Genomic DNA, 41,889 nt, shown 5'->3' on the forward strand with positions numbered 1-41,889 from the left:
TTGCAAAACGCTCAGCTAAACTTTCTACAGGGATTCAGCGGACGCTTACGTTATTTTGAAGTGAATTGATTACTTTATTAAGCTAATAATTCAAAATCAAAGCGCATCTTTTAAGTTTTTTTGGTGTTGTTTGACTTGTTTTGCGTAGCGTTTACCTTGTTTTTTCATTTTTCGATTATTATTGTAACCAGTAGGTCCTACATTGTAATAGGCCAAAGCTTTAGACCATTTCCCAGACTGATTTTTATAATGATTTAAAATATATGAACCACAGTTGATGTTGATATGTTCATGGAATAAATCGCCAGGACACGTCTGCTCCCAATAACGTGGGATAATTTGTGTGAACCCAATTGCGCCTGAGGGTGAAACAGCATAGGCACGATAATTCGATTCTTGTCGAATAACTGCGGCGACAAGTAGAGGGTCAACATTATGTTGTTCTGCGCTTTTTACAATGATTGGTGCTACACGATTTGCTGTATCAGGATGCACAGTATAGGCCTTTTGAATCCCTGTAGAAAGTTTAGCTGAGCGTTTTGCAAGAGAACCACCTCCTAGTGGAGAACAGGCTGCTAAGGTTAAAACAGTGTAACCAATACTGAATATTTTTATATATGGATATTTTCTAAATGTATTAAAAATCATATTAAAACTATGCCTATTCATTCTAGCGTATGTGGGTATATATGCTGATTTTGATGTGAGCGATTGACTCAATTAAGTTATTCATACATTTGAATTGTATCGTATCAGCATAATTCAGCGATTTAATTTTTGACTTTATCGAATGATTGAATAAATTAATGGAGTCTGATCTATCTTCAGGTTTTAATGATATATCAAATTAATGACAAGTTTTTTATTTAATATAAACTATTTGAATAGAACAAATAAACTGCAATTTTAAGATGAAAGTATGTGCAATATCGGTTTTTTAGCACTTTGAAAATTGCTTATGCAGAGGGAGTAAGTGTGTTAGATGTCTTTGTACAATTATGTGGTGGTATTGGTCTATTTTTGATTGGTATGACCATGATGACGGACAGCTTAAAAGATATGGCAGGGGAAACTTTGCGTATTTGGTTGTCTAAATTTACAGGTTCACCCATTAAATCTGTGCTTTCAGGCATTTGTTTAACCTTAATTGTACAGTCTTCTACAGCAACGACTTTAGCCACGATTGGTTTTGTTAGTGCGGGTATTCTTACTTTTGCTCAGGCAATTGGTGTCATTATTGGCGCGAATATTGGCACAACTAGTACGGGGTGGATGGTGGCATTTTTAGGTGTTAAATTTTCCATCACTAGTTTTGCATTACCTTTGCTTGGTTTGGGTGCAATGCTTAAATTATTTAGTCAGGGGCGAGTGGCACTATTTGGCATGACTCTGGCAGGTTTTAGCCTGATTTTCCTTGGTATTGATATGTTGCAAGTTGCCATGTCAGGTTTTGCTGAACGTGTTGATTTATCTGTATTTTCAAGTCGATCTATGATTGCGCAATTCAGTTTGGTTTTGGTCGGTATTATCATGACTATTCTGTTGCAATCTTCGAGTGCTGCAATTACCGCAACCTTAGCAGCCTTGGCCAGTGGTGCAATCGATTTGCAACAAGCTTTAGGCTTAGTGATTGGACAGAATGTTGGTACTGTCGCTACGGCTATTATTGCTGCAATTGCTTCAACTGCAAATGCCAAACGTACTGCAGCAGTTCATGTGATTTTTAACATCATTTCAGCCATTTTTGCTTTTATTATTTTAAAACCGCTATTTCTTGAACTAACACAAAATCAACGTCTTATGGCAACATGGGACAATGTGGTGATAGTTGCTGCATTCCATACAGCGTTCAGTATTTGCGGTACTTTGATTATTTTGCCATTTATTCGTCAGTTTGAAAAACTGATTATGAAAATCATTCCAGATCAAACTCAATCGATTTTATGTTATCTCGATCAAGCGAGTTTATCTGTGCCCGCCTTGGCCATTCATGCTGCATCAAAGGTGATTTACCATAGTTTGTATGACGTTTTAGTGATGCTAAAACTTGCGATTCAAGAGGGGAGATTGCCTTCAAAAGTACGTTTGTTGCAGCTCGATGAGGTGCTCATTCAAGTGCAACGCTATTTGGAAGAAATGTCAATTTCAGAAAATGAAGCCGATCAACAGCGTTTGATGGCGATGCTACGTTTGATGGTGTATTTACGTGTTTTACGAAGTGATTTGGAAAATATTACGTTGGCAAACGTGATACGCACCCAACCAGCGATTTATCAAGTTGGTTTAGATTTTGTGCAAATTCTCGATGAACATTTAAAAGAAATGGATGATTTTGACGTGCATAGTCACGTGCTAAGTTTACATACTGAATTATCTAATTTGAAAAAGTGGACAGAAGATCAACGTGCCGAAAATCGTGAAAAAGTGTTGCAATATACTGCTGTGAATCAACTTAATGCTGCGGCAGGTTTAGAATTGTTGGCGGCGCAGCGTTGGTTGGATCGCGTGATTGCGCATGCACAGCGCTTAGCCAACGTATTGGTCGATAATTCGCGTAAACCAAGTTAATTATTTTAAGCTTTCCGTTGTTTTGATGGTTACTTTAATATCCAAGAAATAGCCTAAGCAAATTCACTTTTTAATCTTAATCAAGTGTATAATTTTAGCATCGTTTTTTTCAATATTTTTTCAATGACACCAGCAGCTAAACTTTTAAAAGCCAAAAAAATTCAATTTTCTATGCATGAATATGAACATGATCATAATGCTAAGAGTTTTGGTTTGGAAGCTGCGGATAAGCTAGGCTTAGATGTCACAGAAGTATTTAAAACATTATTGGTCAGTGATGATAAACATTTCTTTGTGGCGATATTACCTGTCCATCACCAATTAAATCTGAAAAAAGTTGCGGCTGCTTTTCAGTGTAAAAAAATGCACATGGCTGATCCTAAGGATGCTGAGCGTTTGACAGGCTATTTGGTTGGAGGCATAAGTCCAATCGGGCAGAAGAAACAACTGAAAACGGTCATTGACGCATCCGCTCAACAGCTTACAATTATGTATGTGAGTGGAGGGAAGCGTGGATTGGATATTGGTTTAGCTCCAAGTGATTTGGCAAAAGTTTTAAATGCCAGTTTTGTCGATATTGTAGATGTATGATAAATAGAATTTTATATTGCATTGACTCACTCAGATTCAAAATGCAATGTACAAGAAGATCAAATTTACAAAACTCACAAGAGAGTAGTTGAATAAAAATCATAATAATATATTATAAAAACATATATTCTTTGGGTGTTAAAAATGCATGATTATCTTCTAGCATTAATCGGTGGTGGATTACTTGGTCTTGCCGTCGTGGGCTACTTATATGTTCATGGTCGTATTGCAGGCATTAGTGGCTTACTGGCTCAAGTTTTAAATCCGCAAACGCTGTTCAAAACGCCTGCGTTGTGGTTTGTGTTAGGTATTTTCATTGTGCCTTTTTTCTACAGCATCGTGGCTCAACCTAAAGTTGAATTGAATGCAAGCCCATTGATGATGATTGTGGCGGGATTATTGGTGGGCTTCGGTACTCGTTTAGGCTCGGGTTGTACTAGTGGTCATGGTATATGTGGCATGAGTCGTTTATCTAAGCGCTCAATTGTAGCAACAGGGACCTTTATGCTAGCTGGCTTTATAACCGTTTATATCATCCGTCATATCACAGGAGCATTCTAAATGAAAAATTTCTTAGCCTTTATTTTTGGTGGTATTTTTTCAGTTGGATTGATTCTTTCTGGTATGTCGAATCCTGAAAAAGTTTTAAATTTTCTCGATCTTTTTGGTACATGGGATGCAAGTCTAGCGTTTGTAATGATGGGTGCAATTGCGGTTGCCTTTATTCCATTTCAAAGAGCTATGCGTCAAGCTGAACCAAAAACCATTTTAAATGAACCAATTGATTTGCCTAAACAAACTCAAATTGATTCCAAACTGATCACTGGTAGTTTTATTTTTGGTATCGGTTGGGGTATTGCAGGAATTTGTCCTGCGCCAAGTCTCACTTTGATTGGTTTAGGTTATTATCAAGCAATCTATTTTATTGTTGCGATGTTGGTGGGGATCCTCTTTCATCGTAAGGTTGCAGGAGCATAAGATGCACGCAGACATTCAGCATTTTTTTGATGAAAATACCAATACATTCAGTTATGTGGTGAGTGATCCTGTAACACTTCAATGTGCCATCATTGACAGCGTGTTGGATTATGACCCTGCATCTGCGACAACTACAACAACTCATGCTGATGAAATCATTGCTTACATCAATAAAAATGAATTAACGGTTGAATGGATTTTAGAAACGCATGTGCATGCCGACCACCTAACAGCTTCTCAATATTTGAAATCGCAGCTGGGTGGTAAAATTGCCATGAGCCATAAAATTTCGATTGTGCAAGAAACATTCAGTGCCATCTATAACTTGGATATTAAGTATTTCAATTCACATCAATCGTTTGATTATCTGTTTGCAGATCATGAAACTTTTACGATTGGTGAATTACAAGCCTATAACATCCCTACACCAGGACATACGCCTGCTTGTTTAAGCTATGTGATCGGTGATGCTGTATTTGTAGGTGATACCTTGTTTATGCCTGATTATGGTACGGCACGTTGTGATTTCCCGAAAGGCAGTGCAGGGCAGTTGTACGATTCGGTGCAATCATTATATGAGTTGCCTGAAGAAACACGTGTGTTTTTATGCCATGATTATTTACCAGAATCACGTGAACGATATGAACATGAAACACTGCTTAAAACTCAAAAAGAACAGAATATTCATATTCATACAGGGGTAAGCAAAGCTGAATTCATTGAGATGCGAACCCAACGTGATGCCACTTTAACGATGCCTAAATTGATTTTGCCATCTATTCAAATCAATATGGATGCAGGTAAGTTTCCACAACCTGAGGCCAATGGTATTCGTTATTTGAAGTTGCCTTTGAATTACTTTAAATAAAATTTTAAGAAAGGTTCATCTTGTATAATATTGCTTTGGCTTATACGAATAGCCTAAGCAATATTATAAGTTTATCAATGAAAAGCACATTTAAAGTTTGATTTATAAACACAAAACTCATTAAATAGATCAATCATTTGTATACAAGTTTAGAGTTTATTTTATGTTGTTAAATTATCAAATCACGCAAAATGAGCCTGAATCTAACTTGCCACCTTTGGTTTTTATTCATGGTTTATTTGGTAGTTTGAGTAATTTAGGCATGATCGCACGTGCATTTCAAGAACAGCGTACCGTGATTCAATTAGATGTACGTAATCATGGTAAATCTGCACACCGTGATGACATGAATTATGCAGTAATGGCCCAAGATGTTTTAGAAACGCTGAACAGTTTGAATATCGAACAGTTTTCTGTAGTTGGGCATTCAATGGGGGGCAAGGTTGCAATGACTTTAGCACCTCTAGCAGCCGAGCGTTTACAACAATTGGTTTTATTGGATATTTGTCCTTTTGCTTATTCTGAAAATCGTCACGATCAAATTTTTACCGCTTTGTTTGCTGTGCAAGAAGCACAAATTGAAAGCCGCCAAGTGGGGATGGAAATAATGCGTGAGCATCTTCAAGAAGAAATGGTTGTGCAATTTTTAATGAAGTCATTTAGCAAAGGGCAATGGCTATTTAACTTAAATGCGTTACATGAACATTATGCAGAAATTTTGTCATGGCAGACGATGCATAGTGATGTCGATACTTTATTTATTCGTGGTGGTAATTCGCCTTATATTGAGAAGCCTGAGCATTATGCTGCCATTCAAGCACAGTTTCCGCATGCAAAAGTTGAAACTGTCGCGCACGCAGGGCATTGGCTACATGCTGAAAAAACCGAAGAAGTCCTTGCATTAATGACTGAGTTTTTAGATTAATCTTGTCCTGCAGTTTTTGCTACTCAATGATCTAAGATCCCGATTTTTTTAAATCAATTTTAAGCAACTACTGCATTTGGAGTATTGGTTTTTTATTCACACTGATCTGTATAGATAAACGGTTTAGCTTTTATCTTTAGCAATAAAAAAGAGCTGATGTTGAGTCATCAGCTCTTCATTTTAAACATGAGCAAACTTAAATTGCTTATGCTTTTTCTTCTTCATTACCAGCAATTTGCTTGAGTAAATGCTTTTCAAGATAGTGAATATCCATTGCTTGTTTGCAGAATTTTTCATCTTGCAGAATCAAGTCCTTGTGCAAAGGAATGTTGGTTTTAATCCCTGTTAAGATAGTTTCATCCAAGGCTTGACGCATACGCGCAATACTGGTTTCACGATCTTTACCATGCGCAATCAGTTTAGCAATCATTGAGTCGTAATACGGCGGAATGCTATAACCCTCGTAGATGTGTGAATCTACACGAATACCTGCACCACCTGGCGCATAGAAGTGTTCAATTTTCCCCGGTGAAGGTAAGAAGGTGGTTGGGTCTTCTGCATTAATACGACATTCGATTGCGTGACCACGAATCTCAACCTGATCTTGCTCAATGTTTAAACCTAGACCTGCAGCAATACGCAATTGTTGTTCAATGATATCAATACCTGTCACCATTTCAGTTACAGGGTGCTCAACCTGAACACGTGTATTCATTTCAATGAAGAAGTATTCGTCATCTTCAAATAAGAATTCAAAAGTACCTGCACCACGGTATTGCATTAACTTACATGCATTAACACAAGCTTCTAAAATATCGGCACGTGCTTGTTCTGGTAAATTAGGTGCTGGCGCTTCTTCAAGTACTTTTTGGTGACGGCGTTGTAAAGAACAGTCGCGGTCATAAAGGTGAATCGCGTGACCGTTACCATCACCCAATACTTGTACTTCTACGTGGCGTGGCTTTTGTAAGAAACGCTCCATATAGACTGTGTCATCACCAAACCACATTTCTGCATCACGTTGAGCTGCTTGAACTGATTCAAGCAAGGTGTCTACGCGCTCTACAATACGCATACCACGACCACCACCACCAGCAGCAGCTTTTACAATGAGCGGGAAACCAATTTCTTTGGCTTCAGCTAAAGCATTGTGCGGTGTAACGGCGTGTGCTGAACCTGGTACAGTTGGTACGCCAGCTTTACGCATTGCAGTAATTGCAGAAACTTTGTTACCCATTAAGCGAATATGCTCAGGGCGTGGACCAATGAAAATGAAACCTGAACTTTCTACAATTTCAGCAAATTCGGCATTTTCAGCAAGGAAACCATAACCAGGGTGAATGGCGTCTGCACCTGTAATTTCTGCTGCAGTAATAATTGCAGGAATATTCAGGTAACTTTCACTGCTCGCACCCGGACCAATACACACGGCTTCATCACAAAAGCGTAAGTGCATTAGGTCTTTATCGGCATCTGAGTAGATACCTACGGTTTTGATCCCTAAAGTTTTGCAAGCTCGGGTGATGCGCAGGGCAATCTCACCACGGTTTGCAATTAAAACTTTTTGCAACATTGTGAATCCCCGAGGTCTTAAGCGCGGTAGCGGAAGAGTGGTTGACCAAATTGAATCACTTCGCCATTTTTAACTAGAATTTCTTCAATCACGCCACTTTGAGTTGCTTCAATTGGGTTCATGATTTTCATTGCTTCGATAATACCAAGCGTTTCACCAGCAGAAACAGTTTGACCCACTTTAATAAATGGTGCTTCACCAGGGCTTGGTGCTGCATAGAACACGCCAACCATTGGCGAAGTTTCAACCGCGCCACGTGGTGAAGATTTAGGTGCAGATGGTACTTCTGCAGAAGGTGCAGGCATTGCAGGAACTGCTGCCGCCACTACTGGACTGCGACGAGTTAATGCAATCGACTGATCGCCTTCTTTAACTTCAATCGCTTGTAAGTCAGATTCAATCATCAAGTCGATGAGTTTCTTGATTTTACGAATATCCATGGACAGTATTCCTAGTTTAAGATTGTGTAGTAGGTTGAATTTTTTCAAGAACAAAGTCGAGTGCTGCGGCATAGCCTTTTGCGCCTAAACCGCAAATCACACCAATGGCTTTGTCTGATAAATATGAATGATGTCTAAACGCCTCACGTGCATGCACATTCGACAAATGGACTTCAAGAAATGGAATAGCGACCCCTAACAAGGCATCACGTACCGCAACAGAGGTATGCGTTAATGCAGCAGGGTTAATAATGATATATTGTGTGCCATCTAACGCGGCTTGATGAATTCGGTCTACAATTGCGCCTTCCCAATTACTTTGGAAAGTATCTATAGAAATTGATGCTTTTTGCGCTTGTGAAATGAGCTGTTGATTTATATCCTCAAGAGTGAGGTAACCATAAACTTCGGGTTCACGCTTTCCTAGCAAATTTAGATTCGGTCCATGAATAACCAAAATGGTCGAACTCATTCCGCTTGCTCCAATAAATAATTGCAATAATACTTTGCAAGATGTCTGCAAAGTTTGCTAATTATGGCATAAAATTCCACATTTTTTTTGTAATTTGTTTAATTTGACGTAGAAAGCGTGTGCCAAAATGAGGCTCTATAATGAAAACTTTGCAGGGAATTCGCAATGTTAAAAAATTACATTTTTAGTTTTTTTTGCTGATTTTTATATTATAAAACAACTGACCAAATCTATTCATTTGTTTTCTGTAACGACTGATCAAGCGAGTGACTTGAACTGGTTTGATTCGGAATGTCAAAGCCAGAAAACAACCAACATCAATATCGCATTTCTTTATAGCATGATATTTCGTTGCTGTTTATAAAAAATGGCGATTCCATTTTTTCAGTTCATTCAAAGTAGATGACCACACAAACTGCAGTGGATCATCTAATACGTTTTGTGATCATCGTTCAAGTGGTTATGGATTCGATAGAAGGATCATTTCGATAATAAGATATTTTAAAAATTCAACTTTATTTAAATAAAACATGAGCTTAAATGGAATGCTTTGATTGATATATTTATCTATATTTTAGTCTGGAATAGATGCTCCTACGCTGCGTATTATATTTTGAGTGGGGTGCTGTTGGTTTTATGTACACTTTAATTAAGTTGTAGATTGATCACAAGACCAAGCACATGCACGATCTGCACGGATATCTACCTCATTTAAAAATATGACGTGGTATCGAACAAAAAAACGGTGATGAAAGTTTCAGCAATTTTTTTCTAGCCAATGTTCTTCTACTCAATAGCCCGCAGCATCTACATCATAGATAAAATTTTAGAACGCATTGACCTTTTATTTCAAAAATCACCTTAAAAATGGCGTTATCGTAAAGTAGAGCAATATGTTCGGTATTGGCAAAAGTTAAGTGATCTTGTTCTGAATCTTGCTTTATTTGCTGTTAAAGCTCAGAAAAGCTTAATCCGTCTGTTGTTTCTCTGTTGCAGAAGGTGCTGCATCAAAACTGACAATCACTTTTAAACCTTGCGGTTGGTTAGCCTGAAATTGAAGTAGGTAGCCATATTGCTCTAATAATACTTTGACTAGAGTTAGACCTAAGCCATAGCCTTGTTTATGCGCAGATTTACGCCAAAAACGCTGAGTCAGAATGGTAAAATCATCTTCATTCAGGCTTTTGCCTTGGTCTGCAATGATCAATTGCAGGTCTTGCATATGAATTTGAATGTTTGGCGCATCCTCTGCATGCAAATAAGCATTTTGAATCAAGTTTTTCAGTACCATGTGCAACGCAGGCGCTGGAATATTAATGTGTTGTGCTACCAAACTCGCCCAATCAATCTGTAATTTCGCTGATAGATTGGGATATTCCACAGTCAGTTCCGACAAGACTGTTTCTAATACGCTACGCATATCTGCATGGCTATGTGCCGCTTGAATACCTGCTTCAGTTTGACTGAGCAATAACAGTTGTTCCAAAAGTTGTTGATAACGTTGGATGCTGCGTTCTGCGTGTTTTAAATTGTCGATGACTTTGGCTGTATCTTGGGCAGATGCGGTTTGATTCAACATCAATTGGCTCAGTTGCACATGCGTTTTAATAGCCGTTAACGGCGTGCGCAGTTCATGCGCAGCAAATGCACTAAAGTTTTTTTCGTGTTCCAGACTTTTATGTAGGCGTTCAATCAGCATCAATAAGTTATCGACAAAAGGCTGAATTTCTTTAGGAATTTTTTGTGATCTCAGTTCAATTAAATAACGAGAAGCTTCATCTAAAGATTGTTTTTTCTGAATTAAGTGGCGGGTGATGTGATCGAGCGGTAAAAACTCCAGACGGATAATCCACAAAATTAGCAAAATACAAATAATCAAAGTAAGCAGTAAAGGAATCAGTACCGACTGTAAAATTTGTTTAAGTAGGTTTTGCCGTAACTGAATTTTTTCAGCCACCACCACCTGAACTTCACCTTCACGCAGTACATAACTACGCCATTGCAGTCCATTTTCTGTCCATGTGCTGAAACCGACTTGTTGGTTTTTTAAATTTTTCGGTGCGCCTTGAGTGCGTGCAATCACATGCTGTGGTAATGAAACATCGGCACGGAAAATAGAGACTTCACAAGCAATTAAACTATGTAGCAAGGCATTTTCTGATTCGGCATGCAAACTTTCTGTGAGTTGTTCTAGGGGCAGTTGCTGAATCAGGCGGGCGACCATACGGGCTGAGGTAGAAAGTCGTTCATCCAGCGTATTTTGTAAGCGTTGTTCCAAGTCATGGTAGAGCCATGCAAAGACAATCACCCACAGCAAAATAAATGCACAGCTGATGGTCGATACCAAACGCCATTTCAGACTGTAGTTTTTCATGTCAGCAGCTCAGGTTTAAAGATGTAGCCGACACCACGCACCGTTTGAATAAAATCGGGGTGGATTTTATGCCGTAAATGGTAGATATGCACATTTAAGGCATTGCTTTCGATACTGTCTTGAAAGCCATACACTTTATCTATCAGTTCTTCATTTTTTAAGATTTGGTTCGGATGCCGTAAAAAGGTTTCCAATAGGCTATATTCACGGCGTGAAAGCTGAATGTTTTGTGAATGCCAACTGACTTCTTGTGTATCGAGGTTCATGTGTAACTGACCACTTTGCAGTTGGTTCGATGAATAACCACGATGACGGCGGCTTAATGCATATACACGGGCAATCAGTTCATTTAATTCAAAAGGTTTAGTTAGGTAGTCATCTGCTCCTAAGTTGAGCGCCTGTACGCAGTCTTGAGTATGATTCCGCGCGGTTAATACCAATACTGGAATATGAATGGCATCTTTACGCCAGTTTTCGAGTAACTGTAAACCATCTTGGTCAGGCAGACCTAAATCGAGCAGGCACAGATCTACCGCACTATGACGTATGAAGTAATCGGCATCGCGCGCGTTATTCACGTGTTCGACTGAAATACTTAAAAATTCGAGTGCTGCCACAATACTTTGGGCAATATAAGGATCATCTTCCACCAAAACGACGAACATATTTGCTCCTATACCACAGTCAGCCCAATATATGACACATCTCGATCACGCCACAAATTTAGATTAGGCACCTACAATGCTCAAGTTTACAAAGAAAAATCTTTATTAATGTTCTCTTAATCTACACTTACCGATAATACAGTCAGTTTTTTAATTTTTAGTATAAATACATGATTTTTATTCGCGTCATTGCTTATTTTGTGTTGAGTCTGTGTGCGGTGTGGGTCAATGCTGCCAATGAATTTTTAGCGTCCGATCAAGCTTTTAAGTTTCAGGCGACGTCATTGTCTGAACAAACGGTTGAACTGAAATGGGATGTCGCACCGCATTACTATTTATATCACGATCAATTCAAAGTCAGTCAGGCTCAAAAGCCGCTTGCTTTTAAATTGCCTGCAGGGCAGGAAAAAGATGATCCGACTTTCGGGCTGACACGTGTGCATTATGGGCAAGTGACAACACAGATTCAGGTGAAGCCTAATCAGCAATATCAAATTACTTGGCAAGGCTGCGCTGAAGATGGTTTGTGTTATCCCGTACAGCGTAAAACGATTCAAACCGATGCCGATGGTTTATTGCCACAGCATAATTTAAGTGCGGGCAAAGGTAATTTACTTCAGCAACTCAATCAGAATAATCAGGCTGCTTTAAACACTAACTTAAATGATGCAGATAAGCATCAAGCCAATGGTTCTAGTACACAAAAACAAGTTACGACAACTGCAAATACTGTAACGACAAAAGAACTCAAACTTGAACAGCAAACGCTAGAAAACAAAGCACAGCTTGCTGAAAATGCGGTTGCTGTAACACAAGCTGATCCTAAACTTACCCCTGAATCAGTAGAAAACGTTGATTTAGCAAATTCCTTAGAGATTGAAAATACAGATACGGCGTTGACAGACAATACATTCGCTGCATCAGCCAATTCAAGCAATACGGAAACAGCCAGTAGTACGAGTCTGAATCAGCAATGGAACAATGATCAATTTTTCCTGAATTTATTGTCTGGGCAAGGGTTGTTACTGAATGCGTTTATCTTTTTAGGTTTTGGGGTATTACTGGCTTTTTTACCGTGTTCATTGCCGCTGATTCCAATTCTTTCTGGCATTTTGGTGCAGCGCAATACAGGCTATAAAGCGGCAGCAATTGCGATCACCTTTATCGTCAGTATGGCGCTAGTCTATGGCTTGATGGGCGTTGTTGCGTCACACATTGGTTATAGCGTACAGCGTTGGTTCCAAAATCCCGTAGTGATTGCAGTTTTTGCTATGTTGTTTGTGCTCTTTGCTTTAAACCTGTTTGGACTGTATCAGTTGTCATTACCACAAGCAGTGTTACAGCGTTTAGATCGTATTCAGCAATATCAAAAAGGCGGTACTTTATTGGGTGCGGGCGTTATGGGGGTGATTTCTGCACTGATTGTCGGGCCATGTATGAGTGCGCCTTTAGCGGGAGCATTGCTGTACGTCTCACATTTGGATCAAGCAGCATTGGGTGGTTTATATTTGTTCCTGCTCGGTTTAGGTATGGGAATTCCTTTACTTATTGCCAGCGTGTTTGGCGCGAAATATTTGCCAAAGCCAGGTTTGTGGATGGAACGGCTAAAATTTAGCTTTGGTTTTATCATGTTGGCAATGGCTTTGTATTTTGCTCGTCCGCTATTTTCTGTGACTTGGTACTATGTTGCTTTTGCTGTGGTGTTATTTGCCTTCGCTGCATATTTAATTGCAATTTTGCGCCACGTGTTACATCGTCCACAGCGTTTTTCGTTATTGGCTTTGGCGGCAGTAATCGCTAGTAGTGGAATTTGGCATGTCAATCAGAGTATTGCCAGTGTCAATGCGCAGGTACAAGCAGACCAATTACAGCCATGGATCAAAGTACGCACAGAACAAGAGTTGAATGCAGCTTTGGCCGCAAATGCTCATCAAAAGATTGTGATTGATGTCTATGCCGATTGGTGTGTGGCGTGTCAGCCGATTGAGCGTGATGTGATTCCTCGTACCGATGTGCAAGATGCTTTAAAGCATGTGGTGCGGATTAAACTCGACTTAACCGAACAGCATCCTTCACAAGATGCCTTATTGAAAAAATGGCAGATTTTAGGGCCGCCAACGTTGTTATTTTTGGCAGATCCACAACGGGAACAACGTGAATTGCGTCTAACAGGTGCTTATAACGCAGCGCAATTGATTCAAAATATTCATCAACTGCAAGAGGCTGCGCCATGATTCAATCCGCAGTCTTGCAGTTAGGCATGTTGATGATTCCATGGCCATTGGTGTTTTTATTGCTAGGACTGATTGTCGTCTTTGCAATGGGTAAATTTTTTCAGCGTCGTTATACATGGAATGCACAGACTTGGACAGGTTATCAGGATGCATTATGGAATGCGCTGTGGATTGGTGCTTTAGTTGGGCGGGCAGTTTTTGTGTTGCAGCATTATGAGCTGTACTTTGCCAACCCGATTGATATTTTAAAAATTCAGGACAAAGGCTTTCATCTGATTGCCGCAGTTATGGCAGGTGTGGCGTGGTTTGTCTGGAAAAATCGCGCTATTCAACGTGTTGTTCTGGCATGGGCAGTTGCGCTCTTTATTACAGTACAAGTTGTAGGTTGGAGTCTTATCCAACCTTTGCAGACGCAGCATGCCTATCCCAATCTAGTATTGCACAACCTAGCGCAACAACCTCAAGATTTAGCTCAATTTTCAGGGCAGCCCACGGTGATTAATCTCTGGGCGACTTGGTGTCCAGTTTGTCATCGTGAAATGCCTGTTATGCAACAAGCACAGCAAGATTTCCCTGAGGTCAATTTTGTATTTGCCAATCAAGGCGAATTTGCAGCAGAGATTCAAGCCTATTTACAGAAACATCGATTTCAGTTTGAACACGTGTTATTAGACCCTGCAGCTCGTTTAGGACAACACTTCAATATGTTCGGTTTGCCAAGTACTTTGTTTTTTAATGCACAAGGAGAATTGGTCGATCATCACATGGGTGAATTGACCAAGCCGATGCTGCAGCATTATCTGAAAAAAATACAAGCGAATCCATAAACGCGCTCTTAACGATTTGAAAGAAAACCCGCCGTGAAGCCAAAATTAAGGACAATCAATATGACATCAAACATCAAAAATAACATGCTGAAACTGGCGATAGGTATGAGTCTTGCCAGTAGTGTGAGTATGCTGCAAGCACAGGACAACCTCAAACAGCACATTGAAAAAGAAGGTTTTAAGTTTGTGCAACAAATTCAAGCACCTGCACAAATGACAGGTTGGGCAGGGCATATTGAACAAAGTCCTGCGACAGTGTTTATTTCCAATGATCAGAAATACTATATTGTAGGCACTTTGTTTGATGCACAAGGCAATAATTTAACCGTCGATGCTTTAGACCGTTATGTGAAAAAGTCGGTACTTGAAGATGTGTGGCAAAGTCTGGAACACGCTACTTGGATTCAGGATGGGCAAACCAGTGCTGAAAAAATTGTCTACGTGTTTTCAGACCCGAATTGTCCGTATTGCCATACCTTTTGGAAGCAGGCACGTCCGTGGGTAGAATCTGGCAAAGTTCAGTTAAGACATATTATTGTGGCGGTGATCCGACCTGAAAGCAAAGGGCAGGCCGCGACTTTATTAATGGCGAAAAACCCACAGCAGACCTTTAATGCGTTCCATCGTCAATACGGACAAAAAAAGCTGATCGAGCAAAAAACTGTGCCTGTACATGTAGAAAAAACCTTAGAACAGAATCAGGCACTGATGGATAAATACGAGTTCTTTGCCACACCTGTTGTGCTTTGGAAAAATAAACAGGGCGAATTACAGTCGGTACAAGGAATGCCAAAATCTATGAAAGATGTGTTTGAGTGATTTTAAAAATTTCCGAGCAAATATCTAACTGAATATTCAAATCTAAAGCGCAAAAAAGCTTGCTCTAATTGCATTGGAGCAAGCTTTTTGATGTAAAAGATTCAGTCTTTTATTTCTGAATACGAATCGCAAATTGAATGACGTGGGATTTGCCCTGATGCAGTTTGCCTTCTGAGCGTTCTACATCGCCCACAAAGAAATGAATCAGATGATCGTGTTTAAAATGGCTTAAAAACTCGATAGGATCGTACAGCATTTCTACTGCACGTGGGCCGCCCGTTTTATATTCTAGCTGACGAGTAGAATACAGCTCACCAACAAATAAACCGCCGTTGACCAAAGTTTCGCGCACGCCATTTAACACTTTTTGCTGTGTTTCAGGGTTAAAGTGACCAAATACGCAAATCACGTTGTCATATTGATTCGCTGGCCAATTCACCTGACTTAAATCTTGCTTTCGTGTATTTAGACTTAAACCACGTTGCTGTGCATAGCCTTGGGCCTTATCTAAAGCAACTTGCGAGTAGTCCCACAAATCTGCTTCAAATGCTTGCCGATTGGCTTGTGCCAAAGCGGCCAAATATAACAAGTTACGACCTTCACCTTCGGCCAAGCCCAAAGTTTTGCCGTGAATAGACAGTTTTTGCGTAATGTCCTGAATGAACGCATTGGCTTGTTCACCATAAATATGGTCATGTTGGCTGTAGCGTTCATCCCATTCATTATGGATATTTAACATAGTTTCGACTCGGTAAATAATTTGATGCTGTTATTCGGCTGTAGATGGAGAAAACTCTTTAAATGCTGCCACGGCGTTTGCGGCATACATGAGTGATGGGCCACCGCCCATATAAACAGCAATACCTAAAATTTCATTCAATTCTTCAAAAGTCATGCCCATTTTGACCAAAGTTCTGACGTGAAAACCGATACAACCATCACAGCGTTGTGCCACACCAATTGCAAGCGCAATAAACTCTTTGGTTTTGGCATCAATTACGCCGTCTTTCATCGCAACTTGTGATAGGGCATTAAAGCTTTTAAGTAAATCGGGAGATTGTTCTTTAATGGATTTGATATTAGACGAAATTTCAGCAGTGAGTTCGGTATATTTCATGTTGTTTCACCATCAAGCAGATTAGAACCTAAAGACAATATACCATACATTTAAATATATTATGTTTGTATATATTAATTAGCAACTTTGCTTAAATTCAGTAAATCTGTATTTATAGCATTATCAATTCACCCAAATCACTTTATAATGTTGCCGCATATTCTGGAGTCGCTGTTAAATAGTTGCGATGACTTCAAACCTTATTTTTTAAGTCTAATTCTCCTCCTTGATTCGGCTTATAAATCAATATTCTAATTTTTTGTGTCTGAGTAGGCACAGACAATAGGTGCCTACATGGAAATTAAAGTCAATTATTTAGACAACTTGCGTCTTGAAGCTAAATTTGACGATTTTACTGTCATTGCCGATCAGCCCATCCGTTATAAAGGTGATGGCTCTGCACCAGGCCCATTTGATTATTTCCTTGCGTCATCTGCATTGTGTGCTGCATATTTCGTGAAGGTTTATTGCCAGTCACGTGATATTCCGACTGATAACATTCGTTTATCACAAAACAATATTGTCGATCCTGAAAACCGTTATAAACAAATTTTTAAAATTCAGGTGGAATTACCTGCAGATATTTCTGAAAAAGACCGTCAGGGTATTTTACGTTCCATTGATCGTTGTACTGTTAAAAAAGTGGTACAGACTGGCCCTGAGTTTGTGATTGAGCAAGTCGAAAGTATTGATGCCGATGCGCAAGCTTTGCTGATGCCAAACTTGACTTCATCTCATGCGACTTTTATTGAGGGTAAAGATTTACCGCTTGAAGAAACCATTGCCAATATGTCGGGTATTTTGGCAGATTTGGGCATGAAAATTGAGATTGCCTCATGGCGTAATATCGTACCAAATGTCTGGTCATTGCATATTCGTGATGCGCAATCGCCAATGTGTTTTACCAATGGTAAAGGTGCGACCAAAGAAAGTGCGTTGGCATCTGCTTTAGGTGAATTCATTGAGCGTTTGAACTGTAACTTCTTCTATAACGATCAGTTTTGGGGCGAAGAAATTGCCAATGCCGAGTTTGTGCATTATCCAAATGAAAAATGGTTTAAGCCTGGCCCAAATGGTGAATTGCCTAAAGAAATTTTAGATGAATATTGCCTAGAAATTTATGACCATGAAGATGAATTGCTTGGTACACATCTATATGACACTAACTCAGGCAATACTGAGCGTGGTATTTGTTCATTGCCATTTGTACGTCAATCCGATGGTGAAACGGTATATTTTCCATCAAATTTAATTGAAAATTTATATTTAAGTAATGGGATGAGTGCAGGCAACACGCTTGCAGAAGCTCAAGTGCAGTGTTTATCTGAAATTTTTGAACGTGCAGTCAAGCGCGAAATTATTCAGGAAGAAATCTGCCTACCTGATGTGCCGCAAGAAGTTTTGGCGAAATATCCAAGTATTGTGGCAGGTATTCAGGCTTTAGAAGAGCAAGGCTTCCCCGTATTGGTGAAAGACGCATCTTTAGGCGGTCAATTCCCTGTCATGTGTGTGACCTTAATGAACCCACGTACAGGCGGTGTATTTGCTTCGTTTGGTGCACATCCTAATTTTAAAGTGGCTTTAGAGCGTAGCTTGACCGAGTTATTGCAAGGGCGCAGTTTTGAAGGTCTGAATGACTTGCCACAACCAACGTTTAGCAGCAATGCAGTTACAGAGCCAAATAACTACGTTGAACATTTCATTGATTCTAGTGGTGTAGTGTCTTGGCGTTTCTTTAGTGCGCAGGCAGATTTTGAGTTTGTAGAGTGGGATTTCACCAACAATGGTCAATATAGCAATGTAGAAGAAGCCGAGGCTTTATTTACGATTCTGGAAGATTTGGGCAAAGAATCCTATATGGCGGTATATGAACACTTAGGTGCAACTGCTTGCCGAATTTTAGTGCCCGATTATTCAGAAGTGTATTTGGTGGAGGACTTGATTTGGGATAATACCAATAAAGCCTTGCTTTACCGTGAAGATATTTTGAATTTACACCGTTTGGATGACGCCCAACTTGAAGCCTTGGTTGAGCGTTTGGAAGAATGTGAGCTGGATGACTATACCGAAATTAAAACCCTGATTGGTATTGAGTTTGATGACAATACAGTTTGGGGACAACTGACCATCCTTGAATTAAAGCTATTGATTTATCTGGCATTAGAACAGTTTGAAGAAGCTAAAGATTTGGTCGAAGCATTTTTACAATACAACACTAATACCGTAGAACGTGGCTTGTTCTATCAGTGTATGAATGTTGTGCTTGAAGTTATTTTAGATGATGAAATGGATATTGCCGATTATGCAGTCAATTTCCGCCGTATGTTTGGCAATGAACGGATGGATGCGGTCATGGGTTCTGTTGAAGGCAGCGTACGTTTCTATGGACTCACCGAAACCAATATGCAGCTTGAAGGTTTAGATCGTCACTTACGTTTAATCGACAGCTACAAAAAACTGCATAAAGCACGTGCTAAGTTTGTCGGACTAAATGAAGGTTGATCTTGCTTAAATCAGATCATGTTCATCCAAATAATCATCACAAGAAGATGGTTGTTTGGATGAACGGTTTTATAAATATCCTTTCTTGATGTAACTGAAGTATATAGAAGCGCAATCAAAGACGAATCAGATCACAACTAAAAAAGCACTAATCGCCAAGTGCCAATAAGCCTTCCCAGCTAAAATAATTAGGGCTTAAATGGCTGCGCTGCATTGCCCACGTGCGGTCTTGTAATTTACATGCGCCAATAGCAAGTTTTTGCATACCATATTTATTTTTCACGGTATCTAATACCTGCTGTAATTGTTCCTGTTTTTCAATGACGTGCGTATCTGCAAGTAGGTCGGGAATATAGCCTTGCTTTGGCTCAAGTCCTGTTAAAATCACACCACATTTTTTAAAGACAATGCCTTCTTGAAATAGGGTAGAGATATGCTTCATGATGGCTTTGTTCATGATTAATGCAGAATCTGTTGGTTCATTAAAGGCAATAGTCACCGATTGATTGTAAAAAGCTTGGCGCTGATCAAAACGACTGGATTGCGCAAAAATAATCATACAGGAACATAAACTTTTTTCTTTTCTAAGCCTTTGCACCGCAGATTGTAAATAATCGCTCAGTGCTTCCGAAAGTGCATGAATGTCGGTGACTCGTTGTCCAAAAGAACGTGAGCTGATGATTTGCTGTTTACTCGCTGTGGTTTGTTCTAGTTCAATACACGGCGTACCTGTTAGTTCCAATATGGTTTTTTTCATTAAAATTGAAAATTTACGTTGCATTTGCTCAGGATCACTGATCGCTAAATCAAATACAGAATGAATCTTTAAAGCTTGCAATTTTTTTGCAAGTTTTCGGCCCACCCCCCAGACTTCAGCGACATCAATGTGTTGAAATAAGGCTTCTTTGCTACATAAGTCCATATGGAGTAAATTACACACGCCGTTGAAATAACTATTTTTCTTGGCGAGATGATTGGCCAGTTTGGCTTCAGTTTTACTGTGACCGATACCGACACAGACAGGGAGAGCCAGCCATTGCCATAAAGTTGCTTTAATTTCTTGCGCCCATTCATTTAAGTCGGTCTGAGAATATGAACTCAGTTCAATAAAGGTTTCATCAATTGAATAAATTTCAATGTCTTTTGCACTAACAAATTGTTGAATCGTATTATTAAAACGTCTAGACATTTCCGCATAGAGTGCATAGTTACTTGAAAAGACAGCAACATCATGTTGTTGAATCAATTCTTGAACTTGGTAAAAGGGCACAGCCATTTTAATGCCAAGTTGTTTGGCCTCTTCGGAACGTGATACCACGCAACCATCGTTATTGGAGAGCACCACCACAGGACGATGATTCAAATGTGGTTGAAACAACCGCTCACAGCTCACATAACAATTATTGATGTCAATCAGCGCAAAAATTTGCTTTAAAGGTTTCATGTATATTCTGCTTATTTGACTTTTATTATGGTGTGCTGGTTTAAGCCATCAAGTTTTTTAAGTTCCACGTCACCACCGCAAAGACTTCAAACGTTTGCCCATCTTTCAGGTAAATGCTGTCATAGTCGGGGCTTTCTGCTTTGAGCCAAGCTTCAGGCAAAGTGGCAGGGTCGTAGTCTTCACCAAAATGTTCAGCCAATTCACTTTTGGACATTTTGGCTGTAATCATCAGGCGTTTAATAGTCAGGTCTTTTTGGTCGATTAATGCAACCACAATGCTGCGGTGTTTGGCTTCTTTGCTACGATCTACCAATACAATATCGCCGTATTCAAGCCCTGCGTTTACCATAGAGGTGGTGCGTACCACATTTAAAAAGGTCGCATTTTCATTGGAAATGAGATATTCATTCAAATCAATATTTTTATCAATATAGTCTTGAGCAGGTGAAGGAAAACCTGCAGGAATGGATTCGACAGCAACTGGAAGCGGTAAAACGGTACGTTTGCAAACAGGCTGAAAGTCATATTCTTTCAGCAATTCTATCTGTTCTAGAATGGCATTCAAGGTTGGGCTAGGCTTACCATCCATACCCATGATTTTTTGTAATGACGCCCAAGCAGCATCAGAGAAGTAAATAGGTAACTTCTTAGACATGAGATTACTCCTACGCAACGAGGCGTGTTTGAAGTGAAATTTGATGTGTTGATAGCATAGCTGAAAATGTGAATAAGATTCAATCTGCCTGCATGCTTGATTGCTAGATATAGATAACACTCTACGATTGCATAGCTATACAAACACAATCCTTTAGGTTAGGATTTTTCTATTGCAGCAGCATATTTAAAGATTGGCGTGCATGTTGTTGAAGATATTTATTTATCGAATGAAAAAGTTGAATCTTTGCTGTTGGAATTCATCAATGCACAACTTGAACCTGAGTTTTTAATGCAGGATTTCATTAAACATCAGGGCTGGTCTTTGGCTGAATGTTTTAAGCAAAATACTGAACATGAAATTGACTTTGCGCAAATCAGTTGCCCGATTAAAGTCAAAGCAGAATATCAAAATCATCGTTTAAACGTCATTTTCTGGTTGAATTTCATCTGACCACGACGCTTTTTTTAATTATGAGCCAGAAGAAAATAGCGTGACTTATTTTCCTACATGATAAAAGATTTCATCTGACCGATAATATTTTTTATGATGCCTATATAGGTGAAAATTTGCAGGCTTGGTTGCAAAAAGATTCGTGATTTTACAAGCTAAACGTGAAATACAAGTGAACTCATTATCATGGTATGCAGATTATAATTTGCCTCAAATCACACAAAATATTGTGTCTTTTGTGAGTGAGGCTGCTTATTACACTGGTTTAGGGTTTAGATCAGATTGAAGATAAAGTGAATTTACATTTGCGACAAGCTAAGACCGTTAATTAAATAGCTCTGCATCCATCTAAAAATAATTGTTGGAGATGGATGACGGGGAATATATGACTACACAATGCTGATTAGATTTACACAATGCTGATTAGGTTAAGGAATATTGAAAATGACCACAATCACACCTAATTTAGGTCATGGCATGGGCAATGACTGGGAAAATAAAGATTGGGTTCATATTACAGTTCCAGAATTACACCACCTGCAACCTTATTATCCATGTTTGCAAGGGAGTGTTCAGATTCTGTGGTGTAGTCCACGCCCATTTTCTTCGGCAGTGTTGGTTGAAGTCATGCAGGCTTTAGCCAGTACAGGCCAAACAAATCTTTACCCCTATTTTATTAAGCGTAGCCATCGTTCATTTCGTCGTGCCCAAGATATTTTACAAGAGCATGCTGTTTTACAACATTTAGCCAGTAAAAACATTCCTGTTGCGACATTAATTAGCTCTAATTGCGGACAAACCGCTTTAGAACTGGGTGATTGGACTTATGAGGTTTATGAAAAAGCAGCTGGCTTTGATCTATATGTCGATCAGCAATCGTGGACGCCTTTTTTCTATACGGAACATGCCGCTAAAGTGGGTAGTTTACTTGCGAAACTGCATACCGCCATGCAGGATTTTCCTGAGTTACACGGCAGATCGACTCGTTATTTGGTCTCGAATCAGCAGCTTTTAGAAAGTGAAAATATTGTAACGGCTATTCAGCAACGTATTGATAATAGCCCTGAATTGAATCGTTATTTTGCCGATAAAAACTTAGATGCTGTTTTTTTAGAGCGCATATTCCAGACGCATCGTAAAATTAAGCATGTATTGCAGCAGGCGACTAAAATTTGGACGCATAATGATTTGCATGCTTCCAATTTGTTTTGGTCTACGCAAAGTGCCGATGCCAATATTACAGCGGTGATTGATTTTGGCTTATCGGATCGAAATTCAGCGCTGTATGACCTTGCGATAACGATTGAGCGTAACTTTATAGATTGGCTGGCTTTAGAACATACGTCACAAATTAGTATTGATGAAGCGGGTTTAAGCGCGTTTTTACAAGCGTATTGTGCAGAAATACACTCACAACAAGACTTTAGTATTCTGCCAGAACTGCTAAAAATTGTGCATTTGGATTTCGCATTTTCAGAACTTGAATATTTTGTCGGGATTACCCAAAACCTGAAACATGCCGATGCTGCTTATTATGATTGGATTGTTGGACATGTAAATTGGTTTTTTACAGAGCAAGGACAGAAATTTACCCAGACTTTTACTCGATTACTTCAACGCGAATTGTCATAATCTGTACAACTAAATGCCTCAAGCATCACCACTTTTTTAATGCAAGATTTTGTATGTACAATTGTAAATTCAAACAGAATATATTCACTGCGCCTTTAAAAATCTTCATTCTGTCAGCGCTGTGTTGAGAACCTTGGGTTGATGCAGAAAATGGTATTCAATAATTTGATACGATTGTCATCACAGCCAATGAAACCACGCCGTATTTTAGTTTTACAGTAAAGACTGAGGGTTTGCGTACAGATTGTTTACAAAAAGCGCCTGCCTCTATTTCTGTTATTACTGCAGATGCGATTGTCGATCAATTTAATTTATGGTTTGAATGTACAGCATAGCTCTGCTGCTGGAACAGGAGTACATTTAGAAATATTTCAACTGCCAATCATCACTATAACTGCTGAAAAGCAGGATGAACGTCATTCTTCATCTCAAGCGATTACACAGTTCAACCACAATTGACTAGGTCTTAATTGAGAAGTGTCCGTTTTAATTGGGGGCTATTACACAACATCAATTCACTGACAACCTACGTGTTAATGCTAACTGAACCTTACTGGGTTTACAACAGGCATTGAGCTAAATAGAACTTTAAATTAAAAAGCCCTGGAATTTTCTCGGGTCTTTTTTTATGGGAATATACAATGTATTAAACAGTGCTAGCTTCTTGTTGATAAATACAGGATTGTGCAATCTGTAGCTGATCCTCCACCGACAGATCAAGATTTTCCCATTTCTGCATCTGCTGCAGGAGCCAGATAAAATCATCGACTTTCGGTTCGGCACTTTCCCCAACAAAATTCCGGATAATATTCTTGATCTTGTAAAAGTCATAGACATGCCGCTGGGCGGAACATTCAAACTGAATAATCTGATAGTCCACCAGCATGTTCCATACTTCTGATAAATCACTGCGCTGCTTTAAATCATCCTGCGCTTTTTGTACTGCCTTGATCACTGCCTCTACGGTAAATGGATGCTGTTCTGCCCATTCCTGGGTCATGGCCAAGACTTTATCGGCAACTTTTGGAATGACATTCTGGCTCGCAGCGACGATAAAGCTATAGCCTTCAAGTTTGGCCTGAATATTCCAGGGTTCTCCCACGCAAAAACCATCAAATACCTGTTCTGCGATTCCTTTTACCATGGAAGGCGGTGGAGAGGTCATTAGCTGGATATTCTTGGCCAGTTGCGGATCAGTCAGCGCCAACCATTCTTTTAAGCAGTAATGGTGAATCGAATATTTATACACATAGGCCAGATGGATGGGATGATTCTGTTGTAAAGCCTGCACCAGTTTCTTTGAGGTACTTTTTTCATCATCCCCTGGCTGGATGCCGAGTTCATAACACAGATCTTGCCGCAGGCTAATAAAAGCCTGATTCACGCTCAGTACTAGAGGGGTTTGCAAAGCCACCTGTAACTGGTCTGTGCCCAAGGCAGCAGCGGGCAACATGGCGGACAGACAATGTGCAGCATCCAGAAAGCCATAGGCCAGACGGTCACGCAAACTTGACCAGGAGGCTTCACGGATTAAATTGATGGTTAATCCTTGCTCGGCAAAATAACCCTGTTTTTCGGCCCAGAGAATGGCCACACAATCAAGCAAAGGAATATAGCCAATATTGAGTTCAGTTTTTTCTAATGTGGACATATGCTTTTCCTTATTGGCCCAATAACAGCTTCTGTGCATCCAGTAAGCGTCTGGCCATTTCACCAATGGTAATCCGGTGACTCATGGCATTTTTACGCAATAAAGCAAAGGCTTGTTCTTCCGTTAAGGCATGTAGCTGGATGAGCAGTGCTTTGGCTTTATCAATATCTTTACGATCAATCAGCTTGTCCTGGGTTTCTTTTAAATCGTTCAGCAGCTTTTTATGCTTGCGAAACTGTTCAATTGAAATTTCCAGAATGCTTTCTAATTTGGTGGGATCAATACCATCGACAATATAGGCCGTGATTCCGGCATCAATCGCACTTTTGATGGTGTCTTTATTGGAGTTCTGGGTAAACAGCACGGTGGGAAGTTCATATTGGCTGACACAGCTTTCAATAATATCCCGATGCGGATGATCCATATTCAGCAGGATCACATCTGCATGAATGCCTTTGACATGCACCATATTCAGGTCATTCAGGATTAAACAGGCCACCACCTGAAAATCATGTAAAAGCAGGGATTCCTGGATGAATTGGGCACGCTCCAGATCATCATCAATAAGAGCAATTCGTAATTTGGACATGGAATATTTTCAAGTAAGGCCTAAGGAATATTCAAGCAGGATTAAAGCAAAAAACATGCCATTAAATTGGTGCATAAAATTTCGTTTTTCTGTTCAATTTAGTGCACAGCTTTAGGGATTTCAGCTGATGGCTGATCAAAATGAAGCGTTTAGGTAGATCATCTGCCTGAAACAAGGCATTTTTCTATTAAAAAAGTTGGCACGGTTTCTGCATTTATTAAATCGTCAAAGATGACTTTCAATACTAACAACGGCCAACGATGTCCGTTCTGATCGTAATTGCATTTTCAAAAAATGTGATTGGTATTTCGTTCAGCACAGGATAAATGACATGGTCAGTTGTTCAGCAATACAAAACGCACAAGCGTTTCAACCCTTCCTCCAGCATTACAAAGTGCTGGGTCGCGGTATTTACAACATATTCAATCAGCAGACATATCAATGCCTAGACGTGATATGTGGCTTTTTATCATCTTTAAAAAAACAATAGTTGGAGTGCAGATATGAAAATTCTCATGATTGGGCATGGCATGGTGGGGCATAAATTCATCGAATCTGTACTGGAACAGGCCGGTGATGACATTCAGCTGACCATTTTGGCAGAAGAGCCACATTTAGCTTATGACCGGGTACATTTGACCGAATATTTCAGCGGCAAGTCGGTCAAGGATCTGAGTCTGTGTCGTAGTGATTTTGCCGATGCTTATGGCATTGATTTGCGACTTAATACTAAAGCGGTTGAAATTGATCAGCTCCATAAAACCGTCACCACCAGCCAGGGTGATGTGCTGAGTTTTGACAAGTTGATTCTCGCTACCGGTTCTTATGCCTTTGTGCCACCAATCCCGGGCAATGACCGTCAGAATTGCTTTGTTTATCGTACCATTGAAGATCTTGATGCCATTCGCGCAGCCAGTCTGAATGCCAAAACTGGCGTAGTGATTGGCGGCGGCTTGCTAGGGCTGGAAGCAGCGAAAGCCCTGCGAGATCTGAATCTGGAAACCCATGTCGTAGAATTTGCTCCGCGTCTGATGGCGGTGCAGATTGATGATCTGGGCGGCCAGATACTGCGCTCTAAAATTGAAGACCTGGGTGTCAAGGTACATACTCAAAAGGCCACCTCGAGTATTGAAGATGGTGACAGCGCTCAGCATGTAATGAAGTTCGGAGATGGTTCGGTGCTTGAAACCGATATCATCCTGTTCTCGGCCGGCATTCGTCCGCGTGATGAACTGGCGCGCCAAAGTGGTTTACTGATTGGTGAGCGTGGCGGCATTATCATTAATGATTATTGCCAGACCTCACATCCGGACATTTATGCCATTGGTGAATGTGCACTTTGGGACAATAAAATTTATGGTCTGGTTGCACCAGGCTATGACATGGCGCGGATCGCGGCAAAACATGTCCTAGGCCAAGAAAGTCATGCATTCGCTGGTGCGGACATGAGTACCAAGCTCAAACTGATGGGCGTGGATGTTGCTTCTATTGGTGATGCACATGCCATGTCCCCAGGTGCTTTGAGCTATTTCTATGCTGATGAAGCCGCGCAGGTTTATAAAAAAATCGTGGTGTCAGCAGATAAGACCAAGCTACTCGGTGCGGTGCTGGTGGGCTGTGCCAAAGAATATAGCGATCTTTTACAAATGATGCTGAATGGTCTGGCTGTACCGGAGCAACCGGAAAGCCTGATCATGCCGGGCTTTGATCAGTCAACTTCCAAATCGGGTGGCAGTGGTGTCGATTTATTGCCTGACAGTGCGACCATCTGTTCATGTAATAACGTTTCCAAAGCGGATATCTGTTCAGCCATTGATGGTGGTGCAACTTCATTGGGTGCACTGAAAAAATGCACACAGGCTGCAACGGCGTGCGGTGGCTGTGCACCACTGGTAACGCAGGTTCTCAAATCTGAATTACAGCGTCAGGGTGTCACGGTGAACAATCACCTGTGCGAACACTTTGCCTATTCACGTCAGGAACTGTATCACCTGGTACGCGTGCATGAAATCAAGACATTCTCTGACCTGATTCAGCAACATGGGCACGGCATGGGTTGTGATATTTGCAAACCGACTGTAGCCAATATTCTGGCATCCTGCTGGAATGATTTTGTTCTGAAACCAAGTCATGCCGGTTTGCAGGATAGCAACGACTACTACCTCGGCAATATCCAGAAAGATGGTTCTTATTCGATTGTGCCACGTGTGGCAGGCGGCGAGATTACTCCGGATGGCCTGATTACCATCGGTCAGATCGCCAAAGATTATGGTCTATATACCAAAATTACGGGCGGACAACGAATTGACATGTTTGGTGCACAGGTACATCAGCTGCCTGAAATCTGGGAAAAACTGATCAATGCTGGTTTCGAGTCCGGACATGCCTACGGCAAATCCTTACGTACGGTGAAATCTTGTGTGGGTAGTACCTGGTGCCGTTTCGGAGTCGATGATTCTGTCGGCTTGGCGATTTTCCTGGAGAATCGTTATAAAGGCCTGCGTTCACCACATAAAACCAAAATGGCAGTATCCGGCTGTACCCGTGAATGTGCAGAAGCACAGAGCAAGGATGTCGGTGTCATTGCCACCGAAAAAGGCTGGAATCTATATGTATGCGGCAATGGCGGCATGAAACCGCGCCATGCTGAACTGCTCGCCTCGGATCTGGATACTTCCACCCTAATCAAATATATCGACCGCTTCTTTATGTTCTATATCCAGACGGCGGACCGTCTGCAGCGCACCAGCGTATGGCGTGACAATATGGAAGGCGGTCTGGACTATCTGAAAGATGTCATTGTGCATGATTCACTAGGCATTGCTGCTGAACTGGAAAACCGTATGCAGCATGTGATTGGCACTTATCAGGATGAATGGCGCACCGCGATTGAAGATCCTGAAGTACGCAAACGCTTTAAGACTTTTATTAATGCCAAAGCAGCCGAGCAGAATGACCCGCATATTCAGTTTGCACCTGTACGTGGCCAGATTCGTCCAAAGACAGAAGCTGAACGTGATTTAAACCGTATTCCAGTGGTTGAAGCCTAAATACCACAGTCAGGGAGAATGAAAATGACAATTTTAAAAGACATGAACGAACTGAACTGGTACGAAGTCTGCAATCTGGATGAGATCACTCCGAATACCGGTGTGGCAGCCCTGATTGAAGATCAGCAGATTGCAATTTTTCGCGTGGGTCAGGAACAGCGGGTGTATGCACTCAGCAATCAAGATCCATTTAGTCTGGCCAATGTCATGGCACGTGGCATTCTGGGTGATCTGCAAGGTGAGCGTGTAGTGGCATCCCCAATTTACAAGCAGCATTTCAGTCTGGTGACCGGCCGTTGTCTGGAAGAGCAAGACCAGAAATTACTGGTATTTCCAACCCGAATTGAAAATGGCAAAGTTCTGGTGAGTCCGACTCCACAAAAGACCTATATTTCCAGTAATGGTCAGAACACAGAGCGTTTAAAACTGGTACTGGTCGGAAATGGGCTGGCGGGTATGCGCTGTCTGGAAGACTTGCTGGATATGGCGCCAGATCGTTATGACATTACCGTGATTGGGGAAGAGCCATGGGGCAATTACAACCGGATCATGTTGTCACCGGTATTGTCTGGTGAGAAAAGCTTTGCAGAAATTATGCTGCATTCAGCCGACTGGTATGCCGAAAAAGGCATTCGATTCATCGCTGGAGATGCTGCCAGCTCTATCGACCGTTCACGTAAGCAGGTTCATACCGAAAAAGGTGAAATCGTTGCTTATGATCGTCTGATCCTCGCTACTGGTTCCAAACCCTTTATACCACCAATTTCAGGTGCTGAACTTGAAGGCGTGATTAGCTTCCGGGATATTCAGGATGTTAACCACATGCTGGATTACTGCAAAACCAAGCAAAATGCCGTCGTGATTGGAGGTGGGTTGCTGGGTCTAGAAGCAGCTTATGGACTGAAGCAGCAGGGGATGAATGTGACTGTGCTGCACCTGATGGATCGTATTATGGATCGTCAGCTGGATATGAAAGCCAGTCAAATGCTGAAAAAATCAATTGAAGATAAAGGCATCCGAATCATCACTGAAGCCAACACCGAAGAGCTGCTCGGTATAGACGGCCACGTGACTCAACTGCGTTTAAAAGACGGGACAGTGCTGGATGCTGATTTGGTAGTTTTTGCCGTCGGGATTCGACCAAATAAAACTCTGGCTGAACAGGCTGGTCTGCGCTGCAATCGTGGGGTGCTGGTGAATGACACCATGCAAACCTATGACCCGAGTATTTATGCAGTGGGTGAATGTATTGAGCATCGTGGTCAGACTTTTGGATTGGTTGAACCCTTATGGGGACAAGCCTTTATCTGTGCGACGCATCTGGCTGAACATGGCCGACTGACCTTTAAGGCACCGACTGTTCCGACCCAACTCAAGGTCAGTGGATGTGATGTCTTCTCGGCCGGAAATTTTGAACCTCAGGATGATTTTGAAGATATCGTGCTGAATGATGAAAAACGTCAAATCTATAAACGGATCATTATCCAGCAGGACAAGGTCATTGGTGCTGTGCTATTTGGCGATACCGAAGATGGAGCTTGGTATGCAGAACTGATTGCAGATCAGACACCGATTAGTAATATCCGCAGCAAACTGCTTTTTGGTCGGGATTTTGCATTAAAAAAGGCAGGGTAATCGGATCAATCTCCCAACCCCTCTTTAAACAAGAGGGGAACCTCTCTCCTTTATTAAAGGAGGGTTGGTGAGGATTAAAGCTTTTGAGACATAGAAAAAATTTAAATCAAACCTGTAAAAGCTAGATATCAGCGTTTTGGTGAAACAAGTGAATTTGGATGATTAAGGAGCACAGCAGCAATGAATAGTATTCCGGTTATGGAACTACATAGCTCTACTGAATCCCAAATAAAAACCACTCAGACAACCTGTCCTTATTGTGGAGTAGGCTGTGGTGTCATCGCGCACGTAAGCCAAACCTCGATGGGTGAAAAGGTTCAGGTTGAAGGCGATGTTCAGCATCCTGCGAACTTGGGCAAGTTGTGTATTAAAGGCAGTCATCTTGCCGATACACTTGGCTTAAAAACCCGGCTTCTACATCCGATGACAGGTCGAAATGAACAGCGGCAAATAAGTACTTGGGATCATACCATTTCAAGTATTGCCAATAAATTTCAGCAATGTATTGATCAGTATGGGCGCGACAGCATCGCCTTTTATGTCTCCGGCCAGCTTTTGACTGAAGACTATTATGTGGTGAACAAGTTTGTAAAAGGCTATCTCGGTACTGCCAATATTGATACCAATTCAAGACTGTGCATGTCATCTGCTGTGGCAGCGCATAAACGGGCTTTTGGCGAAGATCTGGTACCGGCCAGCTATACAGATTTTGAGCAGACAGAAATGGTGGTTCTGGTCGGATCCAATACCGCCTGGTGCCATCCGGTGCTTTATCAGCGCATTATGAAAGCCAAAGAAGAGCGGGATTTATTCGTGGTAGTGATTGATCCACGCTTTACCGCAACCTGTGAAGCGGCAGACTTACACTTACCCATTTTACCCGGTCAGGATGTCGCGCTGTTTAATGGCTTGTTGCAATATCTTCAGCAAAATGGCTATGCTGATCTTGATTTTGTTACGCGACATACGCAAGGTCTGGAGCAGGCGCTTGCCAGCAGCTTGACAGAGTCATCACTTGAAAGCGTGGCAAAACGTACCGGTATTGCTATTGAAAAATTAACCTTATTTTTTCAGAAATTTGCCCAGACAGAAAAAGTCATGAGCCTGTTTTCCATGGGCGTAAACCAATCCTCTCAAGGCGTAGACAAGGCCAATAGCATTATCAACTGTCATTTATTGACAGGAAAAATAGGCAAACCCGGTTCGGCACCTTTTTCCATGACCGGACAACCGAATGCAATGGGCGGACGGGAAGTCGGCGGGCTGGCCAATATGCTGGCTAGTCATCTGGATTTGGATAATCCGCAGCATCAGCAATTGGTGCAGGATTTCTGGCAAAGCCCAGTCATCGCGCGGCAGCCCGGATTAAAAGCGGTAGATTTATTTCAAGCGGTGGAAAGCGGAAAAATCAAGGCCATCTGGATTATGGCCACCAATCCGATCGTGAGTTTGCCCGATGCAGATCAGGTTAAACGCGCTCTGGAAAAGTGTGAATTTGTGGTGGTTTCCGATATTTGTCTCGACACCGATACCACGCAATATGCCGATGTACTGTTACCGGCACTGGGTTGGGGCGAAAAAGATGGCACAGTCACCAATTCGGAGCGCCGTATTTCCCGGCAAAAGGCTTTTTTGACGGCTCCGGGTGAAGCCAAAGCAGACTGGTGGGCCATTTCTCGGGTAGCTCAAGCTTTAGGTTTTCGCGGTTTTGACTTTAACAACAGTCATGACATTTTTCTGGAACATGCCCGTTTATCTGCCTATCAGAATAGTTCGCTTTCGCAACGTGAAGATACACCGAATTTTCGCTATTTCAACCTGCAAGGTTTAACTCATCTCGGTTTTGCGGAATATCAGAATCTAACACCGATTCAGTGGCCAGTCTGGGATAAGCAAGAAGTTTATCAGGTTGATCAACTATTTAGTCAAGGCCAGTTTAGCCATGCAGATGGCAAAGCCAGATTGGTGCCAACAGTTGCAGCCGATCCGGTACATGCTATTTCTGCTGAATATCCTCTGATCCTGAATACTGGACGCATTCGCGATCAATGGCACACCATGAGCCGTACCGGATTATCTGCCAGTTTGTCCCAGCATCGTGCCGAGCCTTATTGCGAGCTGCATCCGCAAGATGCACTGAAGTATGGCCTGAAAGATGCCGAGCTGGTCGAGGTGAAATCCGCTTGGGGAAGTTGTGTACTCCGTGTGCAATTTTCACAAAATATACGACGTGGCCAGATTTTTGCACCGATTCACTGGAACGACCAGTTTGCATCCGATGCGCGGATTGGCAAAGTGGTGAATCCGGTGGTTGACCCGATTTCCGGCGAGCCAGAATTTAAGCATACTCCGGTGATGATCCAGCCATTTTATACCCAGTGGCAGGGCGTGCTGTATGTACGGGAAGGCTTTGAACAACAGATCCAGACCATGATTGAAAATACGGTGTGGTGGAGCAAAATTCAAACCACTCAGGCCATCCGGTATGAACTGGCAGACCGGCGCCGTTTTTCTGATATCACCGGGCAGATCAAGAGCCTGTTAGCCTTTGATGATGAAAGCTTTGAATGGCTGAATCTCGAAGATCAAACGGCGCATATCAGTCATAGTGTGGTGCTTCAGGATGGCCAGTTAATTGCCAGTTTTTATATCGCACCGGCGGCACTATTGCCAGATCGTGACTGGGTGGCAGGCCTGTTTAGACGTGAACGTCTGAGTGCATTACATCGTAAAGCATTGCTGGCAGGTCAGGCCATGTCGATGGGAAATAGTGAAGGGCCATTAGTCTGTAGCTGTTTTAAGGTCGGTAAGAACCGAATTATTCAAACCATTAAAGATAAAAATATCACGCATGAAAAACAGGTAACTGCATGTCTAAAAGCCGGAGGAAATTGTGGTTCATGTTTGCCAGAAATTAGAGGCCTGATTAAAGCCTGCCAGACGGAGTACATAGAATGAAAAGAAGAGTGATGAAGACGGTGTCTTATCCGGAAACTGATGTGGTGATCCTGGCCGGAGGTTTAGCGCGGCGCATGAATGGCATCAATAAATTGCTGCACAAATTTGATGATGAAATCCAGCTCATTAAAATCCATCAGCAGTTGAAGTCCCGGGCAAGCAAAGTTTGGGTCAATAGTCATCGGGATCACTCCATTTATAAACGGATGATTCCTTCGATCGACTTTTATAAGGACGATGAACCCGGTTTTCAGGGACCATTGATGGGCATGAAGAGTGCTTGGTCACATGTACAATCTGATTATGTGCTGTTCGTACCCTGTGATGTGACCTATATTCCCAAAAAAGTCATTTCACGTTTACATCAGGCCCTGCAACGACATCCTTTATCTGAAGTGGCGGTAGTTGAAATCAATGAAAAGGCATTGTTTCCATTCTGTCTGATGAAACGCAGCAGCTTACCCACTCTTATACAACATCTTGAAAATGATCAGCACAGTTTAAAACTCTGTTTTGCTGACATGCACATGCAGCGGGCAAGCTTTAAAAATCGTGCCCTGTTTTTTCACAGTATTAATTCATTTGACGAGCTACAGCAGCATCAACAGCTTAACTTTCTCTAGCGTTTAAAATGCTAAAAGTCGAATTATCATATTCTGGTTCACCAAAATATTGCTTTTTTTATTTTTCGAGCGAACTTTTGGACTAAAAAAGAACAAATATTACCCATTAATATTCATTAAACATAAATTTGTGCAAAGTTGGAACACTTATTGCTCATTCATTGTGAAGAAATAGCGCAGTAAATCAAGACTGTTAAATAACCGTGCAGATCTCATCATGGACCGCAGCAATGAATAGCATGACAGCTTTAGCACCTCGCAGTATCTTTCAGGATCAGTTTGGACGCCAGAAACGTAAGTTGCGGATCTCGGTGACTGACCGTTGTAATTTCAAATGCAGCTATTGCATGCCTGAACATCCGCAATGGATGAATAAAAAAGATTTGCTCAGTTTTGAAGCCCTGTATGCTTTTTGCGAGTTTATGGTGCGACACGGGATTGAGCAGATCCGGGTGACGGGGGGCGAACCGTTGATGCGCCAAGGCATCGTTCATTTTATTGCCCGCTTACAGACATTGAAAGCAATTGGCCTGAAACGTATTTCCATGACCAGTAATGGCCATTATTTAGCAGATTATGCTCAACCGCTTAAACGCGCAGGACTCGATGATCTGAATATCAGTCTGGATAGTCTTGATCCAAAGCAGTTTCAGCAACTGACCCAAAAACAGTTACAGCCTGTACTTCAAGGTATTTCTGCCGCACAGCAGGCAGGTTTGACCGTCAAGATCAATAGTGTGCTCATCAAAGGCATCAATGACAATCAGATTATTCCTTTGGTGAAATGGGCACAGCATCAGGCTATAGAACTGCGTTTTATTGAGTTTATGCCCCTCGATGGCGATCAGAAATGGAATCCGTCTGATGTCATCAGTGAGCAGGATATCCTGGATCAACTGAAAACTGAATTTGATGTCCAGGTATCTCAAGGACAAGGCGCCAATCCAGCCCGTGGCTATTTGGTCAATGGGCAGCCTTTGGGGATTATTTCCACCATTACCCATTCATTTTGCAGTGATTGTGACCGTCTGCGCCTCAATGCCCAAGGTGAATTTTATAACTGTTTATTTGCCAGACAAGGCCTGAACCTTAAGGCAGATATCGAACAACTGGCGCTGGATCATTTCGCCACACAGACATTTCAGCACAAGCTCCACGCTTATATCTGGCATAAAGAAGCCGGTTTCCATGCGATCCAGCAATCACCAATACAAAAGCCGATCCGAAAAATCAGCATGCACAGCATTGGAGGATAAATATGTCACTCACTCAGCAAAAATTAATTCATATCAGAATAGAAGCCTTCGGTGCGATTGAACGACAAATTCCCACAGATTTAAATTTGCAATGCGAGTCTGAAATTCAGGTTTCTGAAGTCCTGAACCAGTTGCTATCCCTCTATCCCGATATACAGCCCATGCTGGAACGTTGTGCCTGTGCAATCGGTGAAGACATTATTTCCAGACAGAATGTTTTAAATCGTGACAGTACGCTGGTGCTGTTATCGCCAGTAGCAGGAGGCTGAGATGCAACTCAAGTCACTAAAACAATTTGCCCGAATCCAGCAGACTGCTTTTAGTCTGGAGGATTTTGATGGTATCCAGCATTTTCCGGAATGTGGTGGAATCGGCATCTTTGTCGGAACAGTACGTAACCATCATCAGGGGAAAGCTGTGCGTGCCCTGAAATATACCGCCTATGCGCCTGTGGCTGAAAAAATGATTCGTGAAATTGAACAGCAGATCCAGATCAAATACCAGGTGTCTTATGTGCGGGTAGTGCACCGTATTGGTGAGCTGGAGGTTGGGGAAACAGCCATTATTGCTATGGCTTATGCGGCCCATCGTCGTGAGGCCTTCGCTGCCTGTGAGGAAGCTGTGGAACGGGTGAAGCATGAGGTTCCGGTCTGGAAAGAAGAGTTTTATCTGGATGGTAGCAGCCAGTATGTGGAAGGCTGTTGTATTCGAAAAGATCATGGACCTGAAACTAATCACTCTCATCATGCAGAAGAAGCACATTGTCACCATCACCATGTAGCAGAACACGCTTGCCAATCACCATCTAATTAAATGCGTCCAATGAGGATGCATAAGATGAATCACTTTAAAACAGATTTTAAAAATTAGCCTGGGATGAATCATGAAAAATGTAGGGATGAAAGCAGAAAGTTACCGTACAGCAATTGCCACTGGAATCCTGCATGCACCGCCACATTGCATTGAGCTGCTACGTAATGGCAATACTGAAAAAGGTGATGCCCTGAAAACAGCACGCATTGCCGGCATTCTAGGTGCCAAACGGACCGATGAGCTGATTCCATTGTGCCATCCATTACCGATTTATCGTGCCGATGTGGAATATGAACTGTGTGATGCACATGTCGAAATTATTGCTACTGTTGAAACCATTGGACCAACTGGTGTGGAAATGGAAGCTTTGACAGCGGTCAGTCTGGCAGGTCTGACCTTGTATGACATGCTGAAGCCGCATTGTGAACCGGAAGATTTGTCGCTGGATCAATGCAGGTTGCAGCAGAAAAAAGGCGGAAAATCACATTTTACCCGCATACTTAAAGAGAGTCTGTCCGCTTCGGTTATTGTGCTGTCCGATACGGTTGCAGCAGGCAAAAAGCCGGACACTGCCGGACAAAACGTAATGGAAATTTTAAAAGAAGCCAATTTTGATTCTATTAGTTATCAGGTTATTCCCGATAGCCCAGAACAGCTCTTGACCCTGATTGAACAGCAGAAAAATCAGTATCCGCTGATTCTAACTGTGGGCGGTACTGGCTTAGGTCCTAAAGACCTAACGGTTGAAACCCTGCAACCTTTGCTGCAACGGGAAATTCCCGGCTTGATGGAAGCTTCACGTAGTTTTGGGCAAAAACGTACCCCTTATGCGGCATTAAGTCGTGGCGTGGCGGGCTATATTGAGAACAGTCTGGTGATGACCTTGCCGGGAAGTCGGCAGGGGGCGAAAGAATCCCTGATCGCGGTGCTTCCAGCGTTGGTGCACTTATTTGATGTGCAAAAAAACATTCCACATGCGGGAGGTTATCAATGAATCAGGCACTATCACATTCAGCCTGCGGTGCTGAACCGGGACTGATTTCTGTTGATCAGGCACTGCAGATGATACTTGAGCAGACGCATATCCTGGTAACTGAAAGCCTGCCGCTTGCTCAGGCTCTGAATCGCTATCTGGCAGAAGCGATTGATTCGGCCATTCCATTGCCGCTGTTTTCACAAAGTGCTGTAGATGGCTATGCGCTTTGCAGTCCAGAAAATCTTAGGACTCACAGCACTTTTGAACTCATTGGAGAAATTCGGGCAGGGCAAAGCACTGAAATTGAACTACGACCAGCTCAGGCAGTCCGGATTTTTACCGGTGCCAGGATTCCAGCAGGAACTACAACGGTCGCCCGTCAGGAAATTGTCGAATACCATGCCAATCAAATCATTATCACAACAGACCTAAAACCTCATACGGATATACGTGATGCAGGCGAGGAAATCGCACAAGGACAACGTCTGGCAGATGTAGGACAAAAACTGCATGTAGGTGCAATTGCAGCTTTAAGTATGGCAGGTGTGAAGCAGGTTTTAGTCTATCGTTATCCTAAAATCGCTATTGTGATTACTGGAGATGAAGTCGCTTCCAGCATTGAAGACCTGAATTCCGGAAAAATCTTTGACGCCAATGCTCCACTGATTCAGGCCTGGTTTCAGTCACAGGGTCAAAACGTAGATATTCTGCATGTGCCCGATTGTGAGCCCGAACTGCAATTATTACTGAACCGACTCAAACACCAATACGATGTCATCTTGACCACAGGCGGGGTTTCGGTGGGTGATTATGATTTCATTCGCCCTGTTGCCCTGGAGCAGGGTTTTGAGCAGATTTTCTGGAAAGTGAAGCAGAAGCCCGGAAAACCGATGTTATTTGCCAAGTATCGTCGAGATGATCAAGGTTACTGTTATCTCTTGGGTCTACCGGGAAATCCGGCTGCCGTGTATGTCGGGATGCAAATCTATACGGCAACTTTACTGAATGCCTTACAAGGGCAAAAGCAGTCACCTGCATGGTTGAGTGCGGTAATGACGCATGACTTGAAAGCGGATGCACGTGAACGCTTTTTAAGAATGGCTGCCGAATTTGATCAGGGCACTTTAAAGCTCAAGAGCCTGGCAAAACAACAGTCGCATATGTTGATTAATCTGATGCAGGCCAACTGTCTGGTCCGTATTCCGGCAGGAACAGAAATCCAGGCTGGGCAAGTGGTACAGGGTTTGCTGATTTGAAATGCCTGTCGCAATTTTCAATATTCGAATCACATAGAATGAGAAAGATGGATTTATTCAAAGTTCTACTCACTGGCGTGCTGTTGACTAGCCCCATGCTGTATGCCGAAACAGTTAAAATATATGCCGCAGCCAGCCTGACCAATGCGATTACTGATATTTCCAGACTATATGAGCAACAGCATCGGGACATCCAGATCGTTCCGGTTTTTGCTGCGTCTTCGGTATTGGCGAAACAAATTGCGGCGGGAGCCAGCAGTGATCTATTTTTCTCTGCAGACCTGGACTGGATGAATGATCTGATCAAGAAACAAAAAATTCAGATCGGTCAGATTCGACCTATGCTTTTGAATGAACTCGTATTGATTAGTTCTATTCAGCAAAAAAATCATTTTAAAATGTCAGCTGACTTTAATTTTGCTAAAGCCTTTCAGGGTTATTTATGTACCGGACAAATGGAATCGGTGCCTGCTGGAAAATATGCCAAACAAAGCTTAACCGGGCTGGGCTGGTTGAATCAGCTTCGAGGCAGAATTGTCGGTACGGATAGCGTTCGTTCAACTCTCGCATTTGTAGAACGTGGCGAATGTCAGGTCGGCATTGTCTATAGAACCGATGCCTTGATGAGTAAAAAAGTCAGAATTTCGGGAGTATTTCCAGCCAGTACACATCGTCCGATTGTGTATCCGATTGCTTTAACCCGGAAAGGCCAGAAAAATCAGGCAGCAATCCAATTTTCTGAATTTATCCAGACGAGTCCAAGGGCCAGGCAGATTTTCCAGAAATATGGTTTTAAGCTCAAGGTTCCATAACTAATGATGCTTACACCAGAAGAATTGAATGCCTTGATGCTTTCAGCCAAAGTGGCGGGCTTTGCCACAGCAGTGTGCCTGCCATTTGCCATTACCGTGGCATGGTTGCTGGCACGTTATGAATTCAGGGCCAAATTTCTCGTAGAGGCAATATTGCAGATGCCTATGGTGCTACCGCCGGTAGTACTGGGCTATCTTCTGCTCCTGCTATTTGGTCATCAGGGTATGCTGGGGCAATATCTACATAAATGGGGAATTCAGCTGATATTTAACTGGAAAGGTGCGGTACTGGCAGCAATGATTGTGGCATTTCCTTTAATGGTTCAACCAATTCGCTTGTCTTTTCAAATGATCAACCGGCAGTTAGAACAGGTGGCAGGATCTTTGGGCGCCACACCATGGCGGGTATTCTGTAGCATTAGCCTGCCTCTGGCTTTGCCTGGAATTTTAATCGGCAGCATTTTATGTTTCAGCCGCAGTCTGGGAGAATTTGGTGCCACGATTACCTTTGTTGGCAATATTCCAGAAGAAACCCGTACCATTCCCATCGCCATTTATAGCCTGTTACAACAGCCTGATGGAGAAAGTATGGCTATGCGTTTGGTCATTTTATCTTTGATTCTGGCTTTTTCAGCCTTGATTGCAAATTACTGGATCATGCAGAAGTATCAACGTAAATTGGAGGGCTAAGATGCTGAAGTGTGATTTTCAGTTTAATTACGCAAATTTCCAGCTACAGGCCAGTCTGGATATGCAGACACAATTGATTGGTATTGTGGGAGCCTCAGGAAGTGGGAAAAGCACCTTTTTAAAAAATATTGCAGGGCTATTAAAACCATCACAAGGCTTTATTCATTTTCAGCAAAAAATATTATTTGATCATCAGCAGAAACTGAATATTCCTGTTCATCAAAGAAAAATTGCCCTGATTTTTCAGCAAGCCCTACTGTTTCCGCATCTGAATGTCATGCAGAATTTGAAATATGCAGAACAGCTAAATATAAAAAATAAAGGTCAGCAGAAATTTACGTTTGAAGACATTGTGGAGCTACTCGAATTAAAGGCTCTGCTTCGGCATCGGGCGCATCAGCTTTCTGGTGGACAGGCACAGCGCGTTTCTATCGGTCGTGCACTTTTATCTTCTCCCGACCTATTACTTTTGGATGAGCCTTTAAATGGACTGGATCAAAAGCTGAAAAACCAGATTTTACCTTTTCTGAAAATTGTGATTCATCAAACAGATTTACCCATGATTTATGTGACTCATCATGTAGATGAAGTAGCGTATTTACAGGCGCAGGTGCTGCATTTTGAAAAGGGAAAAATTATTTGATCCAGTACTGCACCGATTTAAACCAGCAATGACTCCGAGCAGGTCATCCTCTCGCTTTTTTGCTAATAATGCCTCAGAAGCTATCTATTTTTCTCTCTATTTTTAAAAATGAAAAGTCTAATTTAAGAGCTTAAATATAAATTATTTTATATAAAACAGTATCTTATTTTATTTTAAAAATAATCTGGCATGACCTATGCATATATCTAATTAAAGTCAAAGAAGACTCTACATTTGTATGACGGCCAATGACGTCCGTTCTGATCGTTACTGATATGCCTTGTGCATCACAGTGACTTAAATACGTTCAGTTCTGGTAAGGAAATGGCTATGTCTTCAAATACAAGTCTCAATAAAGCAACAAAAATAAGTCTATTTAACTTCAGTAGTTCAGCGATGCGGGCCTTCCATATGAGTTGGCTCGCTTTTTTTGTCTGTTTCTTTGCATGGTTTGCCTGTGCACCTTTAATGCCTGTCATTGCCGGTGAATTCAGCCTGACCAAAGAGCAGATCGCCAATATCAATATTGCCGCAGTCGCCATTACCATTCTGGTGCGTCTGATCGTGGGGCCGCTGTGTGATAAATACGGTCCGCGTAAAACCTATACCGCCTTATTGATTATTGGCAGTATTCCGGTGTTTGGTGTGGCGTCGGCCAACAGTTATGAATCTTTCTTGTTTTTCCGTTTATTGATTGGCGCCATCGGTGCCAGTTTTGTCATCACCCAATATCATACCAGCATCATGTTTGCGCCAAATGTGGTGGGAACGGCAAATGCAACTACAGCAGGTTGGGGGAATGCCGGTGGCGGTGCGACTCAAGCCCTGATGCCTTTAATGCTGGCTGCTTTGGTCATGTTCGGTGTAGAACAGGCGATGGGATGGAGAATTGCGCTTCTGGTGCCGGGCATTCTGATGATAATTGTCGGTGTACTGTACTGGAAATTCACCCAAGACTGTCCACAAGGCAATTTTAAAGAACTTCGTGCGCAAGGTATTTCTGTCGGTAGCGATAAAAAAGGCGGCCTTGCCATCTTGATGCATGCCGCACGTAACTACCGTGTCTGGATTCTATTTGGGGCTTATGCTGCCTGTTTTGGTATTGAAATTTTTATCCATAATATTATTGCCTTGTACTTTGTCGACAACTTTCAGTTTGGCCTAAAAGAAGCAGGCATGGCAGCCGGGATTTTTGGTTTACTGGCATTGTTTGCCCGTGCCTTGGGAGGTATTGTTTCAGACAAAGTCGCGATTCAAAAAGGTCTGGATGGTCGAACCAAAGTTCTGTTTGCCTTGATCATGCTGGAAGGTCTGTTTCTTATTCTGTTTTCGCAAATGAATAGCGCGACCTTGGCTATTATGGCGATGACTATATTTGCCTTGTTTACTCATATGGCATGTGGTGCAACCTATGCACTGGTGCCTTTTATCGACCGTGATGCCTTGGGTGGTGTGGCCGGTATTATTGGAGCAGGTGGCAATGTCGGCGCGGTAGCTGCAGGTTTCCTGTTAAAAGGCATGCTGGATATTCAAACCACCCTGATGGTACTGGGTGGCTTGGTGGTGATTGCTGCAAGTTGTGTGTTGATGATCCGCTTCTCTGTCGAGCATAAAGAAAAAGAACAGCGTTTATATGAACAGGCCGTGACTGAACGCCATCTGGCAGAAGCACAGCAATAACACTACATTCCTGATTTAAAATGAATCAACAAAAAGGAGGCGAATTCAAACATGAGGTGCGACAGTCTGAAAAGTCTTATGATAATCAACAAGCTGAGCAAATTTCTCTAATGGTGTAAG

The 41,889-nt window shown here is 41.9% G+C and carries 37 protein-coding genes; 25 read left to right on the top strand and 12 right to left on the bottom strand.

Translation table 11 applies throughout. The features are described from left to right. Nucleotides 1-96 precede the first annotated feature (96 nt). Nucleotides 97-648: a lytic transglycosylase domain-containing protein gene (locus B2W49_RS00615; RefSeq protein WP_291333547.1), complete on the bottom strand. Its 552-nt coding sequence runs from the start codon at nt 646-648 to the stop codon at nt 97-99. A gap of 327 nt (nt 649-975) precedes the next feature. On the opposite strand from B2W49_RS00615, the gene B2W49_RS00620 reads away from it, so the two are divergent. The 6 genes from B2W49_RS00620 to B2W49_RS00645 all read left to right on the top strand — a co-directional run bounded on the left by B2W49_RS00620 (nt 976) and on the right by B2W49_RS00645 (nt 5,930). Further along, on the top strand, nt 976-2,568 hold the full coding sequence (locus B2W49_RS00620) for a Na/Pi cotransporter family protein (protein ID WP_291333639.1): 1,593 nt from the start codon (nt 976-978) through the stop codon (nt 2,566-2,568). Between the two features lie 123 nt (nt 2,569-2,691). Next, nucleotides 2,692-3,159, top strand: a complete 468-nt coding sequence (ybaK, locus tag B2W49_RS00625) for a Cys-tRNA(Pro) deacylase (protein WP_291333641.1) — start codon at nt 2,692-2,694, stop codon at nt 3,157-3,159. A 144-nt stretch (nt 3,160-3,303) separates the two neighbouring features. Then, nucleotides 3,304-3,720: a YeeE/YedE family protein gene (locus B2W49_RS00630; RefSeq protein WP_291333549.1), complete on the top strand. Its 417-nt coding sequence runs from the start codon at nt 3,304-3,306 to the stop codon at nt 3,718-3,720. Next, complete coding sequence (locus B2W49_RS00635; RefSeq protein WP_291333551.1) at nt 3,721-4,137, top strand: DUF6691 family protein; 417 nt, start codon at nt 3,721-3,723, stop codon at nt 4,135-4,137. It abuts the gene before it with no gap. Nucleotide 4,138: 1 nt separating this feature from the next. Beyond that, nucleotides 4,139-5,005 carry an MBL fold metallo-hydrolase gene (locus tag B2W49_RS00640; RefSeq protein ID WP_291333553.1) on the top strand — a complete coding sequence of 289 codons (867 nt, stop codon included), beginning with the start codon at nt 4,139-4,141 and terminating at the stop codon, nt 5,003-5,005. Between the two features lie 163 nt (nt 5,006-5,168). After that, nucleotides 5,169-5,930 carry an alpha/beta fold hydrolase gene (locus B2W49_RS00645; protein ID WP_291333555.1) on the top strand — a complete coding sequence of 254 codons (762 nt, stop codon included), beginning with the start codon at nt 5,169-5,171 and terminating at the stop codon, nt 5,928-5,930. Nucleotides 5,931-6,135: 205 nt separating this feature from the next. On the opposite strand, the gene accC is transcribed toward B2W49_RS00645, so the two are convergent. From accC to B2W49_RS00670, 5 genes are all read right to left on the bottom strand, one after another. Further along, entirely contained in the window at nt 6,136-7,503 is a 1,368-nt protein-coding gene (accC, locus tag B2W49_RS00650) for an acetyl-CoA carboxylase biotin carboxylase subunit (RefSeq protein WP_291333557.1), read from the bottom strand. 17 nt (nt 7,504-7,520) lie between these two features. Next, nucleotides 7,521-7,943 (bottom strand): acetyl-CoA carboxylase biotin carboxyl carrier protein, encoded by a 423-nt coding sequence (gene accB / locus B2W49_RS00655; RefSeq protein WP_004973838.1) that lies wholly within the window; start codon nt 7,941-7,943, stop codon nt 7,521-7,523. A 16-nt stretch (nt 7,944-7,959) separates the two neighbouring features. After that, on the bottom strand, nt 7,960-8,415 hold the full coding sequence (gene aroQ, locus B2W49_RS00660) for a type II 3-dehydroquinate dehydratase (RefSeq protein ID WP_096902340.1): 456 nt from the start codon (nt 8,413-8,415) through the stop codon (nt 7,960-7,962). 967 nt (nt 8,416-9,382) lie between these two features. Further along, on the bottom strand, nt 9,383-10,789 hold the full coding sequence (locus B2W49_RS00665) for an ATP-binding protein (protein ID WP_291333566.1): 1,407 nt from the start codon (nt 10,787-10,789) through the stop codon (nt 9,383-9,385). Beyond that, complete coding sequence (locus B2W49_RS00670) at nt 10,786-11,454, bottom strand: response regulator transcription factor (protein WP_104851944.1); 669 nt, start codon at nt 11,452-11,454, stop codon at nt 10,786-10,788. Before B2W49_RS00670 ends, B2W49_RS00665 begins: the two co-directional genes overlap by 4 nt. 170 nt (nt 11,455-11,624) lie before the next feature. Between B2W49_RS00670 and dsbD the strand changes: the two genes are divergently transcribed. Genes dsbD through dsbG form a run of 3 tightly spaced genes read left to right on the top strand, consistent with a single transcriptional unit; the run spans nt 11,625 to nt 15,334 of the window. Further along, nucleotides 11,625-13,688 carry a protein-disulfide reductase DsbD gene (gene dsbD / locus B2W49_RS00675; protein WP_291333569.1) on the top strand — a complete coding sequence of 688 codons (2,064 nt, stop codon included), beginning with the start codon at nt 11,625-11,627 and terminating at the stop codon, nt 13,686-13,688. Continuing rightward, nucleotides 13,685-14,515 (top strand): TlpA disulfide reductase family protein, encoded by an 831-nt coding sequence (locus B2W49_RS00680; RefSeq protein ID WP_104851946.1) that lies wholly within the window; start codon nt 13,685-13,687, stop codon nt 14,513-14,515. The genes dsbD and B2W49_RS00680 overlap by 4 nt, the downstream gene beginning before the upstream one ends. 60 nt (nt 14,516-14,575) lie before the next feature. Next, a complete protein-coding gene (gene dsbG / locus B2W49_RS00685; RefSeq protein ID WP_004973828.1) occupies nt 14,576-15,334 on the top strand; it encodes a thiol:disulfide interchange protein DsbG in 759 nt (252 codons plus the stop codon). Nucleotides 15,335-15,443: 109 nt separating this feature from the next. Here the strand turns inward: dsbG and B2W49_RS00690 are convergent, their stop codons facing one another. Continuing rightward, the gene (locus B2W49_RS00690) at nt 15,444-16,073 is read right to left on the bottom strand and encodes a class I SAM-dependent methyltransferase (RefSeq protein ID WP_291333572.1); all 630 of its coding nucleotides are present in this window, start codon (nt 16,071-16,073) and stop codon (nt 15,444-15,446) included. Between the two features lie 30 nt (nt 16,074-16,103). Continuing rightward, nucleotides 16,104-16,451 carry a carboxymuconolactone decarboxylase family protein gene (locus B2W49_RS00695; protein WP_004973824.1) on the bottom strand — a complete coding sequence of 116 codons (348 nt, stop codon included), beginning with the start codon at nt 16,449-16,451 and terminating at the stop codon, nt 16,104-16,106. Between the two features lie 294 nt (nt 16,452-16,745). Between B2W49_RS00695 and B2W49_RS00700 the strand changes: the two genes are divergently transcribed. Beyond that, on the top strand, nt 16,746-18,953 hold the full coding sequence (locus B2W49_RS00700; RefSeq protein WP_291333575.1) for an OsmC domain/YcaO domain-containing protein: 2,208 nt from the start codon (nt 16,746-16,748) through the stop codon (nt 18,951-18,953). A 148-nt stretch (nt 18,954-19,101) separates the two neighbouring features. Here B2W49_RS00700 and B2W49_RS00705 read toward each other — a convergent pair whose 3' ends face one another. Then, complete coding sequence (locus B2W49_RS00705; protein WP_291333577.1) at nt 19,102-20,397, bottom strand: Y-family DNA polymerase; 1,296 nt, start codon at nt 20,395-20,397, stop codon at nt 19,102-19,104. A 40-nt stretch (nt 20,398-20,437) separates the two neighbouring features. Then, nucleotides 20,438-21,052 carry a translesion error-prone DNA polymerase V autoproteolytic subunit gene (umuD, locus tag B2W49_RS00710; protein WP_291333579.1) on the bottom strand — a complete coding sequence of 205 codons (615 nt, stop codon included), beginning with the start codon at nt 21,050-21,052 and terminating at the stop codon, nt 20,438-20,440. Between the two features lie 198 nt (nt 21,053-21,250). Between umuD and B2W49_RS00715 the strand changes: the two genes are divergently transcribed. Next, nucleotides 21,251-21,505, top strand: a complete 255-nt coding sequence (locus B2W49_RS00715) for a hypothetical protein (protein ID WP_291333581.1) — start codon at nt 21,251-21,253, stop codon at nt 21,503-21,505. A 444-nt stretch (nt 21,506-21,949) separates the two neighbouring features. After that, complete coding sequence (locus tag B2W49_RS00720) at nt 21,950-23,137, top strand: phosphotransferase enzyme family protein (RefSeq protein WP_291333583.1); 1,188 nt, start codon at nt 21,950-21,952, stop codon at nt 23,135-23,137. Between the two features lie 646 nt (nt 23,138-23,783). On the opposite strand, the gene B2W49_RS00725 is transcribed toward B2W49_RS00720, so the two are convergent. Together B2W49_RS00725 and B2W49_RS00730 are read right to left on the bottom strand one after the other, a co-directional pair. After that, nucleotides 23,784-24,788 (bottom strand): ABC transporter substrate-binding protein, encoded by a 1,005-nt coding sequence (locus B2W49_RS00725; RefSeq protein ID WP_291333585.1) that lies wholly within the window; start codon nt 24,786-24,788, stop codon nt 23,784-23,786. A 10-nt stretch (nt 24,789-24,798) separates the two neighbouring features. After that, nucleotides 24,799-25,377, bottom strand: coding sequence for an ANTAR domain-containing response regulator (locus tag B2W49_RS00730; RefSeq protein WP_070154220.1), 579 nt, complete (start codon nt 25,375-25,377; stop codon nt 24,799-24,801). Between the two features lie 503 nt (nt 25,378-25,880). Here B2W49_RS00730 and nirB point away from each other — a divergent pair. The 13 genes from nirB to B2W49_RS00795 all read left to right on the top strand — a co-directional run bounded on the left by nirB (nt 25,881) and on the right by B2W49_RS00795 (nt 41,769). After that, nucleotides 25,881-28,427 carry a nitrite reductase large subunit NirB gene (gene nirB / locus B2W49_RS00735; protein ID WP_291333591.1) on the top strand — a complete coding sequence of 849 codons (2,547 nt, stop codon included), beginning with the start codon at nt 25,881-25,883 and terminating at the stop codon, nt 28,425-28,427. A 24-nt stretch (nt 28,428-28,451) separates the two neighbouring features. Then, nucleotides 28,452-30,062 carry a nitrite reductase small subunit NirD gene (nirD, locus tag B2W49_RS00740; RefSeq protein WP_144723680.1) on the top strand — a complete coding sequence of 537 codons (1,611 nt, stop codon included), beginning with the start codon at nt 28,452-28,454 and terminating at the stop codon, nt 30,060-30,062. Between the two features lie 180 nt (nt 30,063-30,242). After that, nucleotides 30,243-33,020, top strand: coding sequence for a nitrate reductase (locus B2W49_RS00745; protein ID WP_291333594.1), 2,778 nt, complete (start codon nt 30,243-30,245; stop codon nt 33,018-33,020). After that, on the top strand, nt 33,017-33,643 hold the full coding sequence (mobA, locus tag B2W49_RS00750; protein WP_291333596.1) for a molybdenum cofactor guanylyltransferase: 627 nt from the start codon (nt 33,017-33,019) through the stop codon (nt 33,641-33,643). Before B2W49_RS00745 ends, mobA begins: the two co-directional genes overlap by 4 nt. A gap of 230 nt (nt 33,644-33,873) precedes the next feature. Next, nucleotides 33,874-34,899, top strand: a complete 1,026-nt coding sequence (gene moaA, locus B2W49_RS00755) for a GTP 3',8-cyclase MoaA (protein ID WP_004731028.1) — start codon at nt 33,874-33,876, stop codon at nt 34,897-34,899. Nucleotides 34,900-34,901: 2 nt separating this feature from the next. Beyond that, nucleotides 34,902-35,168: a MoaD/ThiS family protein gene (locus tag B2W49_RS00760; protein WP_291333606.1), complete on the top strand. Its 267-nt coding sequence runs from the start codon at nt 34,902-34,904 to the stop codon at nt 35,166-35,168. 1 nt (nt 35,169) lies between these two features. Next, complete coding sequence (locus tag B2W49_RS00765; RefSeq protein ID WP_004646997.1) at nt 35,170-35,712, top strand: molybdenum cofactor biosynthesis protein MoaE; 543 nt, start codon at nt 35,170-35,172, stop codon at nt 35,710-35,712. A gap of 70 nt (nt 35,713-35,782) precedes the next feature. After that, nucleotides 35,783-36,706, top strand: a complete 924-nt coding sequence (moaCB, locus tag B2W49_RS00770; protein WP_216986047.1) for a bifunctional molybdenum cofactor biosynthesis protein MoaC/MoaB — start codon at nt 35,783-35,785, stop codon at nt 36,704-36,706. Continuing rightward, the gene (locus B2W49_RS00775) at nt 36,703-37,944 is read left to right on the top strand and encodes a molybdopterin molybdotransferase MoeA (RefSeq protein WP_291333630.1); all 1,242 of its coding nucleotides are present in this window, start codon (nt 36,703-36,705) and stop codon (nt 37,942-37,944) included. The genes moaCB and B2W49_RS00775 overlap by 4 nt, the downstream gene beginning before the upstream one ends. Before the next feature lie 47 nt (nt 37,945-37,991). Beyond that, on the top strand, nt 37,992-38,756 hold the full coding sequence (gene modA, locus B2W49_RS00780) for a molybdate ABC transporter substrate-binding protein (RefSeq protein WP_291333632.1): 765 nt from the start codon (nt 37,992-37,994) through the stop codon (nt 38,754-38,756). 6 nt (nt 38,757-38,762) lie between these two features. Further along, complete coding sequence (gene modB, locus B2W49_RS00785) at nt 38,763-39,446, top strand: molybdate ABC transporter permease subunit (protein ID WP_034609008.1); 684 nt, start codon at nt 38,763-38,765, stop codon at nt 39,444-39,446. Nucleotide 39,447: 1 nt separating this feature from the next. After that, a complete protein-coding gene (locus B2W49_RS00790; protein ID WP_291333634.1) occupies nt 39,448-40,089 on the top strand; it encodes an ATP-binding cassette domain-containing protein in 642 nt (213 codons plus the stop codon). 330 nt (nt 40,090-40,419) lie between these two features. Then, nucleotides 40,420-41,769: an MFS transporter gene (locus tag B2W49_RS00795; protein ID WP_148335040.1), complete on the top strand. Its 1,350-nt coding sequence runs from the start codon at nt 40,420-40,422 to the stop codon at nt 41,767-41,769. Nucleotides 41,770-41,889 lie beyond the last annotated feature (120 nt).

It is taken from the genome of Acinetobacter sp. UBA801, assembly GCA_002296655.1.
In the GTDB taxonomy this organism is placed as follows: Bacteria; Pseudomonadota; Gammaproteobacteria; order Pseudomonadales; family Moraxellaceae; genus Acinetobacter.

Bases quoted from the DNA above. Each gene is read 5' to 3' on its own strand.
- B2W49_RS00615 (WP_291333547.1), bottom strand. From the start codon at position 648: ATGATTTTTAATACATTTAGAAAATATCCATATATAAAAATATTCAGT.
- ybaK (WP_291333641.1), top strand. From the start codon at position 2,692: ATGACACCAGCAGCTAAACTTTTAAAAGCCAAAAAAATTCAATTTTCT.
- B2W49_RS00630 (WP_291333549.1), top strand. From the start codon at position 3,304: ATGCATGATTATCTTCTAGCATTAATCGGTGGTGGATTACTTGGTCTT.
- B2W49_RS00635 (WP_291333551.1), top strand. From the start codon at position 3,721: ATGAAAAATTTCTTAGCCTTTATTTTTGGTGGTATTTTTTCAGTTGGA.
- B2W49_RS00640 (WP_291333553.1), top strand. From the start codon at position 4,139: ATGCACGCAGACATTCAGCATTTTTTTGATGAAAATACCAATACATTC.
- B2W49_RS00645 (WP_291333555.1), top strand. From the start codon at position 5,169: ATGTTGTTAAATTATCAAATCACGCAAAATGAGCCTGAATCTAACTTG.
- accC (WP_291333557.1), bottom strand. From the start codon at position 7,503: ATGTTGCAAAAAGTTTTAATTGCAAACCGTGGTGAGATTGCCCTGCGC.
- accB (WP_004973838.1), bottom strand. From the start codon at position 7,943: ATGGATATTCGTAAAATCAAGAAACTCATCGACTTGATGATTGAATCT.
- aroQ (WP_096902340.1), bottom strand. From the start codon at position 8,415: ATGAGTTCGACCATTTTGGTTATTCATGGACCGAATCTAAATTTGCTA.
- B2W49_RS00665 (WP_291333566.1), bottom strand. From the start codon at position 10,789: ATGAAAAACTACAGTCTGAAATGGCGTTTGGTATCGACCATCAGCTGT.
- B2W49_RS00670 (WP_104851944.1), bottom strand. From the start codon at position 11,454: ATGTTCGTCGTTTTGGTGGAAGATGATCCTTATATTGCCCAAAGTATT.
- dsbD (WP_291333569.1), top strand. From the start codon at position 11,625: ATGATTTTTATTCGCGTCATTGCTTATTTTGTGTTGAGTCTGTGTGCG.
- B2W49_RS00680 (WP_104851946.1), top strand. From the start codon at position 13,685: ATGATTCAATCCGCAGTCTTGCAGTTAGGCATGTTGATGATTCCATGG.
- dsbG (WP_004973828.1), top strand. From the start codon at position 14,576: ATGACATCAAACATCAAAAATAACATGCTGAAACTGGCGATAGGTATG.
- B2W49_RS00690 (WP_291333572.1), bottom strand. From the start codon at position 16,073: ATGTTAAATATCCATAATGAATGGGATGAACGCTACAGCCAACATGAC.
- B2W49_RS00695 (WP_004973824.1), bottom strand. From the start codon at position 16,451: ATGAAATATACCGAACTCACTGCTGAAATTTCGTCTAATATCAAATCC.
- B2W49_RS00700 (WP_291333575.1), top strand. From the start codon at position 16,746: ATGGAAATTAAAGTCAATTATTTAGACAACTTGCGTCTTGAAGCTAAA.
- B2W49_RS00705 (WP_291333577.1), bottom strand. From the start codon at position 20,397: ATGAAACCTTTAAAGCAAATTTTTGCGCTGATTGACATCAATAATTGT.
- umuD (WP_291333579.1), bottom strand. From the start codon at position 21,052: ATGTCTAAGAAGTTACCTATTTACTTCTCTGATGCTGCTTGGGCGTCA.
- B2W49_RS00720 (WP_291333583.1), top strand. From the start codon at position 21,950: ATGACCACAATCACACCTAATTTAGGTCATGGCATGGGCAATGACTGG.
- B2W49_RS00725 (WP_291333585.1), bottom strand. From the start codon at position 24,788: ATGTCCACATTAGAAAAAACTGAACTCAATATTGGCTATATTCCTTTG.
- B2W49_RS00730 (WP_070154220.1), bottom strand. From the start codon at position 25,377: ATGTCCAAATTACGAATTGCTCTTATTGATGATGATCTGGAGCGTGCC.
- nirB (WP_291333591.1), top strand. From the start codon at position 25,881: ATGAAAATTCTCATGATTGGGCATGGCATGGTGGGGCATAAATTCATC.
- nirD (WP_144723680.1), top strand. From the start codon at position 28,452: ATGACAATTTTAAAAGACATGAACGAACTGAACTGGTACGAAGTCTGC.
- B2W49_RS00745 (WP_291333594.1), top strand. From the start codon at position 30,243: ATGAATAGTATTCCGGTTATGGAACTACATAGCTCTACTGAATCCCAA.
- mobA (WP_291333596.1), top strand. From the start codon at position 33,017: ATGAAAAGAAGAGTGATGAAGACGGTGTCTTATCCGGAAACTGATGTG.
- moaA (WP_004731028.1), top strand. From the start codon at position 33,874: ATGAATAGCATGACAGCTTTAGCACCTCGCAGTATCTTTCAGGATCAG.
- B2W49_RS00760 (WP_291333606.1), top strand. From the start codon at position 34,902: ATGTCACTCACTCAGCAAAAATTAATTCATATCAGAATAGAAGCCTTC.
- B2W49_RS00765 (WP_004646997.1), top strand. From the start codon at position 35,170: ATGCAACTCAAGTCACTAAAACAATTTGCCCGAATCCAGCAGACTGCT.
- moaCB (WP_216986047.1), top strand. From the start codon at position 35,783: ATGAAAAATGTAGGGATGAAAGCAGAAAGTTACCGTACAGCAATTGCC.
- B2W49_RS00775 (WP_291333630.1), top strand. From the start codon at position 36,703: ATGAATCAGGCACTATCACATTCAGCCTGCGGTGCTGAACCGGGACTG.
- modA (WP_291333632.1), top strand. From the start codon at position 37,992: ATGGATTTATTCAAAGTTCTACTCACTGGCGTGCTGTTGACTAGCCCC.
- modB (WP_034609008.1), top strand. From the start codon at position 38,763: ATGCTTACACCAGAAGAATTGAATGCCTTGATGCTTTCAGCCAAAGTG.
- B2W49_RS00790 (WP_291333634.1), top strand. From the start codon at position 39,448: ATGCTGAAGTGTGATTTTCAGTTTAATTACGCAAATTTCCAGCTACAG.
- B2W49_RS00795 (WP_148335040.1), top strand. From the start codon at position 40,420: ATGTCTTCAAATACAAGTCTCAATAAAGCAACAAAAATAAGTCTATTT.